Source organism: Vicinamibacteria bacterium, assembly GCA_035620555.1.
Lineage (GTDB): Bacteria > Acidobacteriota > Vicinamibacteria > Marinacidobacterales > SMYC01 > DASPGQ01.
The window spans coordinates 1-41665 of sequence record DASPGQ010000077.1 but is presented as its reverse complement, the minus strand read 5'-3'; the positions used below and the strand labels follow the sequence as shown (position 1 = coordinate 41665).

Here is a 41665-nt window from a genome sequence, read left to right as displayed (position 1 = left end):
AGGTGCTCGGGGCGATCGCGATCGGTCTCGTCATCTGGTACGGCGGTGGTCAGATCCTTCTCGGAACGCTCACTCTGGGAGGCCTCGTCGCGTTCATTCAGTACTCGGAGAGCTTCTATCGGCCCATCAGCGATCTATCTGAAAAATTCAACATTCTCCAGGGGGCGATGGCTTCCTCGGAGCGGATTTTCAAGCTGCTGGACACCGAGGTCTCGGTTTCTTCACCCGAGGGGAGTCCCCGGGCGAGCTCGGGTGCGGGAACGCTCGGTTTCGAGGATGTGTGGTTCGCTTACAAGGGCGAGAACTGGGTCCTCCAGAACATCGAGCTCCAGGTGGGTCGTGGAGAGACGGTCGCCATCGTAGGCCATACCGGCGCCGGCAAAACGACCCTCACGAGTCTCCTGCTCAGGTTCTACGACGTTCAACGCGGGCGGGTCGTTGTCGACGGGTTGGATGTTCGCGACTGGGAGCTGACGGCCTTGAGGCGTCGCTTCGGCATGGTGCTCCAGGACGTCCACCTCTTCTCGGGCACGATTGCGTCGAACATTCGTCTCGGGGATCGCGACATCACCGACGAGGCCGTTGCCGATGCGGCGGCGGCGGTCAACCTGAACGAGTTCCTGAAGACGCTGCCGCGAGGGCTCGAGACCGAGGTGAGGGAGCGGGGGTCGGCACTCTCCTCGGGTCAGAAGCAGCTCGTGTCCTTTGCGCGGGCGCTGGTGCACGACCCGGAGATACTCGTTCTCGACGAAGCGACGTCGAGCGTGGACACCCACACCGAGATCCTCGTCCGGGAGGCCCTCGAGAAGCTGCTGGCAAATCGCACCAGTATCGTGATCGCTCATCGTCTTTCGACGATTCAACGGGCCGACCGCATCGTCGTGCTCCACAAGGGCCGCATCCGAGAGATCGGGACCCATCAGGAGCTCCTCGCCCAGCACGGCATCTACCATCGTCTCTACCAGCTCCAATACAAGGACCAGGAAATGGCCTCGGCGGTCGTTGAACCGGGACGGGGCGCGAGATAACATGCCCCGTTCCATGGCCAAGGAAAACGACGTCGGGATCGAAGAGGATCTGAGCTTCGGACGAACGCTCGTCCAGTTCTTCGTAGTCCCCGCTGTCGTGGTCGCCATCTGTGTGGGCATCTTCTTTTTCTTCGCCTGGCTCGTCTCCGACGAGAAGACGAGTGTCGACTATCTCAACGAGATTCGGGCCGGAAGCGCGAGTCGCCGTTGGCAAGCCGCTTTCGAGCTCTCCAAGATCATCACGCTGGACTCCGAGAGGAGCCGGATGGAGGGCCTGGTCCCCGAGATGATCGACGCCTTCGAGAAGGCGCAAGGCGACGACCCCCGCGTCCGGCACTACCTCGCCCTGTCTCTCGGGAATCTCGGCGATGAGTTGGCGACGCCGGTGCTCATCGAGGCCTTGTCGGACAAAGACGCCACGACTCGTCTCTATGCCAGCTGGGCGCTCGGCAACATCGGCGATCGCAGCGCGGTGGGAGCACTGGTCGCCCGCGTGGGCGATGAGGACGTCGGAGCGAGGAAAATGGCGATCTACGCGCTCGGCGCCATCGGGGACGAGGCCGCCATCCCTCGTCTTCAGGTGGCTCTGTCGGATCTCGATCGAGATGCCTCCTGGAACGCGGCGATTGCTCTCGCCCAGCTAGGAGACCGCTCGGGCGAAGCGAAGTTGCTGGAGATGTTGGACCGCGAGCTCCTCGCCGGTATCGACACCATGGACGACGCTCAGAGGCTTCTGACCATGGAAAGCGCGATCAAAGCGTCGGCGAGACTCGGCGGCGACCGGCTCACCGAGAGGCTCCGCGCCATCTCTGACTCGGACCCCCACGTGGGAATCAGGAGAACGGCGATCGACGCGCTCGAGGGTCAGAAAAAACCGACGCCATAAGTGGGGGAGATGAAACGAGTTGAACGGCTCCATTCTCGCTCCTGTCTTGACACTTTTTGAGGTGGGTGACTAGAATGTTCCGATTGACTCGAACCGCTCGAACGGCGGACACGCCAAAACGAAAGCTCCTCGAACTCAGGTAGACTTAATGGCCAAGGACGAACAAGAACAAGCCGAACCGGTCGAAGAGAAACCCGCCAAGCCCTCAAGAAAAGAGACGAAGGAAGTCACGAGACGACAGTTCAACTGGCTCGCTCTCGCCTGGACATTTTTCGCCGCCTCGACCGCCGCCGGACTCACCGCCATGGGGCGGTTCATGTTTCCCAACGTGTTGACCGAGCCGCCTTCCACGTTCAAGGTGGGCTTCCCCAGCGACTTCGCGGTCGGAGTGGTCGATACGCGGTTCAAGGAGAAGTTCCGCGTCTGGGTCGTGCGAAACGAGACCGAGATGTATTCGCTCCTGGCGATTTGCACGCATCTCGGATGCACTCCCAACTGGCTCGAGGCGGAGAACAAGTTCAAGTGTCCCTGCCACGGGAGCGGTTTCTACATGAGCGGCATCAACTTCGAAGGGCCCGCGCCGCGTCCACTGGAGCGCGTCGCCATCAGCCTGGCCGAGGACGGTCAAGTTCTCATCGACATCGGACGCACCTTCAAGCAGGAAGCGGGACAGTGGAGCGACCCGGCATCCTTCTTGCCAATGGCTTGATCGATCCGAGCAGGAGTTGAATCGGTGCAGAAGGTCATGAACGCTTTTTCGAGCGCATGGAACGCGCTGACTGAATCTCAGGTGTGGAAGTCCATCTTCCGCCACGGGGCCGTCAACAGCAACCGCAATCGGGTCCTGGTGATGATGTCGAACGTGTTCCTGCATCTCCACCCGGTCAAGTCGCGAAAGGCAGGCATCAAGCTCCGCTACACCTGGTGTATGGGCGGCATCACCTTCTTTCTGTTCCTGGTACTCACCTTCACCGGGCTGCTCCTGATGTTCTATTATCGGCCGACGGTCGAGTACGCCTACGCCGACATCATCGATCTGGGCGAGCACGTGCCCCTCGGCGTCATGCGCGAGCTCCACCGGTGGGGTGCCCATGCCATGGTGATCACGGTATGGCTGCACATGTTCCGGGTATTCATGACCGGCTCCTACAAACCGCCCCGTGAGTTCAACTGGGGAGTGGGCGTCATCCTCTTGGTGCTCACCCTCCTCCTGTCGTTCACCGGCTATCTTCTTCCCTGGGATCAGCTCGCCATCTGGGCCATCACCGTAGGTTCGAACATGGCGCGGGCGACTCCGCTCGCGGGCACCGAGGGACCCTTGTCGGCCGCTCTCAAGATAGGCGACATCAACATCATCAACTCGGGAAGCGACGCGCGCTTCGTTCTGCTCGGCGCTAGAAGCGTGGGGGAGAACACCCTGCTCCGCTTCTACGTGCTCCACTGCGTGGGGCTGCCGCTCGCCGCCGCTTTCCTGATGGCCGTTCATTTCTGGCGTGTCCGCAAAGACGGTGGCATTTCCGGCCCGATGTGAGCCGCTCCTCGCTTCTTTCATGACCGAACCCTGGAATTCGATGGCAGGTTGTTGAGCTTATGGAGTCCGTCAAGAATCTAATCAACTGGATGTCGGGGCCCACGGTGCTCTTCACTCTAGTGACCGTGGGTTTCCTCGTTTCCTTGCGCTATCCGCGGATCTGGACCAAAAGAAACGCGATCATTGGATTCGGCGCGCTGACGGTGTTCTACGTCCTGAGCATGTTCGACCCGGATTTCTATCTCATCGTGGCGAAGCCCGATAACGTTCCCATCACCCTGGTGTTGTACCTGGTCGGGTTCACCACCTGGTATGCGATGTATCAGGGTGTCGAGAACGACAAGAGGATCGAGAGGGGAGAGCCGGTAGCCGAGAAACAGGAGGAAGACAAAGTCTGGGTCTGGCCCGATCTCGTCTACACCGAGATGCTCTGCATGATCATTCTCGGGATCGTTCTGATGGCGTGGTCGATCCTCTTGCCGGCGCCACTGGAGCAGCCGGCGAATCCGGCGGACTCACCCAATCCGTCGAAGGCGCCCTGGTACTTCCTCGGGCTCCAGGAGATGCTCGTCTACTTCGACCCCTGGCTCGCCGGGGTCGTGTTTCCCACGTTCATCATCATCGGCCTCATGGCCATCCCGTACCTGGATACGAACCCCAAGGGGAACGGCTATTTCACCTTCCGGGAGAGACGGGTCGAGATCGGAATCTTTCTCTACGGCTATCTGGTGCTCTGGATGCTGCTCGTCATCTCGGGAACGTTTCTGCGCGGGCCGAACTGGAACTTCTTTGGCCCCTATGAGTACTGGGACCAGCATCGCGTCGAGCCCCTGCTGAACGTGCACGTCTCGGACTTCTTCTGGGTGAAGTTTCTCAACCGGCCGCTTCCTCGAAACCCGCTCGTCCGGGAATGGCTCGGGGTCCTTCTCGTTCTGTTCTACATCGGCGTGCTTCCCTGGCTTCTGTCCAAACCGAAGGAGAAGTTGCCGGGTTTCTTGCGGTGGGCGAGCCTCAACCACTATCTGGTGAAAATGGGGCCTCCACGTTATTACATCGCGGTGGTGCTGTTTCTCCTGATGCTCAGCCTTCCCATCAAGATGTATCTTCGCTGGGCGTTCAACCTGAAGTACATCGTCGCTTTCCCCGAGATCTTCTTCAATATCTAGTCATCGAGTTGTGGAGTAAACCGTGGCGAAACCCGCTCCAGGACATGCGCACGACATTCCGGCGCTCAACGTCCTCTTCGGCATTTCGGCGATAGCGCTCTTCCTGACGACCATCTGGCTCGTCTGGGACGATTACTCCCGCGAATGGAAGCGCTATCAACGCGAGTTCTACGAGCTCGAGCGGCAAACGACGCGGGAACAGATTCAAGAAGCCGAGGGGGAGGTGGATCAACGCGAGCTCGAGCGAGTCGAGAGCGATCTAGCCGCGGCGAACCAGGAGCTCGAGGCAAGGCAGGCCGATATTCGAGAGCTGGAAGAGCAGTTCGAGGCCCTCGACAATCAATGGACGCTCGCCGATGTTCGAGAGCGCGAGCTCAAGGCGGTGTACGACTCGAAGAAGTTCTATCACGAGGAAGGCGAGAGCGCTCCGCTGGGCAAGGCCGTTTCCGACGAAGAGTTCCGCGCGCTGGAAGGCGAGTTCATCGGCGCGCGCGAAGCTCGCCTCGCCATCGAGTACGACCGGACACAGGTGCAGCGGTCGTTGCGCGAGCTTCGAGCCCGAGTGACCGAGCTGAACTCTCAGAAGGAGGCTCTGACCCAGGAAGCAACTCTCCTGCGCCGCAAGCTCGACTCCATCGCCCGGAATTTTCCCAACACGTTCCGAAACCTTCCCGTCGTCGACTTCATCGACCCCAGCATCGAGATTCGACAGGTTCTGGTTGCGAACGTGACCGAGGAACTGAATTTCACTCAGGTTCCCCGCATCGACCGATGCCAGACCTGTCACCTGGGAATCGACAATCTCGACTATGCCGACGCGCCGCAACCCTTCCGGACGCATCCCGACCTCGATCTCTACGTCGCGCCCGAGTCGAAGCATCCACGCGACAGCTTCGGCTGCACCTCCTGCCACGAAGGCCGCGGTCGGGCGACGACGTTCGTGGGCGTGAACCACACGCCCCAGACCGAGGAACAACAGCACGAATGGGAGACCCGTTACGGATGGAAAGAGGACCATTACTGGGACAAACCCATGTATCCGAATGGATTCGCCGAGGCCGGCTGCCTCAAGTGCCACGCGGATCAGGTCCTCCTTCCCGGGGCCGAGAAGTTCAACGAGAGCCGTAACCTCTACGAGACGGCGGGATGCTGGGGCTGCCACAACACCGAAGGCTTCGAGGACCGGCGCAAAGTAGGCCCGAACCTCGGGCACATCGTGGCAAAGACGACACCCGAGTGGGCGGCGCGATGGGTAAAGGATCCCAAGAGCTTCAAGAAGTCGACCTACATGCCGCGGTTCTGGAACCTCGACAACAATCTCGATTCTGACATCGGGGCTCGCAACCGGACCGAAGTCGCCGCGATCGTCGCCTACGTATTCGACAAGGCCAAGCCTTTGAGCTACACGCCCGTGCCCGCGGGGGACCCGGATCGGGGCCGTAATCTGATCGAGTCCGCGGGCTGCCTTGGCTGCCATATCACCGACGAGACCGCCTTCGACATCGCCGAGAACGCGGAGAACACCAGCGTCGACTGGTACCGTACGAAGGGGCCGAGTCTGGCGGGTGTGGGAAGCAAGGTCAAGCGGGAGTTCCTTTTCAACTGGGTCAAGAACCCGCGACATTACTGGGAAGAGACCTTCATGCCCGATCTGAGGCTCACCGATCGAGAGGCGGCCGACATCACTGCCTATCTCATGAGCCTTCGAAACGAGGGCTTCGAACAGCTACCGGTCCCCGAGGTCGAGAGTGCGGCGCTCGATGAGATCACGCTCGAGTTTCTCCGATCGGGTCTTCCGCTCGCTCAGGCCGAAGAGCGGATATCCCAGATGTCGACCGAGGAGAAGACGCTCTACTCGGGCGAGAGACTCATCCTTCGCTACGGGTGTTTTGGGTGCCACGACATCGAGGGGTTCGAGAACGCTCAGAAGATCGGAGTCGACCTCTCCACCTGGGGCTCGAAGATGGTCACCCGGCTCGATTTCGGCTATGTGGATATCGAGCACACCCGAAAAGCCTGGCTGGAACAGAAGCTTCGTGCTCCACGGAGCTACGACGAGGGCAAGGTCAAGAGCCCTCCGGAAAAGCTCCGCATGGGTTACTTCGATTTCACCGAAGAGGAGATCGACGCCATCGTGCGCCGGGTTCTCTCTCAGGTCAGAGAAGAGCTACCACGGGTGGCGGTCAAGAACCTGAGTGCCAACGAGGCCTATGGGGCCCGGGCGCGTCGACTCATTCACGAGTACAACTGTCGCGGCTGCCACCTCGTTGACGGCTTCGGGGGTGGTATCTATCAGACGATCGAGGATTCCGGTTTCAGACCCCCGAACCTCAACACCCAGGGCGCCCGGACTCAGGCCGATTGGCTGTTCCAGTTCCTGAAGGCGCCCACCGAAGTGCGTTTCTGGCTGAATGCGCGCATGCCGACCTTCCACTTCAGCGATGACGAGGCGAACACGCTGGTGCAGGGATTCATGGCGATGGAGGGAACGCAGCCTTTCGAAACGGCGGAGGAGCAACAACCCGATCCAGAGCTCCTCCGTACGGGCGACCGCCTTCTCGTTCGCCTGCAATGCGAGCGCTGCCATATCGCCGCCGCCGCTGGCACCATGGAGGCCTCTCAGCTCGCGCCGAGCTTCCGGCTTTCCCGCGAGCGTCTGCGCGAGGAGTGGGTCGTGAACTGGATGAGGGATCCCCAGGCGATCACACCCGGCACCCAGATGCCTCAGTTTTGGCCCGTGGACGACGCCGGCAACCGTGTGACGCCACTACCGGACGTTCTCGGGGGGGATGCCGAGGCGCAGATGCGCGCCGTCGCCGCCTACATCATGCACTACACGCGCTGAGGAAGAGATATCATTCGGCCGAAGCGCGGCCGCGAATCGAGGACAATCAATGGCAGAAGAAGAAAAAGTCAGACCCTACGTTAGCCACGGAACGGCGATGGCTCTGAGCATCTGGGGCATCGTTCTCGTTTCGGTCGTCTTCTTCTTTGTTTACGGGTTGCCCGACCTCGCCTCCGACCGCTCGTCGCAGGACACCTTGTACTACGTGATCCTGGCGATCAGTGGTGTCGCCTACATCATCGTGCAACTCATTCTCGGGACTTTCATCTTCCGTTTTCGTCATCGCGACGACGCGGCCGGAAGTTATTGGCACGACAGCCACAGGTTGGAAGTGGGCTGGACCCTTGGCACCGCCGCCGTCCTCGTCCCCATCGTCGTATCCGGGCTAGTGATCTGGGGTGACGTCAAGGCGTCGACGGACGTTCCTCCCGACGCGATAGTCATCGAGGCGGTCGGGGCGCAGTTCCAGTGGGACTTTCGCTATCCCGGTCCCGACGGGGCAATCGGGGGGTTTCAACCGGAGTTGTACTCGCTCGAGAATCCGCTGGGGATCGACGAGACCGATCCGGCCTCGGCCGATGACTTCGTCCGCACGAACCAGCTCGTGCTGCCCGTCGATCGGGTAGCGCATCTGAGGCTTCGTTCCAAGGACGTCCAGCATGCCTTCTTTCTTCCCAATTTTCGAGTGAAGCAGGACTTGGTGCCGGGCATGGAGACCTCGGTCACCTTCACCCCGATCAAGACGGGGGAGTACGAGATCGCATGTGCCGAGCTGTGCGGTCTCGGTCATTACCGGATGCGGGCGTTCCTCACGGTCATGAGCGCGTCCGATTACGACGCCTGGCTCGCGGAGCAGGCCGCCCAGAATTGATACCGCAAAGTTCATTTGAAGGAGAGATCGCATGAGCGAAGGTCATGACGACCACGGCCATGGCAAGCAGGGTTTCGTAAGCACGTACCTCTTCAGCTTCGATCACAAGATGATCGGGAAACAGTACCTGACGCTTGCCATGATGATGGCCCTCGTCGGGGGCATTCTCGCGATGCTCATCCGACTGCAGCTCGGCTGGCCCGGAACCCTGTGGCCCAGTCTCGAGACCTTCTTTCCCACCGGGATGGCTTCTGGGGTCATGACGCCGGAGTTCTACGTCATGCTCTTTACGATGCACGGAACCATCATGGTGTTCTTCGTGCTATCGCTGGCCCCGGTGAGCGGGTTCGGAAACTTCCTCATCCCTCTCCAGATCGGAGCCCGAGACATGGCGTTCCCGTTTCTCAACATGCTCTCGTTCTGGACGGTGCTGCCCGGGGCCATCATCATCTTGATCTCGTTTCTCGTCGAGGGAGGCGCCGCGGCTTCGGGATGGACCGCTTACCCGCCTCTATCCGCGATCCGCTCGGCGATTCCCGGCTCGGGAGCGGGGCAGACCCTCTGGATCGTGGGCATGGTCTTCTTCATCGCCTCGTTCACCATGGGCGGTCTCAATTTCGTCGTGACCATCCTGAACCTCCGCACCAAGGGCATGAAGATGATGAGACTGCCGCTGACGACCTGGGCGCAGTTCGTCGTCGGCGTTCTTGGCCTCCTGAGCTTTCCCGCGCTCGCCGCCGGGGCCATCCTTCTCTTGTTCGACCGCGGGCTGGGAACGAGCTTCTTCCTGCCGGCGGGAATCTACATCGGCGACCAGCTCTTCGCTCACGAGGGCGGAACCCCCCTTCTCTGGCAGCACCTGTTCTGGTTCCTCGGCCACCCCGAGGTCTACATCATCATGCTGCCCGCCATGGGGTTCGCCTCGGACATCATCGCGACATTCAGCCGAAGGCCCATCTTCGGTTATCGATCGATGGTCTATGCGATCATTGCCATCGGTATCTTGAGCTTCCTCGTGTGGGGGCACCATATGTTCGTTTCCGGAATGAGCCCCTTTCTGGGAAGCGTCTTCGTCATGACCACCCTCGCCATCGCCATTCCCTCGGCGGTGAAGACATTCAACTGGCTCTCGACGCTCTGGAAAGCGAAGATCCGGTTCACGACGCCCATGCTCTTCGCGCTGGGCATCGTGTCGCTCTTCGTGACCGGCGGCCTCACGGGCCTTTTTCTCGGCACGAACGCCACCGACATCCAGCTCCACGACACCTACTTCGTCGTCGCGCACTTTCACTTCATCATGGCGGGAGCCGGTCTCTTCGGTGCTCTGGCGGCGGTGTACTACTGGTTTCCCAAGATGTTCGGCCGTTTCATGAACGAGGGACTGGGGAAGATCCACTTCTGGCTCACATTTCTCGCCTACTACGGGACGTTCTTCCCCATGCATTACCTCGGGATCGCGGGAATGATGCGCCGCATCTACGATCCGAACACTTATGACTACCTCAAGCCGCTCCAACCGGTGAACACTTTCATCACCGTGAGCGCTTTCATTCTGGGCGCCGCGCAGCTCATTTTCGTTGCCAATTACTTCTGGAGCATGGCCAAGGGCAGGAAGTGCGCCGAGAGCAATCCCTGGGAGTCGAACGGGCTCGAGTGGTCGGCGCCGTCCCCCCCGGGACATGGCAATTGGGAAGGAGAGATTCCCGAAGTACATCGCTGGCCGTACGATTACAACAATCCCGATGAAGACCGGGAGTTCACGCCCCAGTGGCAGCCCGCCCGGGTGAAAGCCCGGGGCTAAGAGGATCGATGCTTTCGTCGACGGCCTCGACCTGGTCGATCGCCCGGCTCTCGTTGTCGGTGCGGGACTATCTCCAGCTCGTGAAGTTGCGTCTATCGGCGATGGTGGTCGTGTCCGGCGTAGTCGGGTACTGGCTCGCTTCGGCGGAGATCGCCCTCGGCTCGCTTCTCGCGTTTACCTTCGGCACGTTTCTCGTCGTTGCCGGTGCGAACGCGTTCAATCAGGTGCTGGAGCGCGGACCGGACGCGAGAATGGACCGCACGAGGAATCGACCCGTGCCCACCGGCCGTATCCCGGTCGGCGAAGCCACGGCGGCGGCCGGCGCCATGTCGGTCGTGGGCGTCGTCGCCCTGCTCCTGACCGGCGGGTGGCTGACGGCTCTTCTCGCTCTTCTGGCTCTGGGCACCTACGTTCTCCTGTACACGCCGATGAAACCTCGTACCGCCTGGGCCACCGTTCCTGGTGCCGTGGCCGGAGCGATGCCCACGCTCATGGGGTTCAGCGCGGCGTCAGGTGAGCTCGGCACGCTGGCCTTCTGTCTCTTCGGCATCCTTTTCATGTGGCAGTTCCCCCATACCTGGGCCATTGCCGCGGTCTATCGAGACGACTACGAACGGGTGGGCTATCGGGCTCTCCCCAAGGGATCGGCGGCTCGACTCCTGACCGTTTCGGCCACGCTCGCGCTGGTCACCTTGAGCCTCGTTCCGCCCGCTCTCGACTTGCTCGGGCGCGTCTACCTCGTGGGGGCTCTGGCACTCGGGGCTTTGTTTCTCTCGGCAGCCTTTCGTTTCGGCGACGGAACCGAGCGACGGCTCGCGGGGAGCCTTCTGGCGGTTTCGCTGTTCTATCTGCCGGTGATGCTCGCTCTGGCGGCGTTCAACCAGACGTTTTACTGAGATGGCGGAAACTCTGGCACGACCGAACGCGAGTGGCGGAGGCGGACTGGACGTCCTCGAGCCCGGATTCGGCGGCGACGGACGCCCGGGAGAGCCTTCGCGCCGGCAGGTCGAGACCGCCAAACTCGGTCTGTGGATCGCGCTCGGCTCTGTCACCATGCTGTTTGCCGCCTTTACCAGCGCCTATCTCGTGCGAAGCTCGGGTGACGACTGGGTCCCACTCGTCGTACCTCCCATCCTCTACCCGAACAGCCTGGTGCTCATCGCTTCGAGCGTGAGCATGGAGATTGCCCGCCGCCGCTTCGTGAGCTTCTGGCCGGTCTCGTTTCGCAAATGGCTACTCGTAACCGCCGCGCTCGGCGTGATCTTCCTCGCGGGACAGGTGTTCGCCTGGAAGGCGCTCGCGACTTCAGGCGTCTACCTCACGAGCCATCCGCACAGCTCCTTCTTCTACGTCCTGACCGGGGTTCATGGAGTGCATCTAGTCGCGGGAGTCTTGGTGATCCTCTATGTCCTCGTCCTGGCGACGAGGCGGAGCCTGACGCCGGGTGAGTCGAGCTCGCCCGAGCTCGCCGCGACCTACTGGCATTTCGTCGACGTGCTCTGGCTCTATCTTTTCGTCGTGTTGTTCTACCTGTAGGGAGGAAACCCAATGAGTGATACCGGAGCTTCCGCATCAGTCGCTTCGCCGTGGACGGGTGGGGTCAGCCCCTTCGACGTCAGCTGGCAGAAGCTCATGATGTGGATCTTCATCGTCACCGACGCGTTGCTCTTTGCCGGGCTTCTGGTGTCCTATGGAGTCATCCGCTCCCAGAGCCCGACCTGGCCGGACCAGACCCTTGCCTTCGACATGAACTTCATCACCTTGATGACGTTCACGCTCATAACCAGCAGTGCCACGATGGCCTGCGCCGTCGCCGCGGCCATGGCGGGAAACAAGAAGCACGTGACGCTCTTCTTGTGGCTCACCATCCTGGGCGGATTCTCCTTCCTGGGAATGCAGGCCTACGAATGGAGCCACTTCATTCACGAGGGAGCGCGGCTCACCAGCAATCCCTGGGGTGTGCCTCACTTCAGCGCGAGCTTTTTCATCATCACCGGATTCCACGGTATGCACGTGACGACCGGAGTCACCATTCTTCTCATCGTCGCCATCCGCTCGGCAATGGGAAAGTACTCGGCGCAAGGTGTCGAGAACGCCGGGCTGTATTGGCACTTCGTCGACCTCGTTTGGGTCTTCGTCTTTGCGCTCTTTTACCTCGTCTGAGCGAGGGAGGAACCACGCTATGTCGGAACATGCTTCGAGCTACAAGAGCTACTGGATTCTCTGGGTGGTGCTCCTCGTCGTTACCGTCACGATGATCTTCATCGGAGAGAGCCAGATATCCCAGGTGCCGCAGACGCTGATGCTCCTCGTCGGCTCGGCCATCAAGGCGAGCCTCATCATCTTTTTCTACATGCACCTCCGTTTCGAGAAAGCCGGCCTCATGCTGGTCGTGCTCGTGGGGATCTTCCTGACGAGCATCCTGATGTTCGCAATCCCCGCCTATGACGGCGGTAGTAACATCCTGCCGCATCGGTTGTTCCAATGAAGAAAGTGGCCCTCCTTCTCGTCCTGGGTTGCCTCGTCGTCGTCGATAGCGCGCTCGCGCAATGTGCCATGTGCCGAACCGCGCTCGAGCAGAACGGTGAGCTGGCCGCCGGATTCAACCGCGGCATTCTCTTTCTGTTGAGCATGCCCTATCTCGTCTTCGGCTCGATCGCCGTCGCCTGGTATCGGAGGAGGCGAGGATCGGACGACCCCGCGTCCTGACAGGTTCTCACCGTCTCCCTCGAGTCGTCGGGTGGCTGCTCGCCTACACCGTTGTCGTCATTCTCTGGGGCGCCTTCGTACGCGCCACCGGCTCTGGCGCCGGGTGCGGCAGCCACTGGCCGCTCTGCAATGGTGAGGTCATCCCGCGAGAGCCGCGTCTAGACACCCTCATCGAGCTCGGCCATCGGATCACGAGCGGGCTCCTGGGCCTGTTCGTGCTCGGTGTCGTCGTAGCCGTCTTCCGCGCCTTTCCGCCAAAACACCCTGCACGACAGGCAGTTGGCTGGTCTTTGTTCTTCGTCGTCACCGAGGCGCTCATCGGAGCCGGGCTCGTCCGTTTCGAGTGGGTGGGGGCGAACGACTCCGAAGCCCGCGTCTATATGATGGCCCTTCACCTGACGAACACATTCTTGCTGCTCGCCGCGATCACGATGACCGTCTGGTGGATCGGTGGAAATCGCGCCCTGCCCCAGAGCTCTTCGAGGATTGCGCTCTTGAGCGCGACGCTCGTCGCCGTGCTGGTCGTCGGCGCGAGCGGTGCAGTGACCGCGCTCGGAGACACGCTGCTGCTCCAGGCGGGAGTCTCTCCCGACGAATCACCGGTGCTCACGAGCCTGATCAGAGCTCGCTCCTATCATCCCACCCTAGCCATCGCCGGCTTCTTCGTCGTTGTGGTCGCCGTCTGGCTGGTTGGGTCGAACCGGTATGGCCGCCTCGCGGTGGGAGTCTTCGCCCTGCAACTCGCCCTGGGCGCGGTCAACGTAAAGCTGATGGCGCCCGTTTGGATGCAGCTCCTCCACCTGGGTGCCTCGAACGTCCTGTGGATACTCCTCGTACTATTCGTTTCCGAAGCCGTGAGCGCGCGAGACGTAGCCTCAGCGGAGGTCGGAGGCTAAATACGTGAAGGGGGCCATCGAAGGTACACCAGACTCAGAAACCCCTCGCGACCTTGCGGCTCCGATCCTTTGTTGCGGTTTTTCTTGAAGTGCGGTACTGAGCAAAAAAGAACGAGCCCTTGCCGGAAGGGCAAGGGCTCGCGAGAACTCTCTTTTGGCCCGATTTACTCTGCGGTGAACGAAAAATTCGCTTCGGCCGTGCCTTTCTCGGTGACGGTGACGTTCATCTCCTTGGTCCCGAACCGCTCGTGCCAGGCCTCGACGACATAGTCTCCCGGGGGGACGTTCGCGAGTGAGAAGCTTCCGTCCTGGCTCGATACCGCATAATAGGGGTGATCGACCACACCGGCATAGCTGTTCATCCACTTGTGCACGTCACACTTGAACGGGATCATGACCTCGACGTTGTCGAATACCTTGTCGGTCTTCAGTCCCTTGACCGGTTGGCCGATGTTGAACTCCTTGTTGTTCTTCGGCATCGCGTGAATGTTGTGGAGCGTCTCGTCGCTGTTCAGGATCTGGAGGGTCTGGCCGACCTGGATCCCGATGACGTGAGGCACGTAAGTGCAACCATGCTGGTCGAGCACCACCGGCTCGCTCGGTGGGGGAAAGTTCCGTCCCTGGAGACCACTCTTGATGTGAACGAAGACATTGGCCAGACCGCCACCCTCCCCTACCACGACGAACTCAGTCTTCACCGGCTCCGAGTGGAGTCGTGCGCAATTGGGGTCGGCAGCCATCTGGATCGTTTCTCCTGCGGGTGGCTCACCTTCGAACGCCACTTTTCCGCTGATCGTTCCCGCGGTGGCCGCGTCGACCGGTGGGGCCTTCGGCGCCGGCGCTGCTGCGGTGGTCGTGCTTTCGGAAGCCCCTCCCCCTCCGCCACAAGCCGCGGCGAGGACCGTCAGTGCTAGAGGGGCAATCAAAAATGACTTCTTCATTCGGTTTCCTCCGATTTGTCGTTTGCCTCGGCTTCGGGACCGGTCCGTGCTCGGTCCAAGCCAGCCTGTTCGGCGCTCAAACTCACTACTCTATACCTCGGCTGGAGTTTAGCGCAAGCCGCGTTGGCGCCGGTCTCTTCGGTGGGGGCTCGTCTGGCAGGAGATGCCGCATGAGACTCGACTCTCTGCGGTAGAAGCCCGCGGTGTGAAACGAGTCCCGCAGTCGAAATCGATGGTAGTCGAGGTGATGGCATAGCTCGTGCGCGAAGGTGCGGAGAAACGTCTTGAATTTTACGACCTGAGCCCGGCGCGCGGTGCGCATCCACAAGGAGATCTTGTAACCGCCCGGGGAGCGCGCTTCGTACAAGCCGTGCAACTCACCCGTGCGCCAGGACGGACGGCGCTCCATCACGCCTACTTCGAGCGCCGGCACTCCCAGGGCTTCGGTGAGTCCATCGCAAAGAGCCTGGGCCCATCGTTCGGTCGCGAGCCGATCCCCGGTCGCCAGGACCGACGCGAGACTGGCACTGCGCTCGCGGTGGATCGCGGGACGATAGAGAGGTACCGACACGATTCGATCGCTCTCATCGTAGATTCTCTTCTGAGTTGGGGTGAGTTTCTCGTAATAGGCGAATCGCAATCAGGTCTCGGGCTCGCATTCGAGCGACCGGCGTCCGGCGAAGCCCGCCTCGAGCTCGTGCCAATGGCCCACCTCTTCCTCTCCGAATTTCCAGCAGAGGTAGACTTCGCGGCCCTCCCAGATCGTGGGGAAATCCACCAGACCCGACTCGATGTCTTTCAGGTGACAGCCCTCGGCGCAGATGTCCTGAACGACGCATTGCAGGCGCGTAAGCAAGGTGAGATAGAAAGGCGGCACGGGAACGCCACCCCGTAGAGCGACCTCCTGGGACTCCGGGTTGTTCGCCCCAAGCAAGCGAAGCTTGTGATGAACCGCTCGAAGCTCGGTCAGCTTCTCGCTCAGAAAGGGTATGAGCTCGTTCGCTTCCTGCACGGTGAAGAAGCGTTCCTGCACGATCCGTAGTGTAGCGAAAATAAAGGCGGTCGACAAACCACGCCCGATCGATCCTCCGAAGAGGCGATCCCTTGTGAGGGTGGATCTCGTGCGGCCCAAGAGCTTCGCGATTCGCGCAGCGCGGGCCGTCTTTCTTCGACACCGGCTACCGGGAGTCGAGAGGGCGTCGTCGCGCGCTGTGCTAGACTACGCGCAGACTCGGCTCATTGATGGGCTGCGTGACCGTTGAAGGGCTGGAGGCAGTTTCGTCGGCAACCATCCGGTTCAGGCCACGCGGAGACGATGCATGACGCCAGGTACACGACATTCGAGATTGACCGGGGTTCTCGCCTCATCGGCACTCTTGTGGTGCGCCACGGCTTCCGCACAGCAGCGGACCCAGCAGGAGGAGGGGCGGTTCCAATTCCGGGCCACCGTCGAGGCGGTCAACCTCAACGTCGTGGTGACGGACAAGAAGGGGCGTTTCATTCCTGGCCTCGAGGCGGGCGATTTCGAGGTGCTCGAGGACGGGACTCTCCAGCACATCGAGTTCTTCACCGCCGAGGTCACGCCGGTGACTCTCCTGCTACTTCTCGATGCCTCGACGAGTATTCGGCCGAGCGTGGACGGAGTGAAGGAAGCCGCCGCCAACTTCGTCGGCAAGCTCTGGGATGGAGACCGGGCGATCATCGCGGATTTCAACGAACGAATTCGATTCAGCACACATTTCTCCGGTGATGTCGACAGGCTCGTGGCGACGATTCAATCGCTCTACCCCTCGGGCTGGACCGCGCTCTACGACTCGATCCTCTTGTCGATAGACAAGGTCTCCCAAGCGTCGGGCCGGAAGGCCCTTTTGGTGTTTACCGATGGAGACGACTCACGCTCCGTGGGACAGGGCAGCGTGTCGTCTTCCCAGGATGCCATCGAGGGAGCGAAGTTCTCGGAAGTCACGATCTATTCGGTCGGGTTCGAGGGGCGGCGAACGTCGGGCTCCCAGGGGGTGAACAAGGGGTTTCTCAAGAAGCTCGCCGAGGAAACCGGTGGTGCGTCCTTCTTCCCCAACAGTATTGGAGAGCTCAATCAGGATTTCGATCAGATTCAGAACGAGCTGCATAGCCAATACCGTATGGCCTACGTCCCGACCAGGGAGCAGCGCGACGGGGCATGGCGAACGATCGAGTTGCGTGTCAAGGGCCGCGATGACCTCGTCGTTCGCACCCGACGTGGCTACTACGCGGTCCCGATCAATCCGAGCATGTAAGAGATGCCGCTCGGCAGGCTGGGCTGTACTTTTTCATCAGCCTGCTGACTAGCGAAAAGGAGCTGCCAGGTAGCGGTCCGCGAGCCGGTTGGTCACCTCGTCCGTGTCGAGAGAACGGGCGCGCCGGTAGTCCCATTCGGCCGCACGTCTGGCACCGAGTGCGTCGGAAACCATGCCTCGCCGAAGGAACAGAGGGGCCTTGATCCAGGCGGGAACGTCGGGTGTCTGAAATGCGAGGTCGAGCTGTCTTGACGCCTCCTCGTAGTTTTTGGCGAAAAGGAGGCTCTCGGCAAGCTTGAGCCGAACGAATGCCGGCTCGACGAGCTCCATGTTGGTCTCTCGGGCCAAGGTCGCCTCGAAGGCGGCGCGGGCGGCGGAGTAATCCTTGCGGAGCATGTGAACGCTGCCGCGTTCCAGGACGAGAAAAGGATTACGGGGAAAGCTCTTTTCCAACTCTCGCAATAACGCAAGGGATTTGCCGAACCTCATCTCCTTCTGCTCGATCACCGAGAGCGAGAGCTGAGCCGCCCACCGCGTCCTCTTCCCGTCTCGTCGAGCCCGTTCGACGAGCTCGAGGCCTTTCTCCTTGGAGCCGCGAAGCCCAAACAGGAAGCCGACGACCTTCAGTCCGCGCGGCAGGGTGGCAATCGTATACTCGAACACTCCCGGCAGGAGGCAAGCATCAGCGTTGTTCGGCTCGAGCTCGAGAAGTCGATCGTGAAAGTCTCTGGCGCGCTTGCCGGTCTTGAACGCCCGATAGTAGCTGTGCTCGATCGCGGCCTCGTAGGCGCTCGCGATTCCTTCGACCGCACCGCGAAAGAACAATGCCTCGGCATCGTCCGGGTCCTTGGCGAGCAGGCGATCCGCGCGCGCCACCGACTCGGACACGAGCCCGTTGAATCTAAGATCGAGCTCCTCGCCGGGCGCTTCACGAAGGGTCTTGGACCAATACTGCCCCGAGCGGAACGTGGCTCCTCCCATTCCTCCCCGGCGGGCGAGCTCTTCGAGCCACAGGGCCGTCGCTTCGTAGTAGGGTCCCGCGGGTGAGTCCGGAGCGAGCCGCGAAAGCTCGGCGAATGTCTTGCGGGCCGAGGCGAGGTCCATGTTGTAGAGGTGCTCGCGACCGCTCTCTTCGAGCTCCGGGGGAGATAGTGCGAGCACCAGCGCGAGAATCACCATGGCACGCTCGAATGTAGCAGAAAAATCCGCATGTTAGAATCGCCCCGTGGCGGAGCACCGAGTCGTTTCCACGCGTCAAATCTATCGCGGCCGCCTGTTGGACGTCGGCGTCGACCGTGTCCTCGAACCGTCGGGACGAGAGGTCGAGCGTGAGATCATTCGTCACCCCGGCGCCGCGGTGATTCTCGCGGTGACGGCGGAGGGCAACGTCCTGTTCGTTCGACAGTATCGACACGCGGTCGCCGAGACCCTGATCGAAGTCCCGGCAGGAACCCTCGACCCGGGCGAGAGCCCCGAGGAGACGGCGCGGCGTGAGCTCGTGGAGGAGACCGGATTCTACCCCGGTCATCTGGAGAAGCTCGCCGAGTTCTACCCCTCGCCCGGCGTGCTCGAGGAAAAGATGCACCTTTATTTTGCGTCAGACCTCGAGCGTCGGACCCCTGTGCCCGACGAGGACGAGAGTCTCGAGATCTTGCAGATTCCTCTCGATGAAGCCCTCGCTCTGAAGGTAGGCGCCGACGTTCGCGATGCGAAGACGATTCTCGCTTTGTTCTTCCTGCGAATGCGAACGTCTTGAAGTCCGTCGCCTCGGGGGCTCTTGGGGGTATCGGTCTCGCCCTCGCCCTTGCCGTGCGCGACACCCTTCGCGTTCCCGTCCTCGGGGACACAACCTGGCTGCTCAGTTCTCTCCCCGGGCCCGGCTGGCTCCTGCTCGCGGCGCTCTTGGGAGGGATGGGGATGTTTCTCGGACGTCTTCGTCTGGAGCGTTTCGTGACTCCCTTCGTCTGGGCTGGGCTCGCGGGTGCCATCTTCGTTCCCGGTGTATTCCGTGCCTTCCCGGTTCTGGCATCCTTGGCGGGTCGATTTCTCGATCTGGTGCTCGTCGTCGTTGGCCTCGTCGCTCTGAGTCGATCGCGCTGGGTCGGCAGTCTTCGGCTTCAGGCGAAGGCGGTGGGCGTCATCGGCTTCGTCCTGTACGTCGTACTCGGGCTCAAGATTTCTCACGAGGTCGGCCTGTCGGGAGACGAGCCACATTATCTGCTCGTTGCCTACAGTGTCATTCACGACGGCGACCTGAAAGTTCAGAACAACTATGCCGCGGAGGACTTTCGAAACTTCTATCGCGGCAAGATGGGGCCGCATCTGGCGGCGAATACGCCTTACTCGGTTCACGGGATCGGCCTCCCCCTTCTGCTGCTTCCCGGCTTTGCCCTGCTCGGGCTTTCGGGCGTTCTGCTGACGGAGGCGTTGCTGTCCGCCTTTCTTCTCTACACCGTGCATCGGCTGGCTCTTCGACTCACCGGAGACAGCACCGCGGCCCTGATCGCTGCGGCCGGTCTGGGCTTCACCGCACCAGGAGCTTTTCTCGCGGTCTCGGCCTACCCCGAGCTCCCCGCGGCAGTCGTCGTCGCTCTCGTCACACTCCGCGTGACCGAGCTCGAGCCACCGAAACCGTGGACGGTCTGGGGCTTTACCTTTCTCGTGGGCTCCCTTCTTTTCCTGCATGTGAAGTTCCTGCTTCTCGCGCTTACGCTGTGGGGCGCACTCGGGATTCGCTTTCGCCGAACAACGTTGTTTTTGGGAGCGCTTCTTTGCCTCGGGGCACTGGTCGCGTTCTCGTTCGCGATGCACGGCAGCCTCGACCCCGCCGCATCCTACGGTCGTCGGCGTGTTTTCCTGAGTGCCGTCCCGCTCGGCGTCTCCGGACTCTTGCTCGATCAGGAGTTTGGCCTACTGCCGAACTCCCCTTTCTACCTGCTCGGGTTCGCGGCTTTGGCCCCACTGCGGAGGCGTCACGCGTTCATCGCGCGGTTGACCTGTCTCGTGCTCCTTTCGGTCATGCTTCCAGGAGCCGCCCACCCCCTTTGGTCCGGAGGAAACTCACCGCCGGCGCGCTTTCTCTTTCCCGCTCTGCCTCTGCTCGCCGTCTTCGCCGGCGCGCTCGTCTCGTCGGGAGGCGGCCTCGCGCGGTGGGCACCTGCTCTCCTGGCAATCAGCTTGGCGTTGGCGGGCGCGATGGCTCTACTAACTCCGCAGCCCTTGTTTCTCAACGCGCGAGACGGTACGAGCGCGGTCTACGAAGCGCTCTCGAGCTCCTGGGATCTGACGGACTATCTCCCGTCGCTCGTACGGGCGGACACCGCTTCCATCGTTTGGTCGGCAGTTTTCCTGCTTTTCCTCGGGTTCGGTATCGCGGGCTGGAGCGAACGGGTTATCGATCGCGTTCCGCTTCCTGTTCTCGTTCTCGTCCTCGCCGGAATCCAGGACACCGTCTTGCAGTCGAGGCGGTCCACCCTCGCCCCGGTTTGGGCTTCCACGGTGTTTCACGAGCTTGCCCGACGAGAGCACGAGCGGTTCCTCGCCCTGCCGTCTCGTGAAAAGCTCCACGCCGACGACGTCATGGAGCGAGTGGCTCTCCCTCTCGAGGCGATCGGCCGCGACGGTGACCCGGATCACTGGTGGAGTCGCAGCTACGCGCTTCCTGCAGGCGCATTCCGGGTCGAGGGCATAGGTCCCGAGGGTGCGACCTTCGCGAACGGCGAGGGGATCTTTTCGGGGGGCTCGGTCAGCTTCCGGACCGACGTGGGCCTAGCACAGTTCCGCCTTCGGGCCCGCACTCTTCTCGCCTCGCCGCGCGTTCGTCTCACCGAGGTCCAACCGAACCGACCGGTCGCGCTTCGAAGCATCGCCCTCGAGGACGGTTCGAGGCTGCACGGACTCGACGACAATTCTTACCTGGATCCGGCCGGCTTCTGGGTACGCAAGGACCGAGAGGCAGCCTTCGTTCTCGAGCCCGCCGGCGATGGCGGTACGTTCGTTGTCCTCAACGGTCCGATGGAGAACTGGGTCACGATCTCGAGCCGCCAGGGTACGATGCGCTTCCGTCTTCCTCCCGCCGGAGAGAAGAGCGTCAAATTGACGAAGGGCGTCTTTTCCGTAGCCACGAGGGCGGGGTTCCGTCCGGCGGATTTCGCGAGCTCGAGTAACGACCAACGGGAGCTCTCCGTGCTTCTCGCGGCACGTCCTGCCTTTGACTTGCGCCGATAACGTTCCGATAATGATTCTATAGAAACTGTTCCTGCACGAGGATAGCTCGATGCCGCCTCGATCGGGGCGGTACGAGTTTCTGTCTTGATTACGGTGTCATCGAACAATCACTTCTTTTCTGGACCTTCGCCGAGGCTCTTCGCCCACCGGGGAGCGAGTGCGATCGCGCCCGAGAACACCATCGAGGCGTTCCGCATCGCGAAAGAGCACGGGGTCTCCTACCTCGAGCTGGACATCCACGTGAGCGCGGACGGACAACTCGTCGTCCTCCACGATCCTTCGGTATCGCGAACCACAGGTCGGCGAGGTCGGGTCGAGAACATGCTCTACGGGGAGATTCGCACGCTCGACGCGGGCTTCACCTTCACTCTCGATCACGGCCGGACGTTCCCTTTCCGCGGTCGCGGCGTTACGATTCCGACGCTCGACACCGTGCTCGAGACCTTCCCCGAGATGCGGCTCACCGTCGAGATCAAACGCACCCGGAACAAAGTGTGCGAGATCCTGAGGGAAAGGCTCCGGCAGCATGGTGCGGAGGAACGCGTCGTCGTCGCGTCACACGAGCACGACACCCTAGCGAGGTTTCGCCAGCTTTCGCCTGGGGTGGCGACCGGCTTCAGCAAGAACGAGGTCCGAGAGTTCCTCGGGCGCTTGCGCGCCGGGGAGCTCGCCGGTTATCGTCCCCCGGGAATGGCATTTCAGGTGCCCGAGTACAAAGGCCTTCGTCGCGTCGTCTCCCGGCGCGTCATCGAAGCAATCCACCGCTTCGGGGTCGAGGTTCACGTCTGGACGGTCAACGAGCCCATTCACATCGCGCGCCTGCTCGACTGGGGCGTCGACGGCATCATGACCGACGACCCGGTCCGAGCCCTTCAGAACGTGGCCGCGCTGTCGGGACTCGGCAATGGTCCCGGAGGCTCGGTGCATGCGACTTGAGGTCGCGGTCTCGATCGGCTTGGCAGCGGGCTCCGCGTGCGAGGTGAATCCGGGGCCGCAGGTCGACGCCCCGGTTCCCGTTTTCGAGCTCGCCGATCTAACCGGCAAGACCCATGCTCTTGGAGATCTCCGTGGCCAGGTCGTCGTACTGAACTTCTGGGCGACCTGGTGTCCCCCTTGTGTCGACGAGATGCCGTCACTCGAGAAACTGCACCGGGCGCTGGGCGCAAGAGGCCTCGCGATCGTGGCCGTGTCGGTAGACGAGCGTTACGATGACATCGCGGAGTTCGTCGATCGTTACGGGCTGAGCTTCCTCGTGCTCCATGACAATGGCAAGAAGGTGTCACGCAGATACCAAACGTTCAAATATCCCGAGACCTACATCATCGATCGGAACGGTCGGTTGAAATCCAAAGTCGTGGGTCCCCGCGACTGGGCCTCCCCCACGGTCATTCGAGACATGGTCGACCTGTTGAGCGACGTTTCCTCCGATTCGGAAGAGGCCCCCACCGAAGGCTGATCGGTGCATATCGGAAGACACATCGTCCAGGAGCTCGTCTATACCTTCGGTGAGCCCGTGGTGGAGCGCTGGGATGTGCCGCTCACTCCGCCCGAGATGGACGAAGTCGAGCGCCACCGTAACCTGGGTCGAGCCCACGACGTGAGCCTCGTGATTCAGGAGGCCGACCGCCTGGCGGTCATCCGCAAGCCCGGCTATCCCGAGGGTGCCTATCGGATCCCGTCGGGGGGAATCCATCCGGAGGAGTCCTTCGTGGACGGCGCCATACGCGAAGCGCTGGAGGAGACCGGTCTTACCGTCCAGATCGAAGATTACCTGTTGCAAATCCATGCGAACTTCACCTGTGACGAGCGATCGTCGAAATGGACGACTCACGTGATGCTGGCCCGGCGCGAGGGGGGAGAGTTGGCGCCGAGAGACTCCGGCGAGATCGAATCGGCGCGTTGGGCGAGCTGGCGCGAGCTCATCGATGACGTGAACCCGCGGCTCGTGGGATCCGGGCTCGGAGGTCTGACTTACCGGGCTCGGCTACACCGACGACTGCTGGAGATCGTGGACTCGTCTCGACCGTGAACGCGAATCAGCCTGCTAGATATCGAGATCGCTGTCGACAGCTTCGGACTCCTCCGGGCCGAAAGCGGCTTCTCGCATCGATTCGGGAAGCTCGCTGGGCGCGAAGGCCTGGACGAGACCTTCTTCCACTTCCTGAATCGCGATGGCGGCGGGTTTCCGTGACCGCGTCGCCACCATGGGGGCGGCACCCTGCATGAGCTGGCGAGCGCGCTGGGCGGCGACGTTGACCCGCAAAAAACTACCGGCTTGTGTCAAATCCAAAGTGACTCCTTGTTCGCGCCGAGATAGGCCCAAACGCCCGCCTCGAGCATCCTTCCTTCGAAACTCCCCATTCTAGCACCCGCGGTTGTGAGTTTCGAGTTCGACTAGAGCTGTGTTAGAGTGCTTCGTTTGCGATCAACATCAGCGGAGGTTCCATTGCACGCAGAAGTCGGTCAGAGAATTCGTGAGCTTCGACTGAAGAAAGGGATGCTTCAAGAAGAGCTCGCTCGCAAAGCCGGCCTGTCGCCGTCGGCGCTGTCGAACTTCGAGCAAGGCCGAAGGCGTACATCGCTCGACTGGCTCAGGAAGATCAGCAAAGCACTCGGCGTCAGCGTCTCCGATCTCATTCCCGAGAGTCGGACGAAGAAGCCCTTGGCGGAGAACAAAGAGGAAGAGAAGCTGCTGAGCCACTGGCGAAAGATCGGAAATCCCGATCTACAAGACCAACTGCTGGAGGTCATCGAGACGTCGGCGACGGGCTCCGCGGCACGCCGGTAGTTTGAATCGGCTCGTTGCCGCGGCGCGCGTGGTCGCTCGTTGGTGTGACCGGCGACCTGCGGTATGCCCGTGAAAGCGGCGAAGTGACAGGACGCCCAGAGGTCCTCCGGTTCCCTCGCCGGGTCCCTCACCCGCGAGTCAAGAACCCCTTGGTGAACAAGGATATGAGCTCGGTGGCCAGTTGCTCTTCGGAAAGCGGTCCGTCCACTTTGTACCACTGGTACACCCAGTTCAGCGCCCCGAGGAGGAAAAAAGTCGCCGCAGTAGGATCGACATCGGCGCGCGCGTCGCCGCTAGCCTGGAGCTGTTTCAAGAGATGCCGCACATAATTGATGTAATCCTTCTTTCGCTGAAGGATCTTCTCCCGGTAGACCCCGGTGAGAGCGGTTCGCTCGTGGAGGATAATGGTCACCTCCCGCGGTCGATTCAACACCATGTGCACGTGCAGGCGTATCAGTTGTTGGAGATGCTGCCGGGGTTCGGCGACGACTTCGAGAGGTTGAATGACGGTCTCATCCAGCAAATCGAGGCCATAGTCGGTGATGAGGTAAAGAAGGTGCTCCTTGCTCTCCACGAAATAGTAGAGGCCCGCCTTCGTGATCCCGACTTCGTCGGCGATGTCGCTCATGGATGTGGAGTCGTAGCCCTTGACGCAGAAGAGGTGGGCCGCCTTCTCCAGTATTTGCGCCCGGCGCTGGTTCAATCGGGGCGAGCCGCTGGTCTTGGAGCTCTGAAGCGAACCCTTCTCCGTCACCCGCGGGATTGTGTCAGCTCGTCAGACGCCAGGCAAGTCCGGCAACGGCCTTCCGCCTGCCTCCGACACCCTGATATCTTCGTGCCTGACGAGGGTCCGCCCAGATGCCGATTTCGGCGGTTCGAGGCCGAGGTAGCATGAGTCATCGAACGCGAATTCGGGCGGAGGTGAGACGATGAGAATAGAGCGAATCCTGCTGCCGACCGATTTTTCGGAAACGGCCGAACATGCGGCGAAGCTGGCCGCTCGGCTCGCGGTCCAGCACGGAGCCCGGATCGACGTGTTTCACGCGGTCACTCTCGATGCCGACGATCCGATGATGCTGGAAAAGGCGATGGACGAGTATCTGCGTGACGTAGGCGAGGACGTCCTGGACGAGCTTGCTAAACGGTCGGAAAGCCTGCGCCGCCGGGGCATCCCGGTGCAGCTCTCGACCTCTCGCAGTACATCGGCTTCCGATGCCATTCTGGACAAGGTGGACGAGTTGAGGCCTGACCTCGTGGTCATGGGAACCCAGGGACGCACCGGCCTGGGCAAGCTCGTACTGGGGAGCGTGGCGGAGACGGTCGTCCGTCACGCACCCGGTCACGTGCTCACCGTGGGAAAAGACGCGCGAGTGTCCGACAGCGGGGATGGATTCGGGCGGATTCTGGTGCCCGTCGACTTCTCGCCTCTTTCGCCGCGCTCCATCGAGGTGGCCCGTTCATTGCTCGGGTCCGACGGTGAGCTGGTCCTGCATCACGTGGTCAGCAACCCGGTGCTTCCCTCGCTCTACGCGGGAAGCTTCGTGCGCATGTTTCAGGTGGATCCCGAGCTGCCCGAGAGGATACGCGACGAGCTTTCCTCGCTCTACGGTGGTCCCGGAGAGATCATCGTGACCGAGGGACAGGTCGTCGAGGAGCTTCTCGCGACGGTCGAGAGCCGGGCGGTGGAGTTAATCGTCATGGGGACGAAAGGCCTGAGCGGTCTCGAGCACGTCCTCGTCGGCAGCGTCACCGAACGCATCGTCCGTCTCGCGAGAGCGCCGGTACTGAGCGTCAAGTAGCTGCCCGAGCGGGCGGGATGCGAAAGAGCGACCCAGCCTGCCGTGCGGTGGCCAAGCTTCGACCGCGAGCTCGGCTCGACCTCGGCTCAGGAATCGACGAGCAAACGCACCAAGTCGGTCTCGGTGAGGATTCCGAGCAGTTTGCCTTCCCGTACGACGGGGAGGCAGCCGATTTTGTGCTCGAGCATCTTCTTGGCCGCGCTCTTGACGGCTTCTTCGGGCCCGACGGTGACGACCTCGTCGGTCATGACCTCCTTGACGACAACCGTTCCCAGGAACTCCTTGCGCGCCTTCTCGCCGAACCCCATCGCATTCGAGAGACCGGCGTGGAACAAATCACGCTGGGTGACGATTCCGACGAGACGTCCCTTCTCGACTACGGGGAGATGTCGAATGCGCTTCATCTTCATGAGATCGTCGACGACGCTCAACTCGTCGTTGCGCTCGACCGTCGTCACATCCGTGGTCATCAACTCTTCCACTCTCATAAGATCCTCCTCACGGCCCTGACGTCGGCGCTCCTGGTGCTGCTCCCCGCAATCAACGTACGATGAGAACCGGACATGGGGCCGATCGCACCATCTTGTGGCAGACCGAGCCGAGCCAGCCGAGTGCCGCTTCCCCGTGACCGCCCGCGCCCATGACGAGCAGATCGGTATCTCGCACGAGACCGGTCAAGATTGCATAGGGCCGGCCCACCGCGGTTTCGATCTCGACATCGACATCGGTCGCATGGGACATCAATTGCTCGAGCTCCTTTCGTCGCTCTTCCGTGATCCTCTTCGTCAAGCGGGCGAGCTCTTCCGCCCCGAGCTGCTCGACGGTACGATAGTTCAAGACCACGTCGGGCACGGGAAGAACGTGAGCGGCCACCAGGCTGACCGCGAAGTGACGGGCGAGAAACAGCCCGTGACGCACCACCTCGCTCGATTCGGCTCCCAGGTCCACAGCCGTCACCACTCTCGTGGGCCGTTTCGACGGCTCGAGCGCCGAAGCTTGGGAGATCGTCATGAGGGGTACACGGACCCGGTGCAGTACCTTTTCGGTGACCGAGCCCAGCAGCAGCCGCTGGAACCCGCCGAAACCATGAGTCCCCATGATTAACAAATCCACCGGGGCTTCTCGGGTGGCGTTCACCACCTCCTGATCGGGCACACCTTCCCTGATTTCGATTTTCACCCGCGACAGATTCAGTACGCGCTGCCACTCATGAAGCATCCCGTCGGCTCGCTGGCGGAGCTCGTGGGAAACGTCGGGAATGTTGACGAGGTTCCCCACCGACGTCATCCGCGAGTCGATGACGTGCAAGAGCGTCACGCTCGCTTGGAGCTCCTTCGAAAAGCTCAGCGTCCACTCCAGGGCGCGGCGAGAGATGTCGGAGAAATCGACGGGGCAGAGTAGCCGACGATATTTCGACGAAGAAGTGGAATCAGTCTCGGTCATGAGCGAGCTCCCAGGTAACGAATCGGGGTGCCGAACCGAGGACATTCGTGGGAAAACCCCGAATGGGCGACCATCGACGAAGAGCCAGCGTTCCCTCGCAAAGCCGACATCGTCTGATCACCGGAGGCGAGCTGGACGCTCAGCTCGAAGACTCCTCGAAAATCTCGCGCTCCAGCGCTTCACGACGGCCGTCTCCGAGCGCCATGGCGGCCGCGAGCTTGTCGAGCCACGCTCGTTCGAGCTGCGAGATCTCACCGTCGGCGAGCACGACCAATGCGGCGAATCGGTAGACGAGCTCGCGGTCCTCGGCCGTTTCGACCATGTCCGAAAGCTCGCCCGGACCTGGCGGAATCACCATGTCCTTCTGGATGCGTCGCACCTGTTCGGCGGAGAGGCCCGATTCGTCCAGGCGGCTCTCGATGACTCGACGTTCGTCGGCGTGAATCTCTCCGTCCGCAAGGGCCGAAGCAGCCATCACGCGGACGATGGCAAAGAGCAGATCCGTGGAGAGGGCCTGGTCCGCCGTCACCGGGTCCGAGTCAGACGTCTGAGGAACGGGTAGGGGCGGAACCGGCGGAAGGGGTAGAGGGGGCGGAGGAACGTTCGATGGCGTGGCGGGTTCGCGCATCTTCTCGGCGGCGAGAGCACCGGCGACCAGGGCGCCGCCGAGCAGGAGGATGTTCTTGCCGCCGACGGCCCGTACGAACGGTCGCGCGTTGAACCCGGTTGATTTCCCGATGAGGTCCGACACCATCCGGTCGAGAAACGCCATGACTGCCTATTGTAGTACCGACGAGCTCAAGAGGCCACGTCTTGCGAGCCGGGGGCTCCTTTTTCCCCGCCGCTTCGCTTCCCGTCGGACGAATAGGGAGGTCGGTCCCGGCTTCCACGCAGCCGGCTGACCCAAGACAAGAGCCTCTCCGCACCCAGAGGGGCAGCGACCACGAAAAAGAAGAATGCGGGCATTACGAACCGAGGCATGGTTCCCGAAGGAAAATTCTGGACGTAGGCGAAGGGAACGAGGTGGCCGAGGTAGGCGACGGGTAGAAGAGGCCGGCTTCGAAATGCCATCGCCAGCCCGAGAACACCGCAAACCACGGTGATGGCTCCAATCAGTGGGAATTGGCGCAAACCGATCGAGAACGTGCGAAGGGGAAGGAAAGTCAATCCCGCTACCGTTCCCTTCGCAATCTCGGGGATGCGCCCGAAGCCGGTGAAGTAGCGCAGCCACGAAACCGGGCCCTGCCCCCGGTCGAGCCCTTCCGCTCGCAGCCAGAACTCCGTGTGAAAGCTGATGCTGTAAAAAGGGTCCCCATGAGCGAGCGTATTGGATAGAAGAAACGGTCCGACGAGGACGACGAGGCTACCGGCGACGACCCCCGCGTAGAACTTGCGCTCGTTCCGCCCAAGCTGGAGAAGGCGCAGGGCGACGACGGGGATGACGACCGACAAGGCGCTGATCCGAATGAGGCAGAGAAGGCTGGCGAGGACACCCGTCCCCACCGACGCGAGCGCACGGCTCTGAAGCGAAAGACACGACCAGCCGACGAATGCCACGAGGAAGAAACCATATGCGCTCATCCGATAGCCGGTTGCCGATTCGAGAACGAGCCACTCGTGGATCGCCACCGGCACCAGAAGCGCGGCGGTCCAATGGACTCCGAACAGCTTGGATGAGATCACGGCGAGAAGCAATAGTGTCGCAATCGAAAAAACCAGGCTTTCGATCAGGATTCCCACCTCTGCTCCCGATAGAGCGACGAAGGCTTTGACGAGCGCGACGTAGAACGGCTCACGAAACGAAGGGCGGTAGAAACGCGAGAGCGTCATCGTCTCGGCGCCGTCGAGATAACTCCTCACATCGGCACGATAAGGATCGGCAGGTGCGTTCTCCGGATTGAAGACCGCGTAGGGAGGCATGAGCGGAAGCAGCCTCTCGTGGAGTACCGCCGCGCGAGTGTCCGAACGGGCAAGTCCCGAACGGGCGAGGAAGGACTCGAATCGGATGACGCTTCCATAGGCGACGACGAGCGCGATCGTCGCGACGGGCAAGGCACGGCTCCTCGCGAAACGCACCACGTGCCCGAAGGAGATGGCGAGCGCGCCCGACCAGGCGAGAAGCGCGGCGAGGGCCAGATGTGAGGCGGTCGGATCGCGAGGCGGCACGCCCCGGCCGCGGACGAAGTACTCGATGGGAAGAAGCTCGAAGAATCCGGGACGGTCCCACGATAGCCGGAGCGCTGCCGGTCCTCCCTTCTGGCGATAACGGAGCGAGAAGGGCACTTCGCCTCGTGACAGCTGGATCGTTTCGCTACGGGCTCCCCGAGCCTGGACGTGCCGAGAGCCGACCATCAGCTCGCAGAAATCATCGCAGTAGAGCTCGAATCGGTGCTCGCCGGTCTTCGGAATCTGAAGCCATCCCCCGGTTTCGAACACGATGTTCCGTCTCTGCCCGGCGAGACGTCTCAGCTCCCGCCTTTCACCGAGCTGAAGGGACGACGACCTCACCTCGCGACCATCGTCGAACCGGATCACGAGCTCGAGCGCGGGATTCAGTGCCGCGCTCCTGACAAGAAGGAGCATCGCCAGCGAAGCAGCGAGGGAGAAACAGACGAGGATGGAGCGCCGCTCCGCTCCGGGAAGGGCGTTTCGGCGCGGCGCGAGCAGGGTAGCGAAGGCGACGGCCGCCACCACCCACCAGGGCGAAATGGGGGGCACGTACACCGAGCCCAGGCGAACGTTTTGCGTGCCGAGGATTGCCCAGGCGGCGACGAATGCCGGCAGAAGCCTTACGACGAGACGATCGGCGCTCACCGGCGAACGATATGCTCCACGATCTTTCTTCCGTGGAAACGCCCGTTCTCGATAAAGATCTGGTTCGTCTGCTTGCCGGCGACGATGCCTCCTGCCAGATAGACTCCCGGGACGTTCGTCTCACAAGTCTCGGGGTCGACGCGCGGTTTGCCCGATCGGTCGTCGACTTCGATGCCGATGGCCTTCAGAAAGCGGTAGTCGGGATGATAACCCGTGAGCGCCAGGACGGCGTCGTTCGCCATCTCGAAGACCTTACCGTTCCGCCGCAGACGGAGCTTCTCGGGGAGGATCTCGACGACCTCGGTCTCGAGATGGGCGCTTATCTCCCCGCGGTCGATCCGATTCTGGATGTCGGGCCGTACCCAGTACTTGATATGACTCGAAAGCTCGGCGCCTCGATGGATCAGCGTGACCGAAACACCCGAGCGGTAGAGGTCGAGTGCCGTCTCGGCTGCCGAGTTCGCTCCGCCAATGACCGCTACGTCGAGCCCGAAATACGGATGGGCTTCGGTGTAGTAGTGGGACACCTTCGGGAGGTTCTCTCCCGGAATCTCGAGGTTATTGGGATTGTCGTAGTATCCCATGGCCAGGACGAGCTTTCGCGCCGAAACGCACTCGGGACGCCCCACCTGCCCACGTTGATACGAGGTCTCGAGCTCGAAATGTCCGTTCACCGGCCGGACGGCTTCCACTTTCTCGTAGAGCCTCAGGCGCAACCGATAATGTTCCACCACGCGCCGGTAGTACTTGAGCGCTTCGAGTCGCGTCGGTTTCTCCCGGGCGGTCACGAGAGGCAAGTCCCCAATCTCGAGAAGATCGGGCGTCGTGAAGAAGACCATATTGATGGGGAAGCGGCGGATCGCATCGACCAGGGCTCCTTTCTCCAGGATGACGTAGGAAAGCCCGTTCTTCGTGCAGTCGATGGCGACGGCGAGCCCGCTCGGCCCCCCGCCGACGATGGCGACGTCGATCACTCGATCGTCTCGACCCGGACTCGGAGGAGATCGAACCGCTCCACCGGGCTTGCTCCCTCGGTGGGCAGGGACTCGATCGCGCGGACGACGTCCATACCTTCGGTCACCCGGCCGAAGGCGGTGTAGGCGTGGTCGAGGTTTTCAGCCACTCCGGTGACGATGAAGAAGGATGCCTGCGCGCTCGCCGGATCATCGCCCCGAGCCATCGAGAGGATTCCGGGAACATGAGGCGTGTCGTTGAACTCGGGATCGAGGAAGGTCACGTAGTTCAGGATGCGCTCGGACGGAGGCTCCCTGCGGGTCTCGAGAAAACCCGTTTGAATCACGAAACCCGGCTCGATGCGGTGAAACGCGACCCCGTCGTAGGCGCCGATCTGGGCGAGACGGAGGAAGTTCCTGACGTGATTGGGCGCTTTCTGAGGAAACAGCTCGACGGTGATTTCCCCCTTCTCGGTCTCGAGAACGGCGCGATAACGGGCCAACTGCTCGACGCTCTCGGTGGAGAACGGTGGGATCTCGGGAGGAGGCTTGTCGCGCAGCGTGACTTTCAGGATCTCGATGCGCTCGACGGCGAGCCCGCTTTCGTCGGTGGGCGTTTCGGAGATTCGTTGAGCCACCAGAATGCCTTCGACGACCCGCGCGAACACCGTGAACTGGCCGTCGAGAGTGGGCTGGTCGGTCACGACGATGAAGAACTGGGAGCCGGCGCTGTCGGGCTTTCCCGGAATCTGCACGGCGGAGACGGCTCCCCGGGTGTGTTTCTCGTCGCTCAGCTCCCGCGCCAGCACGCCGAGCCCCCCGGTTCCATACTTGTCTCGGGCGCTCGGGTCCTTGGTTTCTGGGTCTCCGCCTTGAATGATGCCGTACTTGATGACTCGGTGGAACGTGGTGCCATCGTAGACACCCTCGGACGCCAGCCTGGTGAAATGAGCGACGTGGTCCGGGGCTTTTTCCGGCAGCAGATCGATCACGATCTCGCCCAAGCTCGTTTCCAGGATCGCTTGCTTGGCCGGGCTCGCCGTTCCCTGGATGGCGAGAACCGCGAATACGACGAGAAAAGTCATGGCCTCCTGCGAGTCGGTATTATATAAGATGGTACGGCCACGCCCTCGAAAGGAGAGCTGTTGAGCGAGTTCGAAGCGACTGCCGTACCCCGAATCGAATTCGAGACCTACCGGCTGGCGAACGGCCTGAGAGTGATTCTCCATCAGGACCGCAAGCTCCCCGTGGTTCACGTGAACCTCTGGTATCACGTAGGCTCGAAGAACGAGGAGCCGGGCAAGACCGGCTTCGCCCATCTGTTCGAGCACATGATGTTCGAGGGGTCCCGGAACATCAAAGGCTCCTACATCTCGCTGATGGAGCGGGCCGGGGCCAACATTTCTCAAGGAGGCATCAACGGCACGACGAACTTCGATCGGACGAACTACTTCGAGACGGTGCCCGCCGGTTCGCTGGAGCACGTCCTGTGGGCGGAGTCCGACCGAATGGGATACCTCTTGGATGCCGTCAATCAGGAGAACTTCGACAACCAGCGTGACGTGGTCAAGAACGAGCGGCGTCAGAGCATGGACAACGTTCCCTATGGGACCGCGGTCGAAGGCATATTCCGTAACTTGTTCCCCCAGGGGCACCCCTACTCGTGGCACATCATTGGCAGCATGGAAGACCTGGAGAATGCCACGCTCGACGACGTCCACGATTTCTTCCGCAGGTACTACGTCCCGAACAATTGTGTGCTGACCATCGCGGGCGAGTTCGAGATCGACGAGGCCGAGAGACTCGTCGATCGTTACTTTTCGCCGTTGAGGCCCGGGCAACCCTTGGGGAAGGCCATCCGACACGAAGTTCAGCTCCCGACTCACCGGCGCATCGTCGTGCACGATCGGGTTCCCCAGGAGCGCCTATACCTGAGCTGGCCCGCCGTCGCCTATTTCGAGCGGGACGACGCTGCGCTCGACCTCACATCGACCCTGCTCGCCGACGGCAAGAACTCCCGCCTGTACAAGCGCCTGGTCTATGACGAGCAGGTGGCATCCGAAGTGAGCGCTTTCAACTACAGCCTCGAGATCGCCGGTCTCGTGGGCATCGTCGCCACCGCTCGCCCCGGGGCTAATCTCGACACCATCGAAGGAATGCTCGGCGAAGAGATTCGCCGACTGGCGAAAGAGGGACCCACCGAAGACGAGCTGGCGCGCGTCAAGGCGGGACAGGAGTTCGACTTTCTCTCGGGGCTCGAGCGTATCGGAGGCTTCGGCGGAAAGGCCGACCGCCTGGCGATGTATCAGACGTTTCTCGGGACGCCGGATCGTTTCCAGGAGGACTACGACCGCTACCAGCGTCTCAAGGCGAGAGACATCCGGCGCGCGGCCAAGTACTACCTGTTGAAGCCATCGCTCGTGATCGCCTACGTGCCGGAAACGGCCCGTCACGAGGCCCGCACCCAACCCGATCGCGCCGCCGCGCCACCGCTCAGATCGAGCCCGCCCTTTCGCGTGCCGCCGGTCAGAACGCAGATCCTGCAAAACGGCCTGACCCTTCACGTGATTGAAAGACACGAGATCCCCAAAGTCTCTCTGGTCCTCCTCATCAAGGCGGGGGCGACGGCAGAGCCTTACGAAAGGAGCGGCCTAGCGTCCTTCACCGCGGAGATGCTCGAGGAGGGGACGGCGACCCGAACCTCGCTCGAGATCGAGGCCGATCTCGATCGGATGGGAAGCCAGCTCTCGGCGGCCGGAAGCCGTGAATGGAGCGCGGTATCGCTCGACGCCCTGAAGCGTCACTTGCCCGCTTCCCTGGATCTCATGGCCGACGTCGTGCTGCATCCGAGCTTTCCTGGTGAAGAGCTCGAGCGACTCAGGAAGCAGAGGCTCGACGGGATTCTTCAGGAGCGCGCGAGTCCGGGTGCCATCGCGGGAAAGGCGGTTCGGAAGTCCCTGTTCGGGAGCCGACACCCCTACGGTTGGCCCATCTCGGGAAACGAGCCGTCGGTTCGCGAGCTGACGCGAACCGAGCTCGAGCAGTTCTACTTTCGTCACTATGCGCCGACCGCAAGCGACCTGATCGTCGTGGGCGATATCGAGGCCGCCGAGGCCGTAGGTCTGGTGGAACGATCTCTTGGAAGCTGGAGCGTGGAGCCCTTCGGAACCGTCGAGATACCGCCACTCCGACCGCCGGAGCGGACGACCTACTTCATCGACCGCCCGGGCGCGGCGCAATCGGAGATCCGACTCGCCATGCTCGGACCTCCGAGAGACACGAAAGACATCTACGTGCTCGAGGTTTTGAACACGGTGCTCGGGGGTTATTTCTCCGGTCGACTCAACTCGAATCTCAGGGAAGACAAGGGATATACCTACGGAGCCTTTTCCTCGGTTCGCTACGCGCGCCTGAACAGCCTGATGCTGGGATCGGCGTCGGTCGAAATCTCGGTGACGCGCGAGGCGACGAAGGAGCTACTCGCAGAGTTCGACGCCCTCGCCACCTGGCGGCGTCCTCCGACGCGCGAAGAGATCGATCTCGCGGTCGAGAACCTCGTTCGCGGCTTCGCCCAACGTTTCGAGACGATCTCCCACGTCGCCAGCGAGATAGCGGAGTTGGTCGGGTTCGAGCGCACGCAGGATGAGCTGCAGGAATACGCGGATCGAATCGCCGCGGTCACCATCGAGGATCTCGAGCGTGCGGCAGCGACGTATCTCGACACCGAGCGGGCCATTCTGGTCGTCGTGGGTGACCGCGAGAGAGGCGCCGAGGCCGTGGCCGAGCTCGAGTTCGGTGCGATGAGGAACCTGGACGTCGATGGCGAGCCTCTCGAGAAGGACTGAGTAACGAGCAGGGTGATGTAAAACTCAGCCCACCCTGCGCGAGCGGAGCGAGCCCGGCGCGCTCGCCGCGCCGTAAGCAGCCCGAGCCGTGGCGGCACGATCGATTACGGGTCCCGCCACGGCATTGAGCACCAAAAAGAGAGATACCGGTTGACAGCCGCCCGGCTTCACCGTTAATCTCGAACCATCCCCCCCGCCTGAGAATCGGTATGGCCGACAACGAGGTCGATCTCGCCTGCGCCCCTGTGGCGATCTCCGAGGAGAAGTGGGATACTCACGATCTCACCGACGAGCTTCTGACGTTCCTTCGTGAGGCGGGCACGCCCGAAGAGCTGCGCTTTCGCGACGCGCGACTCCTTTTCGAGTTTCGCGAGATCCTCCGGACCGTTCCTCCCGACACGCTCAGCGAGGAACAGCGCTTCTTCGTCAAGCAGACGATGACCATCATGCGCGAGCACCTGACGAAGCTCAGGGCGCAGGCCGAATGGGCGGTTGCGATGCTCGCCCGCGAGGGCATCCGCTTCGACCGCGATAACAATCGATTCGAGCGATTGGAGGGATTTGGACGTATGCGGCGACATCGATTCGCCGACGACGTCATCGAGGCGTACCATCGTATCGACGCACAGGGCAACACCCGGGCCGCTCGCGTCAGGATTTCCGAGGCCCTGCGGAACTCGTACCCCGACGAGCTCCTCTCCCCGCGCGCCTATTTCCCGATCTGGCAATGTATCGAGGAGCACCTCGCCCGCGGAATCTAGGAGAGACCATTCAGGTCAACTCCGTCCCTACCCGTAACTCACGATAGGGAAGTAGAGGACGTTCAGGGCCACGGTAAAGACGACGTCGAAGATCCTTCCAAACACGACCCAGGCAATCAGGATCCCCATCATGCCGAAACCCTGTTGGTGGGAAAGAGACATGAAGTTGCGGGCGCCCGATTCGCTCATGAAGATAGTGATGCCCGCGTTTCCATCCAGGGGCGGAACCGGAAGAAGATTGAAGGTGCCCAGGAGCAGGTTGAGAAGAAACAGAACGCTGGCGAAGACGGCGATGAGGGAGCCGACCCCCGAAGGGTCCACCGCCTCGGTGATGCGCGTGTAGTGCACGCTTGCCGGAGGCTGGAACCATTCGATCGCAAGCCCGATGCGGATGATGAGAGCCCCGATGAGCATGAGCAAGAAGTTCGCTGCGGGACCCGCGAGGGCCATTCTTGCCGCTCGGTGAGGGTAACGGTAGGCCCACTCCGGATTGTAGGGTGCGCTCGCCCAACCGATCATCCATCCCCCGAGGAGATAGGAAACGAGCGGCACCACCACCATCCCGAAGGGCTCGCGCTGCACGTGGGGTGTGGGGTTGAGCGTTACTTGATTCGCCGCGGTCGTGTCCCCGCCCATTCGAGCCACGAGCGCGTGTGCCGCCTCGTGGCAGGTCGTCGAGAACAAGAACACCACGAACCACACGAGACCGAGCGTCAAGGTGTCGATGGTCACTTCGGGCATTTATCTCGACCGTTCGACGGTCTCGAGCCCCTGGGAGGCGAGACGCTGGTTGACGACCTCGAGCGACGTCGTCAGGTGCTCTTCGAGTCGGGACAGATGTTCGTCGAGCTCCCGCGAGAGCTCCTCGAACACCTTGTAGGCCCCGTCGGTGGGCTTGGCGTCTCCCGTCTCGACGCTTCGTCTCAGTGAGGCGAGGCGATTGTTGAGACGGATGGGGAAATTGAGAGGGTCCTGGTTGCTCTGGTTCTTGACCTGATAGAGCGCCTGCTCGATCTCGCTCAGACCTTCGATGAGCTCGCGTCCATCGCGTTGGAGCTCTGCGTTCGACGTGGCCTCGAGCCGTTGTTCGATTCGATCGCGCAGGTCGCGTATCTCGATGACGGCTTCGTTGGCCGCGCTCGTCTTGTCGCGAATCCGTGCCGCCAGCTGAAACTGCTCCTCGAGATCCGCTTGGGTAACCCCTTTCAGCCTGGGGTCCACGACGACTTCGAAATCGACCGTTTCCGTCACACCGTTGGCGGTGATTTCTGCCTGATAACGTCCGGGGACCGCCTTGGGGCCGCGCTCGGGCTGGCCGCTCCAGATGATCATGCCCTCGAAGACCGTTGCGCCCTTGTGACGCAGGTTCCAATCGAAGCGATTCATTCCGGCCGCCGTCGTTGGTGTGGTGGAAGGGGGAATGCGAAAGGAGCTCCCTGCGTCGTCTTTCGCCTTGGACTCGGTTCCTTCGAAAGTATCGACCGGTTGGCCGCCGGCGTCGAGGATCGCAACCGTAACTTTTTCTGCGGGCTCTCCCAGAAAATACTGGATCGCGGCGGTCGTGACCCCGCGGATCGTCGGCTGGTCCGGCTCGAAAACCGTGAGCGGTCGGTTGTAAACCGCCGAGGTGAGGTCCCTTAGGGGCTCGATGTCGTCGAGAATCCAGAACCCGCGGCCATGGGTTCCGAGGACGACGTCCGCGTCTTTCACCACGAGGTCGCGGATCGGGGTGTCGGGAAGGTTGAGCTGGAGCGACTGCCAGTGGTCGCCGCCGTCGAACGACAGGTAGGCGCCGTGCTCCGTCCCGAGAAAGAGCAGGTCCTTTCTCACCGGATCCTCGCGCACCGCGCGGGCGAAGTGACCCGGAGCGATGCCATTCGTTATCTTGGCCCATGTTCGGCCGAAGTCCCGAGTGCGAAACACGTAAGGCTCCCGATCATCGACCTGATAGCGATTCGCCGCCACGAAGATCGTCCCGGGAGCATGACGTGACTCGTCGATGATCGAGACCCGGCTGAACTTGGGGAGATCGGCGGGGGTGATGTCGGTCCAATTCCGCCCCCCATCCCGGGTCAGGTGGATCCTGCCGTCATCGGAGCCCGCCCAAATCGTATCGATCTCGTGATGAGAGGGCGCGAGCGCGAAGACGGTTGCGTAGATCTCCGGACCGTTCATGTCCATGGTGACGACGCCCCCGGTCTCCCCAAGCGTTTCGGGATCGGCATAGGTCAAGTCGGGGCTGATGCGCTCCCAGCTCTGCCCATCGTCGGTCGTCCTAAAGACGTGTTGCGAGCAGGTGAAGAGAACGTTCTCGTCCCGGGGAGAGAATACGATGGGGAACGTCCATTGCCATCGCTCGGGAAGAGCGCTCGCGGGCTCGCCGGAGAAAAAACGCGGGTAGACCTGTATGTCACGAATCTGTCCGTTACTTCGATCGTAGCGGGTGAGCAACGCTCCCTGGCTCCCGGCGTAGAAGACATCGAGGTTGGTCGGATGCTGGGTGATGTAGCCGCTCTCCCCGCCTCCGACCGCATAGTACCAGCCGTGGTTCGGACCTCGGGCCTGCATATGGTCCCAATCGTCGCTGGGAACGCAGACGGTCGAGTTGTCCTGCTGAGCTCCGCAGACGTGGTAGGGAACGTCGTGGGTTACGTTCACGTGGTAGAGCTGAGTGGTAACATAGTCCTGCTCGGTCCAGCTCTCGCCGCCGTTGACGGACACGTTTCCACCGCCGTCGTTCGAGTTGCACATGCGAAGCGGGTTGTTGGGATCGATCCAGAGATCGTGATTGTCACCGTGCGGGGGGCGGATGACGGTATCGAAGCTCACCCCGCCGTCGGTGGATTTGTAGAAGCCGGTGTTGAGCGCGTACACCGTCTCGCGATCCTGCGGATCCGCGTAGACGCGCGAGTAGTAGAACGCGCGCTGTCTCAGCTTTCTCTCATCGTTCGTCCGCCGCCAGGTCGCGCCGCCGTCGTCCGAGCGAAACACCCCGCCCTCGTTCGCTTCCACGATCGCCCAGAGGCGTTTCGGATCCGCCGGTGAGACCGCGACGCCGATCTTGCCGATCGGTTCCTCGGGCAGTCCCGGGTTTCCCGTCAGCTCCACCCAGGTGTCGCCGCCGTTCTCCGACTTGTAGAGTCCCGAATCGGCTCCGCCCCCCCACATCTTCCACGCCTTTCGGTACACCTGCCAGAGCGATGCGTAGAGCACCCGCGGGTTGGTACGGTCGATGACGAGATCGGCCGCTCCCGCCTTCGGGCTCTCGTACAGGATCTTCTCCCAGGTGTTGCCGCCGTCGGTCGAGCGGAAAACGCCGCGCTCCTCGTTGTCTCCGTAGGGATGGCCGAGCGCCGCGACGTAGACGATGTCGGGGTTCGTGGGATGCACTCGAATTCGGGCGATGGCTTGTGTTTCTTCGAGGCCCAGGTGGCGCCAGGTCTGGCCGCCGTCGACCGATTTGTAGACACCGTCACCCTGAGTGATGCTTCCTCGTAGCTGCGTTTCGCCGCCGCCAATGTAGATGACGTCCGGGTTCGTCTCGGCGACGGCAACGGCACCGATGGACGAGCTCGAAATCTTGCCGTCGGTCACGGGGAACCACGTGACCCCGCCGTCGGTCGTCTTCCACAGGCCGCCTCCGGTGGCACCAAAATAGTATTCGTGGACCCGTCCCGGGCTGCCGGTGCACGATAGCGAGCGTCCGCCGCGCTCGGGCCCGACGTTGCGCCACTCGAGTCCGACGAAGAGCTCGGTTCGGAAATCCACGTTCTCCGCTCCCGCACCGGCGGCAACGCAGCACCCGATCAACACGATGCACAAGCGAGTCCGAATCCCATTCATGAGAAACTCCTGTGAAGGCGGGCCGATGGGCGAAGGATAAGTCGGAAGCTCGGCAGGATCAAACTGCTCCGGAGGCTCTTCCGGATGAGACGTCGAGACGCTTCGAGCGGATGCGTCCGGACCGCCTCGGGACGCCTCCTGTCAATCACGGATTCTGGATTTCGGGGTTTCGCTGTATTAGAATGCGAACGAACTCTGTGTTTTTCCGCGGGCTTCGCTCGCGTATAGCAAACCCTTTCAGGAGGGAAAGGATTAGCGCGAGATCACGGATCGTTGCAAGGAGGTTTCCCAATTGGCCAATCGTAGTCGTCAGACGTTCATCAAACGGCAAAAAGAGAGGGCCCGCCAGGAGAAGCAAAGGCTCAAGGCGGAAAGGCGCGCACAGCGCAAAGCCGAGCGCACCAAGCCCGAATCCGATTACGGGGAAGACCCGGACATCGCCGGGATCGTGCCCGGACCACAGCCCCAGGCCTGGGAAATGATTGACGTGCTCCCCGAGGACGAAAAGCTGGCTCTCGAAGAAGAGGAAGAGGCGGCTGGCAGTAAAGCTTGATCCGCTTCGAGCCCATCTGGGCGAAGCGACGGAACGTCGATCGGGCTCCTTGACAATCGTCCGGTGCATCCTATATAAAAGAAACGTCTCGTCTTAATAGAGCGGGACTGCGACAAGCACCCCCCAAGCTGATAGCTTCAGCCCCGTCTCGGATGTGGATTTCTTCTTAGTGGCTTTTTGCGGGGGGGGCGTCTTGGGTTCCGAAACCGGTAATGTAGCGGGAGATCGCTCGCCCCGCCCGCTCATCATACGCCCCGCGGCATTCTTGTTGGGGCTCGGTGTCGCCCTCGCGATTCCTCTCGTCACGCCTGCGCAGATGGGTCTGGCCCAGGATGGGCGCGCGGACTTTCGGGTCGTTCGGCGCGTCCGAAAGGACCCGGTTGGGCGGTCGATACCCTTCGTGCCGGCCCTGTCCGCGGAAACCACGAGCCGCCTGTGGGATATCGGATGGGTGCGAGCGCCGCGTGGCGGCGGGACGGGTCTCCGCATCGACACGGAATTCATCGATCCCGCCAATATGGCCTTCGATCGCCGCGCGGGCCGGCTGCTCGCCCTGGATCCCTCTCACGAGCGGTGGATCGACGTGGCCGTCGGGAGCGAGGGGCGGCTCGATCCGGACACTTTGAGGACCTGGGATGCGATGTCCCTGAGATTGGAAAATCCCCGCGGGGTGACCATCGACCCCGATACCGGGGAAATCTACGTGCTCGACTCCGCGCAAGGACAGATCGAGCGCGTCGCGTCCAGCCGCGACGGTGCAATCGGCGGTGCCGAGTTGGGCAGCTCAATCGACCTCGCAAGTCTGGGCATCGCGGGTCCGGTGGCTCTGGCATGGGATCCGGCGGTCGGTCGTTTGCACGTACTGGCTTCTTCCGGGACGCGTCTCTATGAGATCCGCGCCACGGGAGAGGTGGTGGCAGAACGAGACGTCACATCGCTCCGCCTGAACGAGCCTCGGGGGATGAGCTTCGGGCCGAGCGGAGACACGACCGACGACCCGGCAATCGCGAGCTTGTACATTTCCTATGGCGGCGACGAGATCGTCGAGCTTTCTTTTCTGCCGCCTCCAGCACCCGCGATCGCGACGGCGACGTCGTCGCTGGTCCAGACGATCGACACGTCACAGTTCTCGCCCCCGAGCCCCGACACGTCCGGGGTCGTCTATTTGCCTTCGACTGACTCTCTTCTTCTCGTGGACTCCGAGGTCAACGAGACGCCCCTCTACGCCGGGGCCAACGTCTTCGAGACGACGCTCACCGGAAGCCTCTTCGATACATTCACCACCCTCTCTTTTTCGGATGAGCCTACCGGGGTGGCCTACAATCCTGAGAGCGGCCATATCTTCATTTCCGACGACAACATCGTCGAGGTTTTCGAGGTGGATCCGGGCGCGGATGGACAGTTCGGGACCGGCGATGACCTGAGAGATCAATTCGATACCGCGGTTTTCGGGAGCCATGATCCGGAGGGCGTCACTTTCGACACCTGGCGGGGAGATCTGTTCATCGTGGACGGCATGAACGACGAGGTTTACAAGATCTCGCCGGGGGCAAACGGGGTTTTCGACGGGGTGCCGGATGACGGCGGGGACGACCAGGTAGTGTCCTTCGATACCTCGAGTCTCGGAATCACCGATCCCGAGGGCATCGCGTTCGACAGCCACTACGGTCATCTCTACATCGTCGGAGT

Annotated in this window: 40 protein-coding genes; 26 read left to right on the top strand and 14 right to left on the bottom strand. The window is 62.0% G+C overall.

Features of this window, described 5'->3' with window-relative positions; genetic code table 11:
- The 14 genes from VEK15_03055 to VEK15_02990 form a co-directional block, all read left to right on the top strand.
- A partial coding sequence (locus VEK15_03055; GenBank protein HXV59648.1) for an ABC transporter ATP-binding protein occupies positions 1–1028 on the top strand: 1028 nt, incomplete at its 5' end.
- Position 1029: 1 nt separating this feature from the next.
- Positions 1030–1914: a HEAT repeat domain-containing protein gene (locus tag VEK15_03050; protein HXV59647.1), complete on the top strand. Its 885-nt coding sequence runs from the start codon at positions 1030–1032 to the stop codon at positions 1912–1914.
- Positions 1915–2062: 148 nt separating this feature from the next.
- On the top strand, positions 2063–2623 hold the full coding sequence (locus tag VEK15_03045) for a ubiquinol-cytochrome c reductase iron-sulfur subunit (GenBank protein HXV59646.1): 561 nt from the start codon (positions 2063–2065) through the stop codon (positions 2621–2623).
- Between the two features lie 36 nt (positions 2624–2659).
- A complete protein-coding gene (locus VEK15_03040) occupies positions 2660–3445 on the top strand; it encodes a cytochrome b N-terminal domain-containing protein (GenBank protein ID HXV59645.1) in 786 nt (261 codons plus the stop codon).
- Between the two features lie 59 nt (positions 3446–3504).
- Entirely contained in the window at positions 3505–4611 is a 1107-nt protein-coding gene (locus tag VEK15_03035) for a hypothetical protein (GenBank protein HXV59644.1), read from the top strand.
- A 22-nt stretch (positions 4612–4633) separates the two neighbouring features.
- A complete protein-coding gene (locus tag VEK15_03030) occupies positions 4634–7456 on the top strand; it encodes a c-type cytochrome (GenBank protein HXV59643.1) in 2823 nt (940 codons plus the stop codon).
- 49 nt (positions 7457–7505) lie between these two features.
- A complete protein-coding gene (gene coxB / locus VEK15_03025; GenBank protein HXV59642.1) occupies positions 7506–8327 on the top strand; it encodes a cytochrome c oxidase subunit II in 822 nt (273 codons plus the stop codon).
- A 31-nt stretch (positions 8328–8358) separates the two neighbouring features.
- A complete protein-coding gene (locus VEK15_03020; protein HXV59641.1) occupies positions 8359–10128 on the top strand; it encodes a cbb3-type cytochrome c oxidase subunit I in 1770 nt (589 codons plus the stop codon).
- A gap of 8 nt (positions 10129–10136) precedes the next feature.
- A complete protein-coding gene (cyoE, locus tag VEK15_03015) occupies positions 10137–11024 on the top strand; it encodes a heme o synthase (protein HXV59640.1) in 888 nt (295 codons plus the stop codon).
- A gap of 1 nt (position 11025) precedes the next feature.
- On the top strand, positions 11026–11664 hold the full coding sequence (locus VEK15_03010; protein ID HXV59639.1) for a heme-copper oxidase subunit III: 639 nt from the start codon (positions 11026–11028) through the stop codon (positions 11662–11664).
- A 12-nt stretch (positions 11665–11676) separates the two neighbouring features.
- On the top strand, positions 11677–12291 hold the full coding sequence (locus VEK15_03005; GenBank protein ID HXV59638.1) for a cytochrome c oxidase subunit 3: 615 nt from the start codon (positions 11677–11679) through the stop codon (positions 12289–12291).
- Positions 12292–12310: 19 nt separating this feature from the next.
- On the top strand, positions 12311–12616 hold the full coding sequence (locus VEK15_03000; protein HXV59637.1) for a cytochrome C oxidase subunit IV family protein: 306 nt from the start codon (positions 12311–12313) through the stop codon (positions 12614–12616).
- Positions 12613–12837, top strand: coding sequence for a hypothetical protein (locus VEK15_02995; protein HXV59636.1), 225 nt, complete (start codon positions 12613–12615; stop codon positions 12835–12837). The genes VEK15_03000 and VEK15_02995 overlap by 4 nt, the downstream gene beginning before the upstream one ends.
- Positions 12729–13733 (top strand): COX15/CtaA family protein, encoded by a 1005-nt coding sequence (locus VEK15_02990; GenBank protein ID HXV59635.1) that lies wholly within the window; start codon positions 12729–12731, stop codon positions 13731–13733. The genes VEK15_02995 and VEK15_02990 overlap by 109 nt, the downstream gene beginning before the upstream one ends.
- Positions 13734–13897: 164 nt before the next feature.
- Here VEK15_02990 and VEK15_02985 read toward each other — a convergent pair whose 3' ends face one another.
- The 3 genes from VEK15_02985 to VEK15_02975 all read right to left on the bottom strand — a co-directional run bounded on the left by VEK15_02985 (position 13898) and on the right by VEK15_02975 (position 15707).
- Positions 13898–14674 carry a carboxypeptidase regulatory-like domain-containing protein gene (locus tag VEK15_02985; GenBank protein ID HXV59634.1) on the bottom strand — a complete coding sequence of 259 codons (777 nt, stop codon included), beginning with the start codon at positions 14672–14674 and terminating at the stop codon, positions 13898–13900.
- Positions 14675–14759: 85 nt separating this feature from the next.
- Positions 14760–15314 (bottom strand): hypothetical protein, encoded by a 555-nt coding sequence (locus tag VEK15_02980; protein ID HXV59633.1) that lies wholly within the window; start codon positions 15312–15314, stop codon positions 14760–14762.
- Positions 15315–15707: a DUF2203 domain-containing protein gene (locus VEK15_02975; GenBank protein ID HXV59632.1), complete on the bottom strand. Its 393-nt coding sequence runs from the start codon at positions 15705–15707 to the stop codon at positions 15315–15317.
- 286 nt (positions 15708–15993) lie between these two features.
- Between VEK15_02975 and VEK15_02970 the strand changes: the two genes are divergently transcribed.
- A complete protein-coding gene (locus tag VEK15_02970; GenBank protein ID HXV59631.1) occupies positions 15994–16950 on the top strand; it encodes a VWA domain-containing protein in 957 nt (318 codons plus the stop codon).
- Positions 16951–16998: 48 nt separating this feature from the next.
- Here the strand turns inward: VEK15_02970 and VEK15_02965 are convergent, their stop codons facing one another.
- Positions 16999–18129 (bottom strand): tetratricopeptide repeat protein, encoded by a 1131-nt coding sequence (locus VEK15_02965; GenBank protein HXV59630.1) that lies wholly within the window; start codon positions 18127–18129, stop codon positions 16999–17001.
- 46 nt (positions 18130–18175) lie between these two features.
- Between VEK15_02965 and VEK15_02960 the strand changes: the two genes are divergently transcribed.
- From VEK15_02960 to VEK15_02940, 5 genes are all read left to right on the top strand, one after another.
- Positions 18176–18706, top strand: coding sequence for an NUDIX hydrolase (locus VEK15_02960; protein ID HXV59629.1), 531 nt, complete (start codon positions 18176–18178; stop codon positions 18704–18706).
- Complete coding sequence (locus tag VEK15_02955) at positions 18703–21177, top strand: hypothetical protein (GenBank protein HXV59628.1); 2475 nt, start codon at positions 18703–18705, stop codon at positions 21175–21177. Before VEK15_02960 ends, VEK15_02955 begins: the two co-directional genes overlap by 4 nt.
- Before the next feature lie 93 nt (positions 21178–21270).
- Positions 21271–22113: a glycerophosphodiester phosphodiesterase gene (locus tag VEK15_02950; protein HXV59627.1), complete on the top strand. Its 843-nt coding sequence runs from the start codon at positions 21271–21273 to the stop codon at positions 22111–22113.
- Positions 22103–22633, top strand: a complete 531-nt coding sequence (locus VEK15_02945; GenBank protein ID HXV59626.1) for a TlpA disulfide reductase family protein — start codon at positions 22103–22105, stop codon at positions 22631–22633. Before VEK15_02950 ends, VEK15_02945 begins: the two co-directional genes overlap by 11 nt.
- 3 nt (positions 22634–22636) lie before the next feature.
- On the top strand, positions 22637–23206 hold the full coding sequence (locus VEK15_02940; GenBank protein HXV59625.1) for an NUDIX hydrolase: 570 nt from the start codon (positions 22637–22639) through the stop codon (positions 23204–23206).
- 15 nt (positions 23207–23221) lie between these two features.
- On the opposite strand, the gene rpoZ is transcribed toward VEK15_02940, so the two are convergent.
- Entirely contained in the window at positions 23222–23467 is a 246-nt protein-coding gene (gene rpoZ / locus VEK15_02935) for a DNA-directed RNA polymerase subunit omega (GenBank protein HXV59624.1), read from the bottom strand.
- 156 nt (positions 23468–23623) lie between these two features.
- Here rpoZ and VEK15_02930 point away from each other — a divergent pair, with 156 nt between their 5' ends.
- Positions 23624–23965, top strand: a complete 342-nt coding sequence (locus tag VEK15_02930; protein HXV59623.1) for a helix-turn-helix transcriptional regulator — start codon at positions 23624–23626, stop codon at positions 23963–23965.
- A 127-nt stretch (positions 23966–24092) separates the two neighbouring features.
- Here the strand turns inward: VEK15_02930 and VEK15_02925 are convergent, their stop codons facing one another.
- Positions 24093–24719 (bottom strand): TetR/AcrR family transcriptional regulator, encoded by a 627-nt coding sequence (locus VEK15_02925; GenBank protein ID HXV59622.1) that lies wholly within the window; start codon positions 24717–24719, stop codon positions 24093–24095.
- 175 nt (positions 24720–24894) lie between these two features.
- Here VEK15_02925 and VEK15_02920 point away from each other — a divergent pair, with 175 nt between their 5' ends.
- Entirely contained in the window at positions 24895–25764 is an 870-nt protein-coding gene (locus tag VEK15_02920; GenBank protein HXV59621.1) for a universal stress protein, read from the top strand.
- Positions 25765–25850: 86 nt separating this feature from the next.
- On the opposite strand, the gene VEK15_02915 is transcribed toward VEK15_02920, so the two are convergent.
- The 6 genes from VEK15_02915 to VEK15_02890 all read right to left on the bottom strand — a co-directional run bounded on the left by VEK15_02915 (position 25851) and on the right by VEK15_02890 (position 32059).
- Positions 25851–26252, bottom strand: coding sequence for a CBS domain-containing protein (locus tag VEK15_02915; GenBank protein ID HXV59620.1), 402 nt, complete (start codon positions 26250–26252; stop codon positions 25851–25853).
- Positions 26253–26304: 52 nt separating this feature from the next.
- Complete coding sequence (locus VEK15_02910) at positions 26305–27207, bottom strand: universal stress protein (GenBank protein ID HXV59619.1); 903 nt, start codon at positions 27205–27207, stop codon at positions 26305–26307.
- A 139-nt stretch (positions 27208–27346) separates the two neighbouring features.
- Positions 27347–27979, bottom strand: a complete 633-nt coding sequence (locus VEK15_02905; GenBank protein ID HXV59618.1) for a DUF533 domain-containing protein — start codon at positions 27977–27979, stop codon at positions 27347–27349.
- A gap of 26 nt (positions 27980–28005) precedes the next feature.
- Entirely contained in the window at positions 28006–30021 is a 2016-nt protein-coding gene (locus VEK15_02900) for a hypothetical protein (GenBank protein HXV59617.1), read from the bottom strand.
- Positions 30018–30995, bottom strand: coding sequence for a YpdA family putative bacillithiol disulfide reductase (locus VEK15_02895; GenBank protein HXV59616.1), 978 nt, complete (start codon positions 30993–30995; stop codon positions 30018–30020). Before VEK15_02895 ends, VEK15_02900 begins: the two co-directional genes overlap by 4 nt.
- Positions 30992–32059: a peptidylprolyl isomerase gene (locus VEK15_02890; GenBank protein ID HXV59615.1), complete on the bottom strand. Its 1068-nt coding sequence runs from the start codon at positions 32057–32059 to the stop codon at positions 30992–30994. Before VEK15_02890 ends, VEK15_02895 begins: the two co-directional genes overlap by 4 nt.
- Before the next feature lie 60 nt (positions 32060–32119).
- On the opposite strand from VEK15_02890, the gene VEK15_02885 reads away from it, so the two are divergent.
- Both VEK15_02885 and VEK15_02880 read left to right on the top strand, forming a co-directional pair.
- Positions 32120–34819, top strand: coding sequence for a pitrilysin family protein (locus tag VEK15_02885; protein HXV59614.1), 2700 nt, complete (start codon positions 32120–32122; stop codon positions 34817–34819).
- 209 nt (positions 34820–35028) lie between these two features.
- A complete protein-coding gene (locus VEK15_02880; protein ID HXV59613.1) occupies positions 35029–35580 on the top strand; it encodes a hypothetical protein in 552 nt (183 codons plus the stop codon).
- Between the two features lie 27 nt (positions 35581–35607).
- Here the strand turns inward: VEK15_02880 and VEK15_02875 are convergent, their stop codons facing one another.
- Together VEK15_02875 and VEK15_02870 are read right to left on the bottom strand one after the other, a co-directional pair.
- On the bottom strand, positions 35608–36321 hold the full coding sequence (locus tag VEK15_02875) for a site-2 protease family protein (protein HXV59612.1): 714 nt from the start codon (positions 36319–36321) through the stop codon (positions 35608–35610).
- Positions 36322–39423: a glycosyl hydrolase gene (locus tag VEK15_02870; protein HXV59611.1), complete on the bottom strand. Its 3102-nt coding sequence runs from the start codon at positions 39421–39423 to the stop codon at positions 36322–36324.
- Positions 39424–39715: 292 nt separating this feature from the next.
- Here VEK15_02870 and VEK15_02865 point away from each other — a divergent pair, with 292 nt between their 5' ends.
- Positions 39716–39976: a hypothetical protein gene (locus tag VEK15_02865; protein ID HXV59610.1), complete on the top strand. Its 261-nt coding sequence runs from the start codon at positions 39716–39718 to the stop codon at positions 39974–39976.
- A gap of 193 nt (positions 39977–40169) precedes the next feature.
- A partial coding sequence (locus VEK15_02860) for a hypothetical protein (protein HXV59609.1) occupies positions 40170–41665 on the top strand: 1496 nt, incomplete at its 3' end.

What these genes read in the sequence shown, in the direction of transcription:
- VEK15_03050 (HXV59647.1), top strand. Translation starts at nt 1,030, where the DNA reads ATGCCCCGTTCCATGGCCAAGGAAAACGACGTCGGGATCGAAGAGGAT.
- VEK15_03045 (HXV59646.1), top strand. Translation starts at nt 2,063, where the DNA reads ATGGCCAAGGACGAACAAGAACAAGCCGAACCGGTCGAAGAGAAACCC.
- VEK15_03040 (HXV59645.1), top strand. Translation starts at nt 2,660, where the DNA reads ATGAACGCTTTTTCGAGCGCATGGAACGCGCTGACTGAATCTCAGGTG.
- VEK15_03035 (HXV59644.1), top strand. Translation starts at nt 3,505, where the DNA reads ATGGAGTCCGTCAAGAATCTAATCAACTGGATGTCGGGGCCCACGGTG.
- coxB (HXV59642.1), top strand. Translation starts at nt 7,506, where the DNA reads ATGGCAGAAGAAGAAAAAGTCAGACCCTACGTTAGCCACGGAACGGCG.
- VEK15_03020 (HXV59641.1), top strand. Translation starts at nt 8,359, where the DNA reads ATGAGCGAAGGTCATGACGACCACGGCCATGGCAAGCAGGGTTTCGTA.
- cyoE (HXV59640.1), top strand. Translation starts at nt 10,137, where the DNA reads ATGCTTTCGTCGACGGCCTCGACCTGGTCGATCGCCCGGCTCTCGTTG.
- VEK15_03010 (HXV59639.1), top strand. Translation starts at nt 11,026, where the DNA reads ATGGCGGAAACTCTGGCACGACCGAACGCGAGTGGCGGAGGCGGACTG.
- VEK15_03005 (HXV59638.1), top strand. Translation starts at nt 11,677, where the DNA reads ATGAGTGATACCGGAGCTTCCGCATCAGTCGCTTCGCCGTGGACGGGT.
- VEK15_03000 (HXV59637.1), top strand. Translation starts at nt 12,311, where the DNA reads ATGTCGGAACATGCTTCGAGCTACAAGAGCTACTGGATTCTCTGGGTG.
- VEK15_02995 (HXV59636.1), top strand. Translation starts at nt 12,613, where the DNA reads ATGAAGAAAGTGGCCCTCCTTCTCGTCCTGGGTTGCCTCGTCGTCGTC.
- VEK15_02985 (HXV59634.1), bottom strand. Translation starts at nt 14,674, where the DNA reads ATGAAGAAGTCATTTTTGATTGCCCCTCTAGCACTGACGGTCCTCGCC.
- VEK15_02970 (HXV59631.1), top strand. Translation starts at nt 15,994, where the DNA reads ATGACGCCAGGTACACGACATTCGAGATTGACCGGGGTTCTCGCCTCA.
- VEK15_02965 (HXV59630.1), bottom strand. Translation starts at nt 18,129, where the DNA reads ATGGTGATTCTCGCGCTGGTGCTCGCACTATCTCCCCCGGAGCTCGAA.
- VEK15_02945 (HXV59626.1), top strand. Translation starts at nt 22,103, where the DNA reads ATGCGACTTGAGGTCGCGGTCTCGATCGGCTTGGCAGCGGGCTCCGCG.
- VEK15_02920 (HXV59621.1), top strand. Translation starts at nt 24,895, where the DNA reads ATGAGAATAGAGCGAATCCTGCTGCCGACCGATTTTTCGGAAACGGCC.
- VEK15_02915 (HXV59620.1), bottom strand. Translation starts at nt 26,252, where the DNA reads ATGAGAGTGGAAGAGTTGATGACCACGGATGTGACGACGGTCGAGCGC.
- VEK15_02910 (HXV59619.1), bottom strand. Translation starts at nt 27,207, where the DNA reads ATGACCGAGACTGATTCCACTTCTTCGTCGAAATATCGTCGGCTACTC.
- VEK15_02905 (HXV59618.1), bottom strand. Translation starts at nt 27,979, where the DNA reads ATGGCGTTTCTCGACCGGATGGTGTCGGACCTCATCGGGAAATCAACC.
- VEK15_02890 (HXV59615.1), bottom strand. Translation starts at nt 32,059, where the DNA reads ATGACTTTTCTCGTCGTATTCGCGGTTCTCGCCATCCAGGGAACGGCG.
- VEK15_02880 (HXV59613.1), top strand. Translation starts at nt 35,029, where the DNA reads ATGGCCGACAACGAGGTCGATCTCGCCTGCGCCCCTGTGGCGATCTCC.
- VEK15_02875 (HXV59612.1), bottom strand. Translation starts at nt 36,321, where the DNA reads ATGCCCGAAGTGACCATCGACACCTTGACGCTCGGTCTCGTGTGGTTC.
- VEK15_02870 (HXV59611.1), bottom strand. Translation starts at nt 39,423, where the DNA reads ATGAATGGGATTCGGACTCGCTTGTGCATCGTGTTGATCGGGTGCTGC.